This is a genomic window from Silvimonas amylolytica, from assembly GCF_014645555.1.
Lineage (GTDB): Bacteria > Pseudomonadota > Gammaproteobacteria > Burkholderiales > Chitinibacteraceae > Silvimonas > Silvimonas amylolytica.
On the sequence record NZ_BMLY01000009.1, the window covers coordinates 57,672 to 109,356 of the forward strand.

A 51,685-nucleotide genomic window follows, 5' to 3' on the forward strand; every position below is an offset into this window, starting at 1 on the left:
ATACAACGAGACTGAACTGGCCAGCCATCACCCGGCGCTGGTGTTCGTCGATGCCCAGAACAAGATCAAAGAGATCAAGCACGGCATCCCGACCCAGAACTGAGTCCCCCACTCAGCCCGGTTCACACCAAAGCCCCGCCACAATGCGGGGCTTTTGTTTTGCCTCCACGCGCCTGAAGGCGCACGAATCACGTACCATTTGCCTCTTTGCATCCGGAGAAAACCCCATGTCCGCTTCCCAGGTGCGCGACTATCTGTTGTCGCTGCAGCAAAACATTGTCGCCACGCTGGAAAACCTGGATGGGCACACCTTCCGGCATGACCAATGGGATCGCGCGGAAGGCGGCGGCGGGATTTCCCGGCTGGTCGAAGATGGCGGGTTGATAGAGCGCGGCGGAGTCAATTTCTCTCATGTCAAAGGCCAGACGCTGCCGCCCTCGGCGACCGCGCACCGCCCGGAACTGGCTGGCCGCGCCTGGGAAGCCATGGGTGTTTCTCTGGTCATTCACCCGCGCAACCCGTACGTACCGACCGTGCATATGAATGTCCGCATGTTCCGCGCCTACGCCGAAGGCCACGACGACGTGGTGTGGTTTGGCGGTGGCATGGATCTGACCCCGTACTACGGCTTTGAGGAAGATGCCCATCATTTCCACGCCACTTGCCGCGATGCCGTCGCGCCGTTTGGCGAGCAGTACTACCCCAAATACAAAACCTGGTGCGATACGTATTTCTTCCTCAAACACCGCAACGAACCGCGCGGCATAGGCGGCATCTTCTTTGATGATTTGTCAGAACTGGGTTTTGAGGGCGGTTTTGCATTTATCCGGGCCGTTGGCGACGCTTTCCTGCAGGCCTACGTCCCCATCGTCGAACGCCGTCGCGAGTACCCGTTTGGTGAGCGCGAACGCGACTGGCAGGCGTACCGCCGCGGTCGGTATGTCGAGTTCAACCTGGTGTGGGATCGCGGCACGCTATTTGGTTTGCAGTCTGGCGGGCGTACTGAATCCATCTTGATGTCGATGCCGCCGATTGTGAAATGGCGTTATGACTGGCATCCGCCCCAAGGGTCGGCGGAAGCCCGATTGTTGAGTGATTTTCTGATCGGGAAGGATTGGTTGGGCTGAACATCAGCCATCAAACAAAAAGGCCGTCATCACGACGGCCTTTTTGTATCTGACACACGCCCGCAATCACTTGCGGGTAATTGCGCGCCAGCCGATGTCGGTACGGTGCTGCTCGCCATCGAAGTTCACGCCGGCCAACAATTCATAGGCGCGCTTTTGGGCAGCCTTGAAGGTTTCGCCAAACGCTGTCACGCACAGTACGCGGCCGCCACTGGTCATCGGCTGGCCGTCTGCATTGAGCTTGGTGCCAGCGTGGAAGACGTGCCCGTCTTCAACCTCCGGGGTCGCGCCGGTGATCACGTCGCCGGTACGCGGGGTGTCCGGATAATTGGCAGCAGCCATGACAATGCCCAATGCAACGCGGCGATCCCATTCGGCTTCAACCTTGTCGAGTGAGCCTTCTACGGCATGCTCAACCAGGTTCACCAGATCACTCTTCAAACGCAGCATGATCGGCTGGGTTTCCGGATCACCCATGCGGCAGTTGAATTCCAGCGTTTTCAACTGGCCTTCCGGGCTGATCATCAAACCAGCGTACAAAAACCCGGTGTAAATGATGCCGTCGCGCGCCATGCCTTGTACGGTCGGCATGATCACTTCACGCATGGCTTTAGCGTGGATTTCCGGGGTCACAACCGGGGCCGGGCTGTAGGCGCCCATGCCACCGGTGTTGGGACCTTCGTCGTGGTCTTTCAGGCGTTTGTGGTCCTGGCTGGACGCCAGCGCCAGCACGTTTTTGCCATCAACCATGACAATGAAACTGGCTTCTTCGCCGGTCAGGAATTCTTCGATGACCACGCGGGCACCAGCATCACCCAGCTTGTTATCAGACAGCATGCTGTCGACAGCGTCATGCGCTTCTTGCAACGACATGGCAACCACCACGCCCTTGCCCGCAGCCAGGCCATCGGCCTTGATCACGATCGGCGCGCCCTTGGCATCGATATAAGCGTGGGCTTTGGCGGCGTCAGAGAAGGTCTCGTAATCGGCAGTCGGAATGCCATGGCGCTTCATGAAGGCCTTGGCGAAATCCTTGGAGCTTTCCAGTTGGGCCGCCGCTTTGGTCGGACCAAAAATCTTCAGGCCGGCTTTGCGGAACGCATCGACCACACCTTTGGACAACGGCGCTTCCGGGCCAACGACGGTCAGCTGGATCTGCTCGCGCTGGGCAAAGGCCACCAGCACGTCAATGTCGGTGATCGGCACGTTGGTCAGATTGGGCTCCAGCGCGGTGCCCGCGTTGCCTGGCGCCACAAATACCTTGCCCACGCGGGGCGACTGCGACAGTTTCCAGGCCAGCGCGTGTTCGCGTCCGCCATTGCCGATTACAAGCACGTTCATGTGTATATCCTGATTATTCAAATGCGTAGCGACTGAAGAAGAAAGCTACATCCCCGTTGTTCACGCCGCCCAGGCTCGGAATCCAGGTGCCCATGATGTAAAGCTGGCGATAGCGGATTGACGCGACCGGCAACGCAATCGGGAAAGGAATGCCACCGAAGATATCCCGGCGGGAAGTCATGCCAACTGAATATCCACCGCCAAATGACAACCCACCCAGGATCGGATCGGTAAACCACAGGCCCGCATAACCCACCATGAATTCCGGGTTTTTGTGTGAGTCAGAAAACATCAAACCGAGCACAATGTCTTCATTGCCTTTGTCATCAATGACGTGTCGGCCATAGCCTCCACCCCAGCCCCATTTGTTCAGTTCATTGAGCTTTTCTTCGGTGTACTGGTGCGGGTCATGCCAGGTGTAGCCGGAAACATAAATATCCGACTTGCCGTTCTGATACACATCAGAAACGTGTGTACAGGCCTGGTCGAGCCAGCTTCCCATGCCGGTGCAGTCAATGGCTAACGCCAGGGGCGCAGCAAGGCTCAAGATCAAGGCAGCAAGTATTTTTTTCATGAGAGACGAGTTTCTTCTGGTGAATTGAAGCTATACGGATCTAACCAGCGGCGGGCTGATTGGCACGATCCGTAAACCTGATGCGCCGCAGCATGCGCGCTTTGCCGGCATTTTACAGCCTGCCGCGCCCATGCCAAGCGGCCCAGTCAACTTCCAGCAAGCCAAAAGGGCTGAAAAAAAACGGGCGCCAGCCTGCGAGGGTGGCAGTGCTTGCTCATTAACGCAGCAACAGACATCAGGTTGAACCGGTTGTTCTGATTGCCAGTGTGAACCCGCAACATGACAACCGGATATGAAGCTCACCGGGCACCGCCATCAAATGCAATGACGATACCCGGCGTGTAGCGCAAAGCTTAGTGACGGAAATGGCGGATGCCGGTCAGCACCATGGCAATACCGTGTTCATCGGCGGCGGCAATGACTTCTTCATCACGCACGGAACCACCCGGTTGAATGATGGCCGACACGCCGTTCTCGGCAATGACATCCACACCATCACGGAACGGGAAGAAGGCATCCGACGCTGCCACCGAGCCACGCAGCTCCAGACCCGCAGAGCGGGCCTTGATGGCGGCGATTTTGGTGGAATCCACACGGCTCATCTGACCGGCGCCGATACCCAGCGTCTGACCATGGCCGCAGAACACGATGGCATTGGACTTCACAAACTTGGCGACGCGCCAGGCAAACAGCATGTCTTTCAATTGGGCATCAGTCGGCGCCTTTTTGGTCACGACTTTGAGGTCCGACAGTTTGAGTGCGTGGACATCCGGCGTTTGCACCAGCAAGCCACCGCCTACGCGCTTCACATCAAACTTGTTCTCACCGGACTCCAGCGGCACGGTCAGGACGCGCACGTTCGGCTTCTTGGCCAACAGCGCCAGCGCATCTGCGCTGTAGCCCGGGGCAATCAGCACTTCCAGGAACTGGGCTGCCACCGCTTGCACGGTGTCGCCATCCACTTCGCGGTTAAACGCAATGATGCCGCCAAAGGCAGAGGTGGTATCGGTCGCAAACGCAAGGCGATACGCGCTGAACGTATCTGCGCCCACAGCAACGCCACACGGGTTGGCGTGCTTGACGATCACACATGCCGGCTCTTCAAACTGCTTGACGGCTTCCCATGCAGCATCAGAGTCAGCGATGTTGTTGTACGACAGCTCTTTACCTTGCAGTTGCGAGTATCGCGAGAGGCTGCCCGCAGCCGGGTCCAGATCGCGGTAGAACGCGGCGGACTGATGCGGATTTTCGCCGTAACGCATGTCCTGCACTTTCACAAATTGCAGGTTCAGGCGTTCCGGATAGGCTTTCTTTTCGCCCTCTTCGGTCAGCGCTGTCAGGTAGTTGGAGATCGCGCCATCATAGGCAGCTGTGTGGCTGAAAGCCTTTTTGGCCAACGCACGGCGGGTCGGCAGAGTCAGGCCGCCCTGATGTTCTTTCATTTCTGCAACCAGCGGGGCGTAGTCAGCCGCATCGGTCACAATAGCAACGTGGGCGTGGTTCTTGGCTGCGGAGCGCACCATGGCCGGGCCGCCAATGTCGATGTTCTCGATGGCGTCATCAAAGCTGCAATCCGGCTTGGCGATGGTGGCTTCAAACGGGTACAGGTTCACACAGACCAGATCAATGTTGCCGATGCCATGTTCGGCCATTTTGGCGACGTGGCTATCCAGATCGCGGCGGCCCAGAATCCCGCCGTGGATTTTCGGGTGCAGCGTTTTCACGCGCCCATCCAGCATTTCGGGAAAGCCGGTGTAATCGGCCACTTCAATGACCGGCACATTGTTCTCTGCCAGCAGTTTGGCGGTGCCACCCGTGGAGAGAATCTCCACACCGAAACCCGCAAGGGCTTTGGCAAATTCGAGTACACCGGTTTTGTCGGAAACGCTGATCAGCGCACGCTTGATGATGGTCATTGCTGTTTTTTCCTGATGCCCGTGGAGGTAAAGATCAAAAAACACTAACAAAACAAATCACAGTGAAACCGGGTGCCCCGTCTTTGCGGTGGCACGTATTGCTGTTTTAGAGCATGTCGTATGTCTGCAGCTTTTTGCGCAGCGTGTTGCGATTAATGCCCAGCACTTCTGCGGCGCGGGTCTGATTGCCGGCAACGTGGTCAAGGACGAGCTCCAGCAGCGGTTTTTCAACGCGCGCCAGGACCATGTCATACAGCGCGCACGGCGCTTCACCATCCAGATCCTCGAAATACCGGGCCAGCGAGGACCGGATAGATTCGGCGATAGGATCTTCTTCCTGCGTAATGACGCAAGTGGCTGGTTGGTTCATGGTTACTTCCCTGAAACTGCCCTCAGGTCTGGCCTGGGGCTTTTAGTGATAAATGCGGCGGCCTTGTGGCCTGCCGTCATGCTGCCGCCAGCGCGTCATCCGCGTCGCGGGCAGTCTCCTCCATTTCGTAAATCAGCCGCTCGCCCAGTGTGGCCAGACCGTCGAAAAAAGTGCTCACAGCAGCATGCTGTGCGGCAGTCGAGTCCAGCTTGTACATGGCCTGGCGGAAAGCGTTGCCATCCTTCAGACCCTTGGTATACCAGGCGATATGTTTGCGGGCAATCCGGCAACCGGAATACTCGCCATAAAACGCGTAAAGCTCGTCAAGGTGTTGCAACAATACAGCACGAATCTCGGTCACCTCTGGCGGCGGCAGGTTTTCACCCGTGGTCAGAAAGTGTGCAATCTCGCGGAACAACCAGGGCCGGCCCTGCGCCGCACGACCAATCATGATCGCGTCGGCACCGGTCTCGGCCAGTACGGCTTTGGCTTTTTGCGGCGTATCAATGTCGCCATTGGCAATCACTGGAATACGCAGCATGGATTTGACTTCACGGATCAGCCCGTAGCGCGCGGCGCCGTTGTACATGTCTTCCCGCGTGCGGCCGTGCAGCGCCAGCGCGGCAATGCCGGCTGCCTGTGCGCGTTCGGCCACGCGCAGTACGTTTTCTTCCCCGTTGCAAAAACCTAGACGGGTTTTCAGCGTCACCGGCACATCTACCGCGGCAACGACGGCATCCAGAATCTCGCCCACCAGCGCTTCGTCTTTAAGCAGCGCAGAACCGGCCAGCTTGTTGCAGACCTTCTTGGCCGGGCAGCCCATATTGATGTCAATGATCTGCGCGCCCAGTTCTACATTCAGCTTTGCCGCTTGCGCCAGCATGGCCGGGTCAGAGCCGGCAATCTGCACGGCAATCGGCCCGGGCTCGCCCGCGTGATCCATACGGCGGCGCGTCTTTTCGTTATCCCACAGTGCATTGTTGGCCGTGATCATCTCGGACACGGCGTAGCCTGCCCCGAAATGACGGCACAACTGGCGAAACGGTCTGTCCGTCACACCCGCCATGGGCGCTACGAACAGATTGTTTTGTAAGGGGAAAGGGCCGATCTGCATGGTGACCGCTGTCGCAGAAAAGGCCGGAATTCTACCGCCTGCTTATTTTTTGGGCAACCGCAACGGCTTGGGCGGTGTCACCAAAGCGTCACGCCGGGCGGTCAAAACCAGCACCGACGCCACTTGGGCAAGTTTTTGATCATGCGCAAATCTTGCCGTTTGGCAGAACCGGCTTTTTTCTGACTCAATGCACACAGGGCTGAAACTTACGGCGATCAGCAGTCTCATCTGTAACGTTTATTTACGCAAAGCGCATCAGAGGGGTTCACAATCGCTTGCACAGAGAACGAAACCCTCAGAACGAGTCGATAAAACATGAACACACGTCGCCCTGCAGCCCGCCACTCCTTGTATGCCTATGCCTGGGATCTGGCCGGGCGTGACACCCGGTCATCCGTGGATGAAATCCTGGATCTGGGTGTGGATGGCCTCAGCCTTGCCGCCAGCTATCACACTGGCAAATTCCTGCGCCCTCGTTCATCGGGCGCGGGCAAGGTGTATTTCCCGGAAGACGGCACGGTGTACTTCAACCCCGAGCCCGCGCGCTACCGCGCCATTCAGCCGCGCCCCCACTCTGACGCCGCCGTACGCCAGGTAGCGTATGACCTGGCTGAAGACGGCCGCCTCAAGCTCTCGGCCTGGACCATCCTGTTCCATAACAGCCGCATGGGCGAAGCACACCCGGAACTCACGGTGAAGAACGCCTGGGGGGATGGTTACGTGTATGCCCCCTGCCCCATGCAGCCACAATTGATCGACTATGCCACGGATCTGGCCACGGATCTGGCCAATGCTTTACCCTGGCAAAGCCTGACGCTGGAATCGCCCGGCTGGACGCCCTATGCACACGGGTATCACCACGAGTTCGCCCAGGTACGCAGCAACCTGTGGCTGGATACCATGATGGGTCTGTGCTTTTGCGACGCCTGTCAAACCCGTGCGCGTGAAGACGGCATCGATGCGGCAGGTCTGGCTGGCCGCATTCGCGATCGCGTAGATGGCTATCTGAACGGTCCGGCCGACGCCAGCGCAGACCAGGCCGCCTCCTGGCTAGCGGCAGATATCCTCGATGACATTGAGCTGGCCGCCTTTTTGCGTATGCGCCAGCGCCACGTCACGGGCATTGTCAGCCGTATCCGCGCAGCCATCCCGACTGAAGTTGCCCTTTATGTGATCCCGACCGTGCAACGCCCAACCGCGCAGACCTGGCTGGAAGGCACAGACCTCAAAGCATTGGCTTTTGCCGCCGACGGCATTGAAGTGCCGTTCTATGAGCCTGATGCCAACCGTGTGCTGGCCGATGCACTGGACACCATCCGCCGTGTTGGCGATGCCCGCCGTGTGCGCGGCATCCTGCGCCCTGGCGTACCGGATCTGGGTGATGGCGCCCAAACCGGCACGGCGTTGGCCGGATTGCATGCCATGGGGATCCAGGAGGTTGGTTTTTATAACTACGGCATGTTGCGCCAGGTTCATCTGGACGGGCTGCGTACCGTGCTCAAGCGCTAGCCGCATGGGCAGCAGGGGGCTGGCCCCCTGCTGCACCGCCGCAGTCCGGGCACCGCTTCGTGGTAGGATGTCTCTCCATCAACCTGATCTCGTGAACCAATGCCATGAGCCGTTTCTGGAGCCCCATCGTCCAAACGCTGACCCCGTATGTACCGGGTGAGCAGCCCAAGATTGCCAATCTCATCAAGCTCAATACCAACGAGAACCCGTACGGCCCGTCCCCGCGCGTGCTGGAAGCCATTGCTGCAGAAAGCAGTGACGCGCTGCGCCTGTATCCGGACCCGAACTCGGATCGTCTCAAGCAGACCATCGCCAGTTATCACGGTATTGCGCCCAATGAAGTGTTTGTTGGCAACGGTTCAGACGAAGTGCTGGCTCATGTGTTCATGGCGTTGCTCAAGCATGACAAGCCGCTGCTGCATCCAGATATCAGCTACTCGTTCTACCCGGTGTACTGTGGTCTTTATGGGGTGAACAGCAAGCTCGTGCCGCTGGATGATCAGATGCGCATCAACCCGGCCGATTACGACCAGGATTGCGGCGCCATCATCATCGCCAACCCCAACGCCCCGACTGGCATTGCGCTCACCGCTGCCGAGATTGAAACCCTGGTGCAGGCCCATCCGGACCAGGTTGTGGTGATTGACGAAGCGTATATCGATTTCGGTGGCGAGACCGTTATTCCGCTCATCAAGCGCTACCCCAATTTGCTGGTCATCCAGACACTTTCCAAGTCCCGCTCGCTGGCAGGCTTGCGCATCGGCTTTGCGGTTGGCCACCCGGCCTTGATCGAAGGTCTGGAGCGCGTGAAGAACAGTTTCAACAGCTATCCGCTTGATCGCATTGCCATTGCTGCAGGCGTGGCCGCGTACGAAGACGAGAGCCACTTCCAGCGCACAACCCAAGCCGTGATTGCTACGCGCAACAATCTGGTAGCCGGTCTCAAACTACTGGGTTTTGACGTGCTGCCCTCAGCGACCAACTTCGTGTTTGCGCGCCACCCACGCCACGATGCGGCCAGACTCGCGGCTGATCTGCGCGCCAAAGCAATCCTGGTACGACACTTCAAACAAGCACGGATTGACCAGTACTTGCGCATCAGTATTGGCACAGACGAACAGTGCGAAGCGCTGGTGAACGCGCTGCAAGAGCTGATTGCGTGATTGGGGCTTGATCCCCCTCGGAGAGCCCGGCCTGGCCGGGCTTTTTTACGTGCTTCGACATGCCAAATGCATAAGCAAGTCCTGATGGCCAATCTGCCGTTCCAATTTGGCGACACCCGCCGCGCCAGGCTTGCGGCACTGCACACCCGGGGTTAATGTGCCCAACACAGAACATACGGAAAAACCCTGATGCCGCTCCTGATTTTCTTCGCTCTGATCGTGGTTGTGCTGGTGTATTTCGTGATGATCTACAACAACCTGGTCAGCCTGAAACACAACATCGGCCGGGCCTGGTCCAATATCGACGTGTTGCTCAAGCAGCGCCACGACGAACTTCCCAAGCTGGTAGAGACCTGCAAGCACTACATGCAGTTTGAGGCCGAAACCCTGGAGAAAATCATGCTGGCGCGCGGCGGTGTGGCGCAAGCGCGCGAGCAACGCGACATGGTGGCGCTGGGTGCGGCCGAGCAACAACTGCGCAACCGTCTGGGCGCTCTTTATGCAACCGTTGAGGCCTACCCGGAACTGCGCGCCAATATGCAGTTTCAGCATCTGGTCGGACGCATTACTCAACTGGAGAACGATATTGCCGATCGCCGCGAGTTCTACAATGACACCGTGAACGTCAACAACGTGCGCATCGAACAGTTCCCGGACGTCATCGTCGCCAACGCTTTTCATTTCAAGCCAGCGCAACTACTGGAATTCGATAGCCACGACAAACAAGATGTCTCAGTTGGCACCCTGTTTCAGCGCTGATATCCCGGCTTACTCACTCCATACCAGGCACCATGCTTCAGCTTCCTTTTGACAACCTCTGGCTAGACCGTTTGCGTCGCTGGCCCCTCGGCGGCTGCATGCTGGCAGCCCAGGCCGTGGTGCTTACCACGGGTGCATCACACGTTCATCGCCCGCGGGATTTTCTGCTGCTGCTATGCCTGATCGCAGTCATGTCCGGCTTCGCCTGGGTGCATCATCGCCGACGCTACATGCTCATGGGGGGCACGCCCCTGACGCGTATTGGCTCCGCACCGCAAGGTTATGTACAAGTGGCCGGGTTTGCCCAGGCGCTGGATGACGGCCCACTGGTTTGCCCTGGCATAGACATGCGCTGCGTGTGGTATCAAGTGGTGGTGGAACAGCGCATGTCCGGCATGCAAAATAGTGGCGAATACCGCTACGTGGACACATTGCAAAGCGCGCATGGCTTTTTGCTGGCGGATGATACCGGTCGCTGCCTGATCGACCCGGATAGCGCAGAAATCCGCAGTACCGACACCATGGTCGAACACAAAGACAACTGGCGCTATACCGCCCGCATGATCTGCGAAGGCGAACCCATCTACGCCATTGGCGAGTTTGTCTCTGTGCGTGAGCAACCGGTGGATATGAAACTGGCCGTGTCGCAAAAGCTGGCAGAGTGGAAACGGGATCGGGCCGATTTACTGCGGCGCTTTGACACCGACCGTAACGGCCAGATTGACGAAAACGAATGGACCGCCGCACGACACGCGGCGGAGCGCGAAGTCAGCGACGAAACCGCTGAGGTCAACATGCAAGCGCCTGCCCATGTCATGCGCGCCAGCCGTGATGGCCGGCCTTTCCTCGTCGCCACAGAAGATCCATCAGAAGGTGTCTCGCGCAACCGGCGCTGGGCGTGGCTACATCTGGTTCTGCTGATTGCCATACTGTTCGGCACGCTGTATCTGGCACACCACCCAGACCGAATCCCCGGCCATCGCGCTGCACCAGTCGATACCTTGACCGGGGCCAGCAACACCGGGACCCCCTGATACGCGCGCCGGCCCTTCGCCGGTGCGCCCGCCCGGCGTACAATCACGCTTTACGCCCACCGGATCTGAACCCGCATGCGCATCGCTCTTGCCCAAATCAATGCTGTCGTTGGCGATCTGCCCGGCAATCTGGACCTGATCCTCGCCGCCGTGACCGAGGCGCGCAAACAAGGCGCAGACCTCATCCTGACGCCCGAACTGGCATTGACCGGATACCCGCCCGAAGACCTGTTATTGCGCCCGGCTTTTCTGGACGAATGCCGCAAAGCGATTGGCCGCCTGATTGATGAAGTAGATGGCATTACGCTGGTCATCGGCCATCCGCATGGCAGCGGCGAAGACCGCTTCAACTGCGCAACGGTGATTCGCGATGGGCATCTCCTGGGCCGCTATGAAAAAATGTTGTTGCCCAATGACGAAGTATTCGACGAAGTCCGTTACTTCACGCCGGGCGTGCAACCACTGGTGTTTGAACAAAACGGCACGCAAATCGGCATTGTGATCTGCGAAGACGCCTGGGATATCGATCCCGCCAGCGCAGCACGTGAAGCTGGCGCAGAACTGCTGCTGGTGCTGAATGCCTCGCCCTACCACCTGAACAAGCAAACCACGCGACTGGAAGTGCTGGGCCAGCGCGTGGAAGAAACCGGTATCCCGCTGGTGTACGTCAATATGGTCGGCGGCCAGGATGAACTGGTGTTCGATGGCCACTCTTTTGCGCTGAACCGCGAAGGCAAACTCGTCGCACAATTGCCGGCTTTTGAGTCTGCCCTGCAAGTGATCGACTTCAAGGGTGGCGATCTCTTGCCAACGGCCATCGTGCCGGCATTGTCTGAAGAAGCCAGTGTCTGGGCGGCGCTGGTCACCGGCGTGCGGGACTATATCGGCAAGAACCGTTTCCCCGGCATTTTGCTGGGCCTCTCCGGCGGGATCGACTCGGCTGTGGTGCTTGCGATTGCCTGCGATGCGTTGGGTGCCGACAAAGTCCATGCGGTCATGATGCCCTCACGCTACACGGCAGATATCTCGGTCAATGACTCGCGCGAGATGATTCAGCGCCTGGGCTGCAAGTATTCCGAAATCGAAATCTGGCCGATGTACGAGGCCTTCATGGGTGGCCTTGCACCAGAGTTCGAAGGGCTCAAGGAAGATACCACCGAAGAAAACCTGCAAAGCCGGATTCGCGGTACGCTTTTGATGGCGCTCTCCAACAAGAGCGGCAAGCTGGTGCTCACCACCGGCAACAAGTCAGAAATGACGACGGGCTACGCCACACTCTACGGCGATATGGCCGGCGGTTTTGCGGTGCTTAAAGACGTGGCCAAGACGCTGGTTTACCGTCTTGCACGCTGGCGCAATACCGTCAGTGATGTCATCCCCGATCGCATCATTACCCGCCCGCCTTCGGCTGAACTGCGCCCGGACCAGAAAGATCAGGACAGCTTGCCCGCGTATGAAATCCTCGATGCCATCCTGGCGATGTACGTCGAGGATAACCTTTCCAAAGCGGATATCGTGGCACGCGGGTTTGAAACTGCGGATGTCGAGCGCGTGGTCAAATTGTTAAAGATCAACGAATACAAGCGCCGCCAGGCCCCGGTTGGCCCGCGTGTGACCAACCGTGCTTTCGGTAAAGACTGGCGCATGCCGATCACGCACCGCTTCAACCTGTAAACAGAACACGCATGACAAGGGGGCTTTTGCCCCCTTTTTTATTGATCGACCAGACTGGAGAACCAGCAACCATGACCGCCCCCGTTCTGATCCTGCCCGGCCTGTATAGCTCCGGCCCTCAACACTGGCAAAGCCACTGGGAGGCTGCCCACCCGGATTTCAAACGTGTTGAACAAGCCGATTGGGAAACGCCCCATTGCGCGGACTGGGTCGCCAACCTTGATGCCGCGATCGCGCAATGTGACGAGCCACCGGTCCTGGTCGGCCATAGTCTGGCGTGTACATTGATTGGCAAATGGGCAGAACAACACAAGCGCCCGATCAAGGGTGCCTTGCTGGTTGGTCCCAGCGATATTGAAGCGCCCAGTTACCCGGAAGGCACGACCGGCTTTGGCAAGATGGTGACCATACCCTTGCCGTTTCCAACGATTGTGGTCGCCAGCAGCAACGATGAATACGTCACCCTGACCCGAGCGCGTGAGTTTGCTGCCAACTGGGGCAGTGAAGTGGTCGAGGTCGGCCCGCTGGGGCACATTAACAGCAGCAGCGACCTGGGAATGTGGCCTCAAGGATTTGCGTTGCTACAAAAACTGCTCGGCTGATCAGCCAGCAAACTGTGACTGGCCAAACCCGGGCATGGCGGTAGACTTCTGACTCTTTCGCAGGAAAGAAACCATGTCCGGCATTCACAGCCTCGCCCTGTTCATCCTCTCCGGCCTTTTGCTGAACATCGCCCCCGGCCCAGACTCCTTCTACATTGTGACCCGCAGCGTCACCCAGGGCTTCAGAGCCGGTTCCGCCGCAGCACTGGGCATTGGTGCGGGGACCATGGTGCATATCTTCGCTGCGGCATTTGGCTTGTCTGCTGTGCTGGCGACCTCTGCGATGGCGTTTACCATCGTCAAACTGATGGGTGCGGCGTATCTGTTGTACATCGGCATTGGCATGCTGCGTTCACGGGCGAAACATACGGCGGCCGACCAATCCGACAGCCCGGTCATTCCGCCAGCCACACTGTGGGAGATATTCCGGCAGGGTTTCTGGACCAATGTACTCAACCCGAAAGTCGCCTTGTTCTTTCTGGCGTTTGTACCTCAGTTCATCAACTCCGACGCACCGCATACCGCACTGTCTTTCATCATTCTCGGGCTGATCTTCAACTTCAACGGCATGCTGTGGTGCCATTTCCTGGCACTGTCTGCGCATCAGGCTGCGCAACGCTTGCGCGGCACGGGGCGCTTTACGATGTGGTTGAACCGGGTGATGGGGAGTGTGTTTGTTTATCTGGGGGTGAAGCTAGCGTTGGTCCAGCAGCGGTAAGGACGTGTTAGCGTCTTCAGCGTGAGGCTCAAAGGCGTTTCAAACCCCGGGATTGCCCGACGTTAAAACAACCGTACCGCCGGGCTCTCCCTCACTGCAGTTTCTTCTGTGCCGCAATAATCGCCGCCGACACCACCGCCAACAGCGCCAGCACGCGATAAAGATCATTGCAGGCAATCAGCAACACCTGGTGATCCACCACCCCGGCGACTTGCGCCAACGCCGCGCGAGTCGCCTCGTCAGCAGGCATCCCCTCCCGGACGAACACCGCCTTGAGTGTGGCAATCATGTGATTGAAGGCAGGGTTAAACTCATTGGCAAAGCCAGCGTAATAGTCATACACCGCCGCTTGCCGGTTTTGCATCATGATCGCCGCCACGGCCTGGGCCAGAGAGCCGGACCATTGTCGTAACAGGTTCTTGTTGCGATACCCATGTGCAAACTGTTCGGCCTTGAGCTCCCGGTAGGTCAACCCCGCCACCGGGATCACCAGCAAAACACCAAACAATCCTTTGGCCACCAAGGGCAAAAAGAACGCCGAGAGCGGCATGCCAGGGGGCATGAAAGAGAACACCAGACTACACACGGCCAGCGCGAACACGCCCGTCAACATCAATGGCTTTTTCTGCTTGAAGCGTGACGCCCAGCGCAAATACGCCAGAATCACCAGAAAACTGATGACCGAAGCAAAGGTGTTGAGCCAACCGGCTGTTTCGACCGGCACGCCCTGGGCACGCTCGGCGTAAATGGGGAACAGATAGTTACTGAAATTGGCGAGGAAGTAATGGATGAAATACAACCCGAGGCCAGTCAGATAAACCTGGTTGTTCAAACCGCGCAGAACAAACACCGGGGATGGGTGCCGATACTGGTGCCAGGTAAACCAGGACAGCGTGCCCACACCAACCAGCACAAACAGCCCAAAGTGCACCGGATAGGCAAAGAAATCGAAACGCGCCTCTGACAGTGCCAGTTGCACGCTGATCACACCAACGCCGAAGATGATCAGCGGAATCGGGGTGAAATCCCCACCGTGCTGTTGCTTGGGCACCACCACCGGCAGCCATAAGAGGCAACCCAGCGCGGCCACCGCCGCCATCGGCACCACGCCCCAGAATACCCAGCGCCAACTGTAGTTTTCAATCCATGTACCGGCCAAAGCCGGGGCCAGGGCTGAGACCGAAAAAATGGCGATCATGAAATACCGGATCGCAGTGCCCCGTTCTTTGGGCGTGAACATCAGATTGATGAGAATGCGGCTGCTGGTAAACAGCGCACCGCCGCCCAGCCCCTGAATGGCGCGGCACAGGATTAACTGATCAGGTGTATTGCAAAAGCCGGAGAGCAACGCGCCCAGCGCAAACAGCGCCAGCGCAGCACCCAGAAAATTGCGGTACCCCAGGCGGTGGGCCAGCCATGCCTGTTTCATGATCACCAGCATGCTGGTACAGGCATAGGCGGCGACGGCGAGCACGAACTCTTGCGGGCCTGCGTCAATACCGCCCTGGATATGACTACTGCTGAAAACAAACAGACTGTTTTCAAAGAACTCGACTGCGGTGGTCAACCCAAGCAGCGCCATGACCCAGCGCTTGTCTTTGGGCGCACAGTATGGCGCCAGGCGTTTCACGCGGTCTGGTTCTCCAGCCCCTCATGAAAGTGTGTCAGCTCGGCCGCAATCTGGTCCTGACTGTCGTTATCGAAGACAGACCAGGCGCGGTGATACACCGCATGCACCACCGGCACAGCACGGTTCAACTGTGTTTTGCCTTCAGGCGTCAGCGTCAGCATCATGCGACGGCGATCTTCTTTGTCGAGCGTACGCGTAACCCAACCTGCGGTTTCCAGGCTATCCATCAGCCGGGTGACCTGGGTGCGCGTCATGTCGAGCAACTTGCTCACTTCGGAAGGGTTGGTCGGCGGGGCGTTTTCATCGGCCAGCAACATGGCCATGGCTAGATACTGGGGCATGTTCATGCCACACGGTTCCAGCGCCTCGTTGATACGCATCTCCAGCATTGCAGCTGCTCTGAACAGCGTCCGGGAGAGGAGTATTTCTTTTTGTGGTGCCGCGTCAAAAGACTGGCAAAACCTGGCAATACGCGCTTGGTAGCTCATGAGAAGTCCCCCTGATTTATTATTTCTTATGTGATAATTGCAAATGTAATTTAAATGATGTTGCTTGTAAATATCAAGTTTAGTGAAGTCGACTGAACACGACGCAACCAGATGCGAGGGTGTTGCTAAAGTGTCAGTCTTCACGCGTGTACAAGCCGCTACACGCTTGTCATGGATTCGTAATCGGGCTGTGTCAGCCTTGCCGGGATGAATACCCGAGCAGCCTTTATGAACCCCCTTTTGAATCTGGACAATCTTCGGCGCGATCTGGAAGAAATCATCCGGGAAAAACGCCTGTCGGCATTGTTCCAGCCCATTGCTTCTTTGCACGACGGTGAAGCATTCGGGTATGAAGGGCTGATTCGCGGTCCGTCTACCAGTTTTCTGCACTCTCCCATCAATCTGTTCCGCTGTGCCGAACAGGTGGGCATTCTGCCTTTGCTGGATTTCGCCTGCCGCCGTGCGATTATTGAATCGTTTGTGGCGCAGAACTTGCCGGGCCGCCTGTTTTTGAACGTCAGCCCGGCTTGTCTCTCTCATCCGGACTTTCACCCTGGCGCCACGCTCGACATCCTGCGCGAAACCGGTATGGCGCCCCAGCGCGTGGTGATTGAACTCACCGAAACCCAGCCCACGCACGATTACGAACAACTGAAAGAAGCCCTGCTGCATTACCGCGAAATGGGTTTCCGGATTGCGCTGGACGACCTGGGCGAGGGATTTTCGTCGCTGCGCTTGTGGTCCGAACTCAAGCCAGACTTCGTAAAGATCGACAAATACTTTGTACAGGGTCTTGCCGCTGATGCGCAAAAGCGCCAGTTTGTGCGCTCAATCCAGCACATTGCGCTCAACATCGGCACCCGTGTGGTAGCCGAAGGCATCGAGACCCCGCAAGAACTGCAAGTGGTACAGCGCATTGGTATCGCGTTTGCCCAGGGTTATCACATTGGCAAGCCGCTGGCCCACCCGCCGCGGCATATTGCGCTGGATTTGTCCGAGTCCCCTACCCCACCGTTGCCAGGCCAGGGCCACCGCAATGCGGGTGGTCTGTTGGTCACCGTCGATACGGTGCCACCTTCCGAAACCTGTGACGCAGTGTTCCAGCGCTTTACTGAAGCGCCGCAACTGTATGCGATCCCCGTGGTAGAAAACCAGCGGCCGCTGGGTTTGCTCAAGCGCCACGAAGTGCTGGAGTTTTTCTCTCGCCCGTTCTCGCATGAGTTGCATGGCTCCCGCGCGTGTTCGCATCTGATGGATCGCGCGCCGTTGATTGTCGAGCAGTCGATGAGTTTGCAAGAACTCTCTCAAATGGTGACCACGGCCGAACGCCGCTACCTGGCGGACGGCTTCATCATTACCCAGAATGGCCACTATCAAGGCATGGGTACCGGCCATGATCTGGTGCGCGCCATTACCGAGTTGCAAATCCGCGCCGCCCGTTACGCCAATCCACTGACCTTGTTGCCGGGCAATGTGCCCATTCAGGAAAAGCTGGAAACGCTGCTCGATGAAGCCCGTCCGTTCACGATGGTGTATTTCGATCTGGACTACTTCAAACCCTACAACGATGTCTATGGCTACGTCCGCGGCGATGACATGATCCGTCTGACTGGCGAGTTGCTGATGCGCGCCGCCGACCCGCAAACCGACTTTGTCGGCCACATTGGCGGTGATGACTTTGTCGTGATTTTCCGCTCCAGCGACTGGCACGAGCGCTGTGAAGCACTGCTGGAAGAATTCGCCCAGCGCGTCACCGGCTTCTTCTATAGCGAGCATCTGGCTGCCGGCCATTACGATGCGCCAGATCGCCGTGGTGTCATGCAACAACAACCGCTGGTGACGCTGTCTGCCGGTGTAGTTGAAGTCGAACCCGGCCAGTTTGAGAACCATCACCAGATCGCCGCAGCGGCCACACACGCCAAGAGCATGGCCAAGCAAACTCCGGGGTGTTCGCTATTTGTGGAACGGCGTCGTCCGCCAGAGCCGCTGCCAGCGCCGATTGCGGCTTGATTGCCGAAGATCGGCAGATAAAAAAACGCCAGCGCATAAGCTGGCGTTTTTTTATCTGCCGGAAAACCGGTCAGGCGGCCTTATCCAGCGCCTGCTGCAAATCGGCAATGATGTCGTCGATATGCTCAATCCCGATCGACAAGCGCACGGTGTCTTCCGTTACACCTGCCTTGGCCAGTTCTTCGGGCGACAATTGCCGGTGAGTGGTGCTGGCCGGATGGCATGCCAGACTTTTCGCATCGCCAATGTTCACCAGCCGGGTGATCAGTTGCAACGCGTCCTGAAAGCGTGCTCCGGCTGCGCGGCCGCCCTTCACGCCAAAGGTCAGCAAGCCAGAGGCTTTGCCGCCAAAGTATTTCTGCACCAGTCCGTGCGACGGGTGCTCTGGCAAACCGGCGTAATTCACCCATTCCACCGCGCGATGTGTCTTGAGAAACTGCGCCGCCTTGAGCGCGTTTTCTGAGTGACGATCCAGCCGCAAGCCCAGGGTTTCCAGCCCCTGCAGGATGAGAAACGCGTTGAATGGCGAAATCGCTGCGCCCATGTTTCTCAACGGCACGGTCCGTGCGCGGCCGATATAGGCGGCCTCACCCAGTGCCTCGGTGTACACCACGCCGTGATAGCTCACTTCCGGTTCGTTCAGACGCTTGAAGCGGGTTTTGTGTTGCGCCCACGGGAACTTGCCCGAGTCGACAATCGCCCCACCAATGCTGGTACCGTGGCCGCCAATGTATTTGGTCAGCGAATGCACGACGATATCGGCCCCATGTTCAAACGGGCGGGTGAGGTACGGCGTCGGCACGGTGTTGTCGACAATCAGCGGCACGCCTCCCTGATGCGCGACATCGGCAAACGCGGCGAAATCCACCACGTTGCCCAGCGGATTGCCGATGGATTCGACAAACACGGCTTTGGTCCGGGCATCAATCAATCTGGCGGCCGATTGCGGATCTTTGGCATCGGCAAAGCGTACCTCAATGCCGTATTGCGGCAGCGTGTGGGCAAACAGGTTGTAAGTACCGCCGTAGAGCGTACTGGTTGCGATGATGTTGTCGCCAGCCTCGGCGATGGTCAGGATCGAATAGGTGATGGCTGCCTGACCGGATGCCAGCGCCAGCGCCCCTATCCCGCCTTCCAGCGCTGCCAGCCGCTTTTCCAGCACATCCGTCGTCGGGTTCATGATGCGGGTGTAGATGTTGCCGGCCACCTTCAGGTCGAACAAATCTGCACCATGCTGGGTGTCATCAAACGAGTAACTGGTGGTCTGATAAATCGGCACCGCGACGGCGCGGGTGGTTGGGTCGCCATCAAAACCGGCGTGGATGGCCAGGGTATCAAACTTCATCGCTACGGCTCCTCGGTGTGACTGGGTTTGGGGGAAAACAGCAGATTGCGCCAGTGGCCAAATGTTTTCAATATTCCACGGAAGAATTAGTTTTCACATCAATATAACCAATATCTAATAATGTGGCTCGCTAGTACGGCAGTTGCCACTGGTATAATCCAGTCTTTGCCCATCCTGGCCTGCCATGCCCCGCATCCAGCTTTTGTCCGACCAACTGGTTAACCAGATCGCCGCTGGCGAAGTGGTCGAGCGCCCTGCCTCTGCCCTCAAGGAGTTACTGGAAAACAGCCTGGATGCTAGCGCCGAAAACATTGGCGTAGAACTGGCTGCCGGTGGCACCAAACTCATCAAGGTGATTGACGACGGCATTGGCATTGAGCGCGAAGACCTGGCACTGGCGCTGCATCGCCACGCAACCAGCAAAATCCGGGACTTCGATGATCTGCAAAAAGTCGCCACACTCGGTTTCCGGGGCGAAGGTCTGGCCTCGATTGCATCCGTTTCGCGCCTGACGTTGACGAGTCGTTTCAACGGGGCCGCACATGCCTGGCGTGTTGAGTCTGACCATGGCCGCCTGCACGATGCCGAACCCGCCGCGCTGGCGGTCGGCACGACCATTGAAGTGCATGATCTGTATTACCAGACACCGGCCCGTCGCAAATTCCTCAAGTCCGATGGCACCGAGTTCGCCCATTGCGAAGACATGGTCAAGCGCCTGGCGCTGGCCAATCCGGACAAGCAATTCACGCTGATCCACAACAACCGCGCCAGCCTGCGCGTGATGCGTGGCGATGTACTGAAGCGCTGCGCTGCCTTGCTGGGCGATGAATTTGCGCAATCGGCCGTACAGGTGGAAGAGCGCGCCGGCCCACTGCGCTTGTGGGGTCTGGCCGGCAGCCCGACCCTCAGCAAAGGGTCACGCGACGCACAGTATTTCTTTGTGAACGGCCGCTTTGTGCGCGACAAAGTCATCGCCCACGCCCTGCGTGAGGCCTATCGTGATGTGTTACATCATGACCGTCACGCTGCTTATTGCCTGTTCCTGGAGCTGGACCCGGAAGGTGTGGACGTGAATGTCCACCCAACCAAGATCGAAGTGCGCTTTCGCGAATCCCAAGCCATTTACGGTTTCATGCTGCGTAGCCTGACCAAGGCACTGGCGGGGACCAAAGCGGGCACGGCCCCGGCAGGCGTTGATCCGGAAACCGGCGAAATCCTCACCCCGCCGTATGCACCGCCTGCCCCTGCCCCAGCCTATAACCAGCCCGTGTGGCGGCAAACGCCAATGAATATCCCGGTCGTCCAGGAGCCGCTGGCCGTGTACGACCGCATGTTTGGCGATCTCAAGCGCGACCCGGGTGCGCCGCAGCCGGTACCCGCATGGCAGCCGGCCGATACCACCACATTGGCAACGCCGCCCACCTATAACCCAGGCCTGCCGATGGCCGCACCGCGCGCAGTGATGCCCGCAGAGGACGAAAACGGCATTCCCCCTCTGGGATTTGCCGTCGCGCAGATTCACGGTGTGTATATCCTGGCGCAAGCGGCTGAGGGGCTGATTGTGGTCGACATGCACGCCGCACACGAACGCGTGGTCTATGAAAAGCTCAAGAACGCACTGGATCTGGATCAGATGCCCAGCCAGCCGCTGTTGATCCCGCATCTATTTGGCGCAGACCGGTTTGAAGTGGCCGCCGTGGAAGATCACCGTGATGCCCTGGCGCAACTCGGGTTTGATATATCGGTCGCCTCCCCCACGCAACTGGCCATCCGCGGTATCCCCATGCTGTTGAAAGATGCCGATGCGGTGGAACTTGCGCGTTCCGTCCTCAAAGATGTGCGTGAAGTCGGCGCTAGCCAGATGTTGACCGGCCGCCGTAATGAACTGCTGGCCACCATGGCGTGCCATGGTGCCGTACGCGCCAACCGCGCGCTGACCATTCCGGAAATGAACGCGCTGCTACGCGAAATGGAAGCCACTGAACGTTCCGGCCAATGTAACCACGGCCGGCCCACCTGGTTCCGCCTGACCATGCATGATCTGGACAAGATGTTCATGCGGGGCCAGTGAGGAATGAACTCGGTATTGATCGCCAAACTGTTTGCCGGCCCGATCGTCATCGCACTGGCCAGCCTGGCGGGTAAACGCTGGGGCCCGACGATCGCCGGGGTAATCGGCGGTCTGCCGCTGATTGCGGCCTGCGTGATGGTGACCTTGTGGCTGGCTTATGGTCAGGACTACACCATGACCACGGCGTACAGCGCACCATCCGGCCTGTGGGCCAACGCCGTGTACATGATTGCGCTGGGCTGGAGCAGCCGGCGCTTTGGCTGGGCCGGCATGCTGGCCTGCGGCTGGCTGGTTTACCTGGCCGCCGCCTGGACGCTTGCAGCCAGTGGTCTGGCACAGCAAGACTGGGTACGCTGGGGAGCTATCCCTGCGCTGTGGATTTCATTCTATCTTTTGCCCCGCATTACAGAAGCACCTGTCGCCCGACCGTTGCCGCACAGTGAACTGATCGCGCGCATGGCCGTCGCCCTGGCCCTGGTCGCTACATTGACCACGCTGTCGCAACAACTGGGCCCCTCGCTGACGGGGGTGCTCTCTGGCGGCCCGGTCGCCGCGACGGTCATCCCCGCCTTCACCCGCGCACGGGGTGACAGCAATGGCGTGGTCTATCAAGTGCGCGGCTTTTTGATCGGGCTGATTGGCTTTGCCTTAAGCTTTTTGTTGCTGGTGCCGCTGGCAAAACACATTGGTGCATGGGCTGCACTGCCTTCCGCCGTGCTCGCCATGACCACCAGCCTGGCCTTGAACTGGTTCTCCCGCCGCCGGAGTCACGCATGAATACGCCCCTCCCGCCCGCCATTTTTCTGATGGGCCCGACCGCCAGTGGCAAGACCGCCAGCGCCATCGGACTGATTGAATCCGGCCTGCCCGTTGAACTGATTTCTGTTGATTCTGCGCTGGTGTTCAAAGAGATGGACATTGGCACCGCCAAGCCAACCGCCGACGAACTGGCGCGGGCACCGCATCATCTGATCGACATCATCAGCCCGGAACACGCTTACTCTGCAGCGCAATTCCGTACCGATGCGCTTGCGCTGATGCAAGACATCACCGCTCGCGGCAAAGTCCCGGTCCTGGTCGGCGGCACGATGCTGTACTTCAATACGCTGCAACACGGTATACACGACTTGCCACAGGCCAACCCGGCACTGCGGGCCGAACTGCACGCCGAAGCCGCCCAACTGGGTTGGCCCGCCATGCATGAAAAGCTGGCAAGGCTTGATCCGCCAACAGCAGCACGGCTGGAGCCAGGTGACTCGCAACGCATCGAGCGCGCGCTGGAAATCTGCATGCTCTCTGGCCGGCCTATGTCTGAACTGCTGGCAGAACCCGCCGCAGGCCCGGTGCCATACACATTGCTGAAGCTGGCACTCTTGCCGGATGACCGCGCCGTATTGCATGAGCGCATCGCCATCCGCTTTGACCAGATGTTGCATGGCGGCCTGATTGATGAAGTACGCCGGCTACGTGAGCACTACGCGCTAACGCCTGATCTGCCCTCCATGCGCTGCGTCGGCTATCGGCAAACCTGGGATTACCTGGATGGCATGTTTGGCCTGCCGGAGCTGCGCGAGAAGGGGCTTGCCGCCACCCGCCAGCTGGCCAAGCGCCAGTTGACCTGGCTGCGCGGCATGGATGACGTGTGCCCCATCAACTGTCTGCAACCCGGATTACCGAATGCGGTACGTGACGCGGTACAGGCGTTTCTTCGCGAACAAGGTCATCAACACGCATGATTCATCACGACATCTTGATCCGCCCGGCAGCCCTGCACGATGCGCCGGCGCTGTCTGCGTTGCTGCCAGAGTTAGGTTATGAATTGTCGGCAGAACGGCTGACCGACAAACTCGCCCGTTTTGCGGCCTCTGCCAATGAGGGCGTCTTCGTCGCAGAACGCGATAGCATCGTGATCGGCCTGATCAGCCTGCATGTTCTGGAGTTCTTCCATGACGACGGCAACCTTGGACGCATCACCGCACTGGTCGTCACCGAAGCCGGCCGTGGCCTGGGCGTTGGTGCTGCGCTCGTCGCCGCTGGTGAAACCTGGTGCGCGGCACGCGGAGTAACACACATGGAAGTCACCAGCAGCGAATATCGCATTGCTGCCCACCCGTTTTATGAAGCGTGTGGTTATGCAGTCATCAAGCAGCGCTTTGTCAAAACACTGCCTGTCGCCTGAGCAGCCATGCCAACCTGTAGACCAGCGTCATTAGTGGTTAACGCCCGCTGATGCCCTGCCCGTACCGGATTTTTGCGACAACCGGGGTGGTCTCATGGCGGTCGCGGCATGGCTGGATCAGCACGCAGACAGATGATCCAAAGAGAAACGGCGCACAAAGCGCCGTTTTCTTTTGCATGAATCCACATCAACTGTTTTCCGTTCAGGCTTGCAGAGCATCCACAGCACGTGCCAGGTTGTCGAACACGGCGGCCCAGCCCTGCTCATGATCGGCGCACATGGTCTCAGAAGGCATACCGTTGTGGCGGAAGGTCAGCAGGGTCTGTTTTTCTCCATGCGGTGTGAACAGGACGGTCACTTGCATGTCGACGGGTAAAGACATCCCCTTTTCCCACTCAAAACTGAACACCAGTTTTTCGTTGGGTACGATTTCCCGGTACACACAACGGATGATCATGTCGTCGCCGCTACGCGGAGATTTGAATGCGACGCGGAACAGCCCGCCCACGCGAAAGTCAAAATCCAGGATGGTCGAGTTTCCCGGACTGCCGTTCTCACCGGCTGGCGTCCACCAGCGCGCCACATGGGCGCGGTCTTGCCACAGGTTGAATACGCGCGCTGGCGGGGCGTTCAGGATACGGTTCATCACCAGTTCATGGGCACCGGCAGACAACGGTGTTTCAAGTTCCACTTTCGCGTTCATGGCCTTGCTCCTTGCGTTGCAGTTCGTCGAGGTATGCCGCCATCCGGTCGAGGTTGTCTTCCCAGAACTTGCGGTATTGATCAAGCCAGCCCGTTGCTTCACGCAACGGTTCCGGCGCCAGCCGGCGCGGCCGGTATTGCGCCGCGCGGCCTTGTACCACCAACCCTGCCCGCTCCAGCACCTTGAGGTGTTTAGAGACACTGGGCAGTGCCATATCAAAGGGTTCCGCGAGTTCATTCACGCTGGCTTCGCCCAGCGCCAGCCGGGCCAGGATGGCTCGGCGCGTTGGGTCTGCCAGTGCGCCAAAAACAGCGCTCAATGCATCTTGTTCCATGTTTATTTAGCCAATTGGTTATTTATCCAAAAGGCTAATTAAATGACGATGGCAAGTCAATGCACAGCCCGATGATCGGCAGATTTGGCGAACGGTCTGGATAAGCGGCAATAAAAAAAGCGCCCATGCTGGGCGCTTTTTCCGGCAAACCGCCGCCTTAAAGGATCTCGAATGGCGGCAGTTTCTTTTCCATCAGCGGAAAATGCCAGACCGGATAATCCGGCAGGCCGTGGTCGAACGGCGGCGGGGTTTCTCCCAGGATCAGCGGTGCGAAATACGCCCGCCCCATCACCGACAGATGCATGCCATCGTCACGCAGATAGCTCTCAGGCAGGGCCTTTTCTTTGTTGGCCACCTCTTTGAGCGAGACCGGCGCAATATGCCAGCGGTAAGGTTGGTCGGCCTCACGCACAATGGCCGGCATCACGCTGCGCTGACCATTCAACGCGAAGTCCACCGCGGCTTCACCAACTGCAATCGCTTGTTCCAGATCATTGGCCGAGGCCAGGTGGCGCGCAGCCCGTTGCATGTAGTCGGCCACCGCCCAATGGCATTTATGGCCCAGTTCGGCACGAATGATATTGGCCAGCAATGGTGCCACGCCACCAAGTTGCGTGTGGCCAAATGCATCGGTCCCGCCCGACTCTGCCAGGCGATGGCCGCCAGCATCGCGAATGCCTTCGGCTGCGACGACCACGCAATAACCAATGTGATTGACGGTCTCTTTCACTGCCCGCAAAAAGCGTTGTGCATCAAACGGTACTTCGGGCAGCAAGAGCAGGTGGGGCGGCTCAGCCGGGGTCCGGCTGGCCAGGCCCGCCGATGCCGCCAGCCAGCCTGTGTGGCGACCCATGACTTCCAGAATGAACACTTTGGTCGAAGAGGACGACATGGACGCCAGATCAAGACCGCACTCGCGGGTGGTCGTGGCAATGTACTTGGCCACAGACCCGAACCCAGGCGAAGTATCGGTGTGCGGCAGATCGTTATCGATTGTTTTAGGGATATGGATGGCGGTCAGGTCCAGACCCTGGTATTGCGCGTATTCAGCCACTTTCAGACAAGTGTCGGCAGAGTCTCCGCCACCGTTGTAGAAAAAATAGCCAATGTCATATGCCGCAAACAGTTCGAACAAGCGCTTGAGTTCGCTGCCGTGCTTGAGCTTGTGGCGGCAGGAACCAAACGCGCCACCCGGCGTGTGACGCAGCGCGGTTAACTGGCTTTCAGCCACAGCGCTGATGTCGATCAGCGACTCTGTCAGCGCCCCCAGAATGCCATCTTGCGCAGCGTACAGCGTGCCGATCTTGTCCGGGTGGCGTCTTGCGGCAGAGATCACACCCCACGCAGAAGCATTGATAACAGGGGTTACACCGCCGGATTGGGCATATAACGCGTTTCTGGGCACGGTCGCGCTCCTTGTGGGGTTGCACTGGCATTTGAACGATTGTTGTCATTCTTGCGCGACGCAGCATTGAACCGCATCGGGACTTTCGCCACGTGGGAGAACCCTGATACCAGCGTTTGCCCATCGCTGACAGCGCAAACGGGCAACCCGGTCTAACCTGAAGGCGCGGTGCACTAGTGTAACCAGTGCGGTGCAGTCGTCGCATGTTCGCCCCAAGGCAGTGCAGCATCACGCACAAAACCGGTCTTTTTGCGTGCAAAACCCCGGTCAAAAGCTGGCACAGGGTTTGCAAGAACAACAGCAGCAGCAAGCGCTGCCTCTGCCAGGCGCGGCCCCGTCGGCGCGCATCGTCACGTACCCATCATGGAAGTGCGTACCATGCACCAGATCGATTTGCCTGCCCAAACCGGATTTGACGAAATGCTGGACCGGGATCATTCAATCCGGCCGCACTATAAACCTTTTTTTGACTGGCTCAACGCGCAAACCCCCGCCATGCTGGGGCAGCGTCGCAAAGAAGCCGAACTGTTGTTTCACCGTGTCGGGATCACGTTTTCTGTTCATGGGGATGAAAGCGGTAATGAAAGACTGATCCCCTTCGATACCATTCCGCGCATTATTCCGGCGGAGGAATGGCAACTGCTGGAGGCCGGCCTCAAGCAGCGGGTCGCGGCGCTCAATGCGTTTTTACACGACATCTACCATCACCAGCACATCCTCAAAGCCGGCAAGATTCCGGCCGAGCAGGTACTGGTGAATGCGCAGTACCGTTCTGCCATGTGCGGGCTGGATCTGCCACACAACCTGTATGCGCATATCGCGGGCATCGACATCATTCGTCATGGTGACGGCAACTACTATGTGCTGGAAGACAACTTGCGCGTGCCCTCCGGCGTGTCGTACATGCTGGAAAACCGCAAGATGATGATGCGGTTGTTTCCTGAGTTGTTTGAAAAACACGCGGTGGCGCCGGTCGAGCACTACCCCACACTCTTGTTGTCTACACTGCGCCAAAGCAGTTACGCCGATAACCCGACGGTGGTGGTCATGACACCGGGCCACTACAACAGCGCGTATTTCGAGCATGCTTTCCTGGCACAGCAAATGGGCGTGGAACTCGTCGAAGGCCGGGATTTGTTCGTCAAAGACCTCAAGGTCTACATGCGCACCACGGCCGGCCCCAAGCAGGTGGACGTCATCTACCGCCGGCTGGACGATCTCTTCATTGACCCGCTGGTGTTCCAGGCCGATTCCAGCCTGGGTGTGCCGGGTCTGATTGCGGCATATCGGGCTGGTAACGTGGTATTGGCCAATGCCATTGGCACTGGCGTGGCCGATGACAAATCCATCTACCCCTACGTGCCGGACATGATCCGCTTTTATCTGGATGAAGAACCGCTGCTGCTCAATGTGCCCACCTGGCAATGTCGTAACCCGAGCGAACTAAGCCACGTTCTGGCCAACCTGGATGAGCTGGTCGTCAAGGAAGTACATGGTGCGGGCGGGTACGGCATGTTGATTGGCCCCAAGGCCTCAAAGGCAGAGATCGAACATTTCCGCGATCTGTTGAAGGCCAACCCGGCCAATTACATTGCGCAGCCGACGCTTTCGCTCAGCACTTGCCCAACCTTTGTTGAAGAAGGTATCGCTCCGCGCCATATCGACTTGCGGCCATTTGTCTTGTCGGGCAACACCGTGCGCATCGTGCCGGGCGGGCTGGCACGCGTGGCGTTGCAAAAAGGTTCGCTGGTGGTTAATTCATCTCAGGGCGGCGGGACGAAAGATGCCTGGATTCTGGAAGCCTGAACAATACGGAGACACTCATCATGATGCTCAGCCGCACTGCCGACCATTTGTACTGGATGTCCCGTTACCTTGAGCGTGCCGAAAACCTGGCGCGTTTGCTGGATGTGAGTTTCAGCCTCTCGTTACTGCCGCAATCACAAGGGGCCCGTGCCGAAATGCGCGCACCGCTGGTGATTACCGAGACCCTGGATCGGTTCTCTGCCCGCTACCCGAAAATCACGGCGGAGGCGCTCTTGCAGTTCATGGCACTGGATCGGGACAACCCGGCCAGTATCCTCAGTTGCATCCGCCACGCGCGTGAAAACGCCCATGCGGTGCGCGGCAAGATCACCGTCGAGATGTGGGAGAACATCAACGCCACCTGGCTGGAAGCCAAGAACTTTGAAGCCAATGGCATTGCCAATGTCGGGGATTTTTTTGACTGGGTGAAAGCACGCTCTCACGTCTTTCGAGGCATTGCCTACGGCACCATCTTGCGCGGCGATGCGTATAGCTTTATCCGGCTGGGCACATTCATTGAACGGGCCGATAACACAGCCCGCCTGCTGGATGTGAAAGCCAGTCTGATTGCCCAGGCCAACAAGGAAAACCCGCAAGATGCGCAGGATTACTACGCATGGAGTTCGTTATTGCGGGCATTGTCGGCGTACGAGGCTTACGTGGAAATGTACCGCGAAGGCGTTGAGATGCGATCCGTGACCGAGTTGCTTGTGTTGTCTCCGCGCCTGCCGCGCTCGCTCTGCGCGTGCCTGGATGCCATCTGCAAGATCGTGGCACAGATCGAAGGTGACAATGGTCGGCTGGTTCAGCGAGAAGCACACCTTTTGCTGAACGATCTGCGCTTTACCGAGGTCGATGAAATACTGGAGCACGGTTTGCACGAATACCTGAGTGAATGCCTCGTGGAGATCAACGCACTGGGCAACACCATTGATGAGGCCTACCTGCGGGTGGCCTGACGGAAACGGCATGCATCTGGAAATCCATCACGAAACGATTTATCGCTACGACACGCCCGTCTCGCATAGCGTGCAGTTGCTGCGCCTGTCGCCAAGGCGTGACCCGGATCAGACCACCGTCCATTGGCAACTGGAAATGCCAGGCACGACAGACCTGACCATTGATGCGTACGGTAATGAGCAGCACGTACTGACCCTGGACCAGCCCGTGACCGAGATCCGTATCGTGGCGCAAGGCGTGGTGGAAACTCGCCCGCCCATACCTCAACGCGACGTGATCCCGGCGCTGGTGTTCCGGCAGGCGACCTCACTGACCACGGCCGATGACGCCATCAAGGCGTTTGCGCATAACTATCAGCGTTTGATCGAAAAACATGGTCGCCATGGTCTGATGGATTTGATGGCCGATTTGCTGGACCACATGCCGTACACACCGGGTCAGACGGATGCCAGTACGCCGGCACAAGAGTCCTTCGCCCAGCGCCTGGGCGTCTGCCAGGATCACGCGCATGTGTTCATTGCAGTCTGCCGTTATCTTGGCATTCCGGCCCGCTATGTCAGCGGTTATCTCTATACCGAAAACGATCATCACGTGGCCAGTCATGCGTGGGTAGAAGCGCTGACCGATGGTGCCTGGTATGCATTTGATGTCAGCAATGCGTGTATTCCGGATGAACGCTACGTGCGCCTGGCGATTGGTCTGGATTACCTGGACGCTTGCCCGGTACGCGGACTGCGCCGGGGTGGCGGTGCGGAGACCATGGTGAGCCACACCCGGGTACGCTCGATCCTGCATTTTCAGCAACATCAACAACAACAACAGCAGCAATAGCGATCGGCGCCGTCACGCTCGCGCAACAGACCACGCAAACGGTTTGCCAGTGCCAGCCCTGCCGCGCAGTACAATGATGATTCGCCCCAGCCTATAACGAGCCGGTCCATGACTTACTGTGTTGCCATGCGCCTGAAAGACGGGCTGCTGTTTGCATCTGATTCCCGGACCAATGCCGGGGTGGATCACATTGCTACGTTCCGCAAAATGCATGTGTTCGAGGTACCGGGCGAGCGCACCATCATCATTCTGACTGCTGGCAATCTGGCCACCACGCAAAGCGTCATCAATTTGCTGCAGGCCCGCACCCAGCAAGAGTTGCATCATCTTTTGAACGTGAATTCGCTGTACGAAGCAGCGATCCTGGTCGGTGAAACTGCCCGTGAAGTGGTCAGCCGCGATAGTCAGGGGTCTGGCAATGTGAGCATGTCGCAGGGCGTGGATTTTGGTGGATCGTTCATCGTGGGTGGGCAGATTCGCGGCGAAGCACCCCGTCTGTTCAACGTTTACCCGCAATGCAATTTCATCGAGGCATCAGAAGACACCCCGTATTTCCAGATTGGTGAATCCAAATACGGCAAGCCGATTCTCGACCGGGTGATCCAGTACGATACGCCGCTGGAACAAGCGCTCAAATGCATGCTGATCTCGTTTGATTCGACCATTCGCAGCAACTTGTCTGTGGGCCTGCCGATCGACGTCTTGCGTTGCAAGACCGATGCGTTTAGCAAGGTCAAACCCTACCGCATCGAAGAAAATAACGCCTGGTTCAACCGCACCCGCAAAGCGTGGAGCACTGGCTTGCGCAAGGTGTTCGGGCAGATTCCAGAGGCAGACTGGTTTGATCAGTTGTAAGACAGACGGATTATTCACTGCCCTTCTGTAGTACCCACGCCGCGACCGTCTGCGCCATCTCTTTGCGATGCGGCCCAAAACACAGTCCGTGATCCGCCTCGGGCATCAATACAAAACGGCCGCCCGCCGCCATCGCGGCCTGCTGGCCTGTTTCCGGTTTGACCACGACATCTTTGCCACCGTGAATCACCATGACTGAAGAATGGGCGTGGGTCAGCGTGGCGTTCAGGTCAAATGCGAGCGCCTCGGCCACCAGGACCTGGCTGATTTCCAGCCCGATGAAATCTGCGCTGCCGTTATCCAGTTGCGGTGAGCTGGCCACAACCTGCTGCAGGTATTGCCCCACCGTTCCTGCGGGTGCCAGCAAGACGATGCTGGCCAGATCACCGCGCCGTGCGCCAACGCTCGCCGCAGCCAGTGCACCCATGCTGTAACCCAGCACATGCCAGCGCAGACCGGGATAGCGATCGGCCAGTTCATCGAGCAAGGTGTCCGTCTGCATGATCTGATCGGCAATCGACAAGTCGGCAAAACGCCCCGTGCTTTCGCCACAACCTGCAAAGTCGAACCGGAAGACGGTGATCCCTTGCGCAGCCAGATCACGCCCTAGCTCGACGAACAGATAGGCAAACTCGATGCGTGAGCCGGTAAAGCCATGCAGCAGCAACACCGCATCACCCGAGGCACGGGCCTCTGGCAAGTGCGCAGAGCCCGCCAGCATCTGGTTGCGGTAGTTCACACTCAAACTGATCTCGGCCATGGCTGCTCCTTGAAAACGACGACATTACGCCAGGATCCGGGGCGTGTGGTGTGCCGGTATTGTGCAGTCGTCGGGCTTGACGAGCCTGCTACACTAGAGGCATTCCGCCTATCGAGTACCCCCAATGTACGATCTTGCCCGTTCCCAGCTTGTTACCGTGCGCGATTGCCTGCGCTTTGCCGTCTCACGGTTCAAGGATGCCAACCTCTTCTATGGCCATGGCACCGACAACGCCTATGACGAAGCCGCCTGGTTGATCTTGTCGATGCTGGGTCTGCCACTGGACCGGCTGGAGCCCTTTCTGGATGCACGCCTGTTGTCGCAAGAACTGGAGAAGGTGATCGAGGCCATTCGCCAGCGCGCCGAAGAACACATTCCTACCGCGTATCTCACGCATGAGGCCTGGCTGGGCGAGTACAAGTTCTATGTCGACCAGCGCACGATTGTTCCGCGCTCATTCATTGCAGAAATCCTGCGTGAAGGCGCGCTGGAGCCATGGATTGAACACCCGGAACTGGTGCACCGTGCGCTGGATCTTTGTACGGGATCGGGTTGTCTGGCGATTCTGGTCGCCGACCATTTCCCGGATGCAGAAGTCGATGCGATTGATCTTTCGCCCGATGCGCTGGATGTCGCGGAAATCAACGTCGCCGAATACAACCTGGGCGAGCGCATTCACCTGATCGACTCTGACCTTTTCACCGAAGTGGAAGGCGAAACCTACGATCTGATCGTTTCCAACCCACCGTACGTGGACGCGCCATCCATGGACGAGCTGCCGCAGGAATATCGCCATGAGCCAGAAATGGCATTGGGCAGCGGCGATGACGGGCTGGACATCACACGCAAGATCATTGAATCGGCTACGACGTATCTCAATGAGATGGGTGTGTTGATGGTGGAAATCGGCCACAACCGCGATGTGCTGGAAGCGGCCTACCCCACATTGCCATTTGTATGGATCGATACCACCAGCGGCGATGGGTTTGTGTTCTTGCTGACGCGTGAAATGCTGGTCGAAGCGGGCTACTGACCGGCGCCAGCCACCGCAACTTCTTCAGCGACGGGCAACGAATGTGGTTGCCCGTCAATGAACATCAGCAACTCACCTTGTTGCATGCGCACCCAGCTTTCGTTGTCTGTGAGCGGCTGGGTGGCGATCACCGCAACCATATCCTTCACCCCGGTATAGTGGGCAAAGTCGACCGAGACATCGGTATCTGACAAATGTGCCGTCGCAAACGGTGCGCAGCGCACGATGTAATGCAGATCGGTTGCGCAACGGGCAAACAGCGCCGTGCCATCTGACATCAGAAAGTTAAACGTACCGTGACCTGCCAGGCGTTCAGTCAGCTCGGCCAGCGTGGCATGGAGCACCGGTAGCGCTGGCTTGTCGACAAACCGCAAAGCCAGCTCGTTCATGATCCAGCAAAACGCATATTCACTGTCGGTCGTCCCTACCGGCCGAAAGCGTGAACTCCCCAACGGCGGCAGATCGGTCAGGTTACCGTTATGCGCAAACAGCCAGTACCGCCCCCACAACTCACGCTTGAAGGGGTGCGTATTAGCCAGCGACACCACACCTTGCGTCGCCTTGCGGATATGCGCGACGACATTGGTGCTTTTGATCGGGTAGCGGTAAACCAGCTCAGCCAGTGGCGACAGTGCAGAAGGCTGGTGGTCGAGGAACATGCGGCAGCCGTCATCCTCGAAGAACGCGATTCCCCAGCCATCCGAGTGGTGATCAGTCACCCCTCCGCGCTGACGGAACCCTTCAAACGAGAACACGATATCGGTAGGCACATTGCAGTTCATGCCCAATAACTGGCACATGGCATCACTTCTCTGAGACAACTCAAGCAGTCTTCATTATGCGTTTGTCTCCGGCGTAGTGGAACCCTGAATCGCGACCGAATGTACACACGTGTTGCAATAGTGCCTTGAGTGGCAAGCAAAAATCCCGCTTGATGCAACCGGGCAACAAAAAAGCCCGGTTAAACCCGGGCTTTTTCTGATCACCAAGTACACCAGGATGAGATGACTTAGTCGCCCAGTGCGCCTGCGCCGATGCTAAAGCCGCAATCGACGTACATGATCTCACCAGTCATGCCGGAGGACAGATCCGACATCAGGAAGGCTGCGACATTGCCGACTTCCAGTTGGGTCACGTTGCGCTTGAGTGGTGTGGCATCAGCAGCACGCTTGAGCAGCGAGCCGAAATCCTTGATGCCCGATGCAGCGAGTGTCTTGATCGGACCCGCCGAGATACCGTTCACACGGATACCGCGTTCGCCCAGCGCAGCGGCCATGTAGCGTACGTTGGCTTCCAGCGATGCCTTGGCCAGACCCATGACGTTGTAGTTGGGGATGGCACGCTCAGCGCCCAGGTAAGACAACGTGATCAGCGCGGCGTTATCGGCCAGCAACGGACGTGCCGCCTTGGCCATCGCGGCAAAGCTGTAGGAGCTGATGTCATGCGCGATCTTGAAGTTATCGCGGGTAACGGCATCCAGGTAATTGCCCTTGAGCGCTTCACGCGGTGCAAAACCAATGGAGTGCACCAGACCGTCCAGCTTGTCCCAGTGCTTGCCCAGTTCTACAAACAGCGCTTCAATCTGCTCGTCGCTCGCCACATCACAGGGCAGCACGAGGGTGGAATCGAAATCAGCGGCAAGATCAACCACACGCTGCTTCAGATCTTCGCTGACGTAAGTAAACGCCAGTTCAGCGCCTTCACGCTTGGCAGCTTCAGCGATGCCATAAGCAATCGAGCGATCAGACAGCAACCCGCTGATCAGGATTTTTTTGCCGGCCAGAAAACCCATTCTTTAACCCTTGTCATTTCATTCAGTCGCGCGATTATAGACGAAACCGCAGCAACCGTGCTTTTCACACGACAGGGAGAGTCGGATCGCCGGCCAGAGGTCATGCCACTTCGTAGGGCAAATCGAGCACCTGCACTTGCGGGCCACTTACCTCACCCAGATGCAAACCATGCTCCAGTGAGCTTGTCTGCACGACAACCAGCGCCTCGCTGGTCCCTTTGCCCACCGGGGCGGCCAGCATGATCTTGCCAGAAGCTTGCCCATTCATTTCCGGGCTAAAGACGTCTTGTCCCGCCGTCACTTCGGCCTCGACACGCACGCGATACATACGACGTTTGAGTTTGCCGAGGTATTGCGTACGCGCCACAATCTCCTGACCGGGGTAGCAACCCTTGTTGAAGCTGACCGCACCGATCAATTCCATATTGGCCATCTGCGGCACAAACTCTTCCTGAGTACTGGCGGTAATCCACGGCGTGCCTGCACGCACTTCAGACAAACGCCAGACAGGCTCGCCCACCGGCGTTGCACCAGCTTGTTGCAATGCCTGCCACACTGCGGGGACCTCTTGTGCAGCCACGGCCATTTCAAATCGCCCGTTGGGCAACGCCAACACCACCCCTTGCGACCAGGCATGATGGGCGAAGTCAGCGACTGGCACGTCACCCGCAACGGCCTTCACCGCGGCAGCCGCATGCTGGCCGGCCACGCCAATCAGTGCGATCTCTGTCGAAGCGTCATCCGCTTTGGTCTTGCTGCGCATCACAAACATGGAAAGTCGTTTCTGGATTGCCGCCTGCAAATCACGCGAAATCTGCAGCAAATAATCATCGCCCATGCGGAAAACAAGAAAGCTGGCCAGCATCCGGCCCTTGGGGGTGGAATAGCTGGAGTACTGCGCCAGCCCGGTTTCCAGTTGACGCACGTCGCTGGAAAGCTGCCCCTGCAGGAAGGTACCGGTTTCTTCACCCCGAAAGCGGATCAAGCCAAACTGGCTAAGCGGCGAAATCACAGTACCGTGAGCGAGTGCTTCAGCTTCATTTAACTCGCCTGCAAAAGAACGGACCACGCCGTTTTCGATCTCGGCACCCGGCAACGCATCTACCCAGCTCATGCTTTCACTCTCTTGTTCATTCGTTAACCCGAACCAGCAAAATGGGGGTGATCGACCGGATTTGCAACAGCAAACCGACAGACCACCCCCAGTCAATCTACGCCCAAACGCGCCTATTGTGCAGCTGACGCGGCTGGTTCGGCTGCGTGCTGATCGTTCTGCTGAACCTGCGCAGCGGCATCCAGCGGATCATCGTGGCCAGCACGGCGGGCGCCGGAAGAACTGAATGCTGGCGTACCGAGCAAGCCTCCAATCCGCACTGTACTGGCAGCCAGAATCCCTCCGCTCGCAAGGCGGGACTGTGCCGCACCTTGAAGTTTGCCGCCGCGCGAGATGTGCAATTGACCCGTTGCGGTGAATTTCCCGCTATCAAGCTTCACATCCGTGATGTCGACGTGGTCAGGTTGTACCGCCACCTTGGCAGTAAAGTCATCAAACGCGGTCCGGCCGCCGCGCGCATAGACCACCGGGGCGCTGGATTTCAGCGGTGCAACCAGATCGAAGTTATGCAGATAACCATCCCGCACGTGCAGATCGGCTACGATTGCCGGCTTATCGAACAAGTGTGTCCAGCTGTCTGCTTCATAATTGAAAGTCGCATCGCCTTCCAGGCGACCGGCAAGATGCGTAGCCGGGCTGAACACGGTAGACAGCGGTTCAGACTGCAAGCTGCTGCCATGCAATGCACCAGACAGCTTCCAGCCGTTGCTCCAGTCCAGTTGCGCCGTGCCCGTTACCACTCCGCTATACAACTCGCCCTGAATTTCAGAAATCTGCAACCCGCCCTGGTTGATGACACCTTTGAGCTGGAGCATATCGAACACCACCGGGTAGCCCAGTGGCACTGTCCAGTGCCGCGCGACGAAGGTCGCCGAAAAATCCTTGCCCTGCGGCTGGATATCCAGCGTCGACTGGCCTGCTGCATCGCTCACTGATAATCCGGCCAAATTACCCCCACTATCAAAGCGCAATACCCCATCAACAGGGCCCAGCTCATTGCTATCAAGCACGATACTGGCGTGTTGCAGTTGCAGATCATCAATATGCGCGAGCGCATCGCCTGGACGCGGGCGCATACGATCTGCCAGTTTGGCGGCATACGCGGGACTGAACTTGGCGCCTTCCGCACTGACCTCGCGCACGGCGGTTCCCCAGTGCGTCAGGTTATAAAAGCTTAGCGGGATGCGAATGAACTCAATGTGACCAACAGTTGGGTCGTTTTCCAGGGTGACATCCTGCAGTACCAGCGCGGGCCTCGGCGTGTAGTCAAAGCGTACCAGGCGAATCTGCACCGCACCATGCATGACCTGTTGCAACTTGGTCGCCGCATCAGAAAGGAACATGTTCAGCGGCAAAATAACTGGCAAGGCTGCGACAATGGCAATCAAAATCACCAGCGAAATCAATAATGTTTTTATTTTTTGCATGCGTTCCTCACGTTTTTCTTTATATACGTATTGACAGCCACGGGGATCGTATCTATTATACGCAACTCACCGATTCCCCGATAGCTCAGTCGGTAGAGCAACGGACTGTTAATCCGTGTGTCCCTGGTTCGAGCCCAGGTCGGGGAGCCAGATGTTAACGCCGTGAATCCTGCAAAGGTTCACGGCGTTTTTCATTTCATCGAGCGTTTCTGCGATTGTCCAACTTGCGATTGCATGCATCCGGCTACACATCCTGGTTACGATTCAGATTCCGGCAGCAGGATACCGCGCGACATAGCCAGCCATCCAGCCCTCTGAAGTCAGGCGGCACCCACCCTCCGCCAACTGGTACCGCCATACCGGCAAACAAGCTTACGCTGCGAGAGAGCCCACAAACACGCCCTACGCCGCCAGACATCATTGCACGTCAGAAAAAACGACGGGTCGCCAATGCAATTCAGAATACATCAGCCCCAAAAATCTGCCGGCCAGTGCAATAAAAGGCGGTCAGAAACAAACAATTAAAAATGATTTGAACGTTACAGTTGAAAGACGGCGAATCATTAGCTAGAATACGCCCCTCTTACCGATTCCCCGATAGCTCAGTCGGTAGAGCAACGGACTGTTAATCCGTGTGTCCCTGGTTCGAGCCCAGGTCGGGGAGCCAAATGCTAACGCCGTGAATCCTGCAAAGGTTCACGGCGTTTTTCATTCCGGCAAGCGAAACACAACACTCCCCCAGCGAAACCCTCGCCCAGCACGAAACGCACACCGCAAATACACCACAGTTCACAGGTTACCCGGCCCTCTCGGGCGTGCAGGATACACCCCAAACTGAAAGCCGGATTCTGGCTACCCTTTCGCAATAAGCACGAGCAAACGCCAGACAAAAGAAAAGGCCAACCCGAAGGTTGGCCTTTCCAGTAAAACTGACAATCTTTCGATTATTCAGCTTCAACCACTTCTGCATCTTCCGGACGGTCCACCAGTTCAACCAGTGCCATCGGAGCGTTGTCGCCCTGACGGAAACCGTACTTCAGAATGCGGAGGTAACCACCGTTACGAGCAGCGTAGCGCGGGCCCAGAACGTCGAACAGCTTCACCACGATCTCGCGGTCGCGAGTGCGGTTGAAAGCCAGACGGCGATTGGCCAGGCTCGGTGCCTTACCCAGGGTGATCAGCGGCTCGGCAACGCGACGCAGCTCTTTCGCCTTGGGCAGGGTGGTCTTGATAACTTCATGACGCAGCAGCGCATTCGCCAGATTGCGCAGAAGCGCCTGACGGTGAGCCGACGTGCGGTTCAGTTTACGATTGGCAAGACGGTGACGCATTTGTCAATTCCTTTCCGTTGGCCGCTCAGGGCTTTTCCAAGCCGACTGGAGGCCAGTTTTCGAGGCGCATGCCCAGGCTCAAGCCCTTGGACGCCAGCACTTCCTTGATTTCGTTCAAGGACTTGCGACCAAGATTCGGCGCCTTCAACAATTCTGTCTCAGTACGCTGGATCAGGTCCCCGATGTAATAAATATTCTCAGCTTTCAGGCAGTTCGCCGAACGCACGGTCAGTTCCAGATCATCCACCGGACGCAACAAGATCGGATCGATCTGCGGCGCTGCCGGCTTCTCTTCTTCAACCGGGGTACCTTCCAGATCCGCAAACACGGACAACTGGTCAACCAGAATACGAGCAGCCTGACGGACTGCGTCTTCCGGTGTCAGTACACCATTGGTTTCGATGTCGAGAATCAGGCGATCCAGGTCAGTACGCTGTTCAACACGCGCACTTTCAACCGCATAGCTTACCCGACGAATCGGGCTGAACGAGGCATCGAGCTGAATAGTGCCGATAGTACGGTTGTCATCACGACCCAGACGTGCTGGGGCGGGCTGATAACCACGGCCCTTCTCCACCTTGATTTCCATGTTCAGCTTGCCGCCAGCCGAGAGGTGCGCAATCACGTGACCGGGATTAACCACTTCCACGTCATGCGGCACCTGAATATCGGCAGCAGTAACCAGACCTTCGCCGTCTTTGGACAGCGTGAGCGTCACGGCTTCACGACCGTGCAACTTCAACACCACGCCCTTCAGATTCAGAAGGATATCGACCACATCTTCCTGCACGCCATCAAGCGCGGAGTATTCATGGACGATACCTTCGATCTTGACTTCGGTCGGGGCGTAGCCCGGCATCGAAGACAGCAGGATGCGGCGCAGGGCGTTACCGAGCGTATGGCCATAACCGCGCTCGAACGGCTCCATGACCACGCGCGCCTGCGCGCTGGATTGGGCCTGCACGTCGATGATGCGCGGCTTGAGCAACTCATTAGCGAGGTTTTGCATATATCAGTATCCCTTAGCCTTTTCCGGTGCTGGTTATCACTTGGAGTAGTATTCGACGACCAGCGATTCATTGATATCGCTGGACAGGTCGGAACGCTCCGGCATGCTCTTGAAGACACCTTCCATCTTCTTCGAGTCAACCTGCACCCAACCCGGGAAACCGATGCCTTCGGCCAGCGCCAGTGCTTCAACAACACGCGCTTGCTTCTTGGCTTTTTCACGAACGCTAACAGCGTCGCCGGCTTTCACCTGGTAAGACGGGATATTGACAACTTCGCCGTTCACCACGATTGCCTTGTGAGAGACGAGCTGACGGGCTTCCGCGCGGGTCGAGGCGTAACCCATGCGATAAACCACGTTGTCCAGACGCGTTTCAAGGATCTGCAGCAGGTTTTCACCTGTAGAGCCCTTCTTGCGGCTGGCTTGTTCAAAATAACGACGGAACTGACGTTCCAGCACGCCATAGATACGACGAATCTTTTGCTTCTCGCGCAGGTGAACACCGTAGTCAGACAGACGAGGTGTCTTGGCGCCGTGCTGGCCTGGGGCTTGTTCCAGCTTGCACTTGCTATCGAGCGAGCGACGAGCGCTCTTCAGAAAAAGATCCGTACCTTCACGGCGTGCGAGCTTGCACTTGGGTCCGATATAACGAGCCATGATTTACTCCGGGAATTAGATACGACGCTTCTTGGGCGGACGGCAGCCGTTGTGCGGCACTGGTGTCACATCCGAGATGCTGGTGATCTTGAAACCCAGAGCGTTGAGTGCGCGAACCGCGGACTCACGACCCGGACCCGGACCCTTGATACGAACTTCAAGGTTCTTTACACCATATTCCTGGGCAACTTTACCAGCGTGCTCCGCAGCAACCTGTGCTGCAAAGGGTGTACTTTTCCGAGAGCCTTTAAAACCAGCACCGCCCGAGGTAGCCCAGGAGAGAGCATTCCCTTGGCGATCAGTGATGGTCACGATCGTGTTGTTGAAGGACGCATGAACATGCGCAATACCTTCAGACACGCTCTTTTTGACTTTCTTCCGTACACGCACTGTGTTTGCTTTAGCCATTACAAAATCCTTTAGTTACCAGCTTACTTCTTGCCGGCAATAGCCTTGCGCGGGCCCTTACGGGTACGTGCATTGGTACGCGTGCGTTGGCCACGAACCGGAAGGCCCTTGCGGTGACGCAGACCACGATAGCAGCCAAGGTCCATCAGACGCTTGATGCTCATGGTTACTTCACGGCGCAGATCGCCCTCGACGGTGTACTTGCCTACTTCGTCGCGCAGTTTATCAAGTTCAGCTTCACTGAGATCTTTCACCTTCTTCGTCGGATCGATCGCAACAGCCGTGCATACAGAATATGCGCGGGTGCGGCCAATACCGTAAATCGCTTGAAGGCCGATCACAGTATGCTGATGGTTAGGGATGTTAACCCCAGCAATACGGGCCATACTTCTTACCCCAGGTTAAAAAGTTGCAGATTATAACGCGAAAAGCCGATTGCCTCAAATCAGCCTTGGCGTTGCTTGTGCCGCGGGTCGGTGCAGATCACGCGCACAACGCGGTTGCGGCGGATGATCTTGCAGTTGCGGCAGATTTTCTTGACCGATGCTTGAACTCTCATGGTCTGTCCTTTTCTTCAAAATGAAATTCCGGATCGCATTTGATCCGGAATACGATGCGGTCCCTGTCAAAGAGGACGGATTATAGCCGTCTTTCCAGTCAATCAGGAAGATGACGATATGTTAAAAACAACGCGCCACCCCATCAGGATCTTTTGACAGGACCCACATGTCCTTGTCGGGATAACTCATCAGGCCGCCTCGCGGCATTTCAAGCACCCCATCCAGTAGTACCGGAGCGCGTCTTCCGACCACGCTCCGGAACCGGTCTTTCTCAAGCTCAGCCCTTGAAGTTAGCCTTCTTGAGCAAGCTTTCATACTGGTGCGACATCACATAGGACTGCATTTGAGCCATGAAGTCCATGGTCACCACCACCAGAATCAGCAGCGAAGTACCACCAAAATAGAACGGTACGTTCCACTTCAGAATCAGGAACTCCGGAATCAGACAGATGAAGGTGATGTACAACGCACCGATCAAAGTCAGTTTCAGGATCAGCTTTTCGATGTAGCGTGCGGTATGCTCGCCCGGACGATAGCCAGGAATCATTGCCCCACTCTTCTTCAGGTTGTCCGCGGTTTCCTTGGGATTGAAAACCAGCGCCGTATAGAAGTAGCAGAAGAAAATGATCGCGGCAGCGTACAGGATCACGTACAGCGGCTGACCCGGATGGAGCATGTCACCGATCGACTTGAGCCACGAGAATCGCTCACTGTTACCACTCCACGACAGGACCGTGGCGGGGAACAGGATGATCGACGAAGCGAAAATCGGCGGGATCACCCCAGCCATGTTGATCTTGAGCGGCAGGTGCGTGCTCTGGGCCTGCATAATGCGATTGCCAACCTGACGCTTTGCGTAGTTGACAGGCACTTTACGTTGCCCACGTTCGACAAACACCACGGCAGCGGTCAGCAACACAACACCAACAAACAGACCCAGCACCAAAAGAATGGGCAGAGAACCCTGATTAGCCAGTGCCAGTGTTTTGCCGATCGCAGCCGGTACGCCAGAAGCGATACCTGCACAGATCAGAATCGAAATACCGTTGCCAATACCACGCTCGGTAATCTGCTCACCCAGCCACATCAAGAACATCGTCCCGGTCACCAGCGTAATGATAGTGAGGGGAACGAACTGCACCGATGGCAGAACGACCAGATTCGGCTGCTTCAACAAAAGCGAAGCAATACCGAAGCTCTGGAAAGTGGCCAGCAGGACCGTCGCGTAACGCGTGTATTGCGTAATCTTGCGACGACCTGCCTCGCCTTCCTTCTTGAGCTGCTTGAGCTGAGGCAACACTTCCGCGGCCAACTGCAAAATGATGGACGCGGAAATGTAAGGCATGATCCCGATGGCGAACACGGTAAAGCGCGACAACGCGCCACCCGAGAACATGTTAAACATGTTCAAAAGACCCGTTTGGGACGACTCGAACAACCGGGCCAGCTCGACCGGATTGATCCCGGGCACGGGGATATGAGCACCAATACGGTACACAATCAACGCGCCCAGCATGAACCAGATCCGTTTCTTCAGATCTGCAAACTTGTTTGCAGAACCAGCCAGAGCGGGATTCGCCACGTTTTAGCCTCTCAGCAATTACTCAGCGATGCTGCCGCCAGCTGCTTCAATCGCAGCACGGGCACCCTTGGTAGCAGCGATGCCTTTCAGCGTCACAGCCTTCTCGATCTTGCCAGCCAGAATCACCTTCACCCGAAGGGTCAGGTTACCGACCAGACCAGCTTGCTTCAAAACAAGCAGATCAATCTCGGATACCGGCAGGGCTTGCAGGTCAGACAGGTTAACTTCACCAGTACGACCCTTAGCCAGCGAGACGAAGCCACGCTTGGGCAGGCGGCGTTGCAGCGGCATTTGACCGCCTTCAAAGCCAACCTTGTGGAAGCCACCAGCACGGGACTTCTGACCCTTGTGACCACGACCAGCAGTCTTGCCCAGGCCCGAGCCAATACCACGACCAACGCGACGCTTGGCGTGCTTGGCGCCGGCTGCCGGAGCGAGGGTATTCAGTTCCATAGTGTTAGCCATGTTAGCCCTCCACTTTCAGCAGGTAGCTGATCTTGTTGATCATGCCGCGGTTTTCCGGGGTATCGATCACTTCGGAGCTGCTGTTGAGCTTGCGCAGGCCCAGACCACGGGCGCAGGCCTTGTGGCTTTCCAGGCGGCCGATCAGGCTCTTCACCAGCGTTACTTTTACTTTCTTGACGTCAGTCATTCCGCCACCCCAAGAATCTCTTCAACGGTCTTGCCGCGCTTGGCAGCAATATCCGAAGCGGTGTGCAGCTTGGACAGGCCGTCCAGCGTTGCGCGAACCAGGTTGTACGGGTTCGTGGAACCGTGGCACTTCGCAGTGATGTTATGAACACCCATCACTTCGAACACAGCGCGCATCGGGCCGCCGGCGATGATACCGGTACCTTCAGATGCGGGTTGCATGAACACGGTAGTTGCACCGTGCTTGCCTACCACTGCGTGCGGAACGGTACCGTTCTTCAGCGGCGCCTTGAACATCTTGCGACGCGCTTCATCCAGACCCTTTTGCACAGCAACCGGCACTTCCTTGGACTTACCCTTGCCCATGCCGATGCCACCATCGCCATCACCAACCACGGTCAGTGCGGCGAAACCGAGGATACGACCACCCTTCACAACCTTGGTTACGCGGTTAACCGCAACCATCTTCTCACGAAGGCCGTCCGAGCGATCTTCCGATTCGTTTCTAGCCATTTGATAACTCCGAACTCAATTAGAAGACCAGACCGGCTTCGCGGGCAGCATCTGCCAGCGCTTTCACGCGGCCGTGGTATTTGAAACCTGAACGGTCAAATGCCACGTTTTCGATACCTGCAGCCTTGGCTTTTTCGGCAATGCGCTTGCCAATCAGAACAGCAGCGTCAACGCTGGCGCCGTTCTTGATATCGCCGCGACCTTCCTTTTCCAGGGAGGATGCGGAAACGAGCACTTTGCCACCAGTTTCATCGATGATCTGGGCGTAGATGTGGCTGTTAGTACGATGTACAGACAGGCGCACAGCCTTGAGCTCAGCAATCTTTGCACGGGTTTTACGTGCGCGGCGAACTCGAGTTTCTTTCTTGTCCATGATTCAGCCTCAATTACTTCTTCTTGGTTTCTTTCAGCGTCACCACTTCATCCGAGTAACGCACGCCCTTGCCCTTATAGGGTTCCGGAGCGCGGTAAGCGCGGATTTCAGCAGCAACCTGACCAAGAACTTGCTTGTCGGCGCCCTTGAGGACGATTTCAGTTTGCGACGGGGTTTCAACCTTCACGCCAGCCGGCATTTTGTGCGCGACCGGATGAGAGAAGCCCAGCGTCAGATTCAGCAAATCGCCTTGAGCTTGAGCACGGTAGCCCACGCCTACCAGGGTCAGCTTGCGCTCGAAACCCTTGGAAACGCCAACAACCATGTTGTTTACCAGCGCGCGGATGGTACCGGACATAGCACGGGCGTCTTTGCTTTCGCCGTTGGCGGCAAACACCACGCTATTGTCTTCGACCTTGACCGACACATTGCCAGTCAGCGGCTGAACCAGGGTACCGTTCGGACCCTTGATTGCGATCTCGTTGGCAGTGAGTTTGACTTCAACGCCCGACGGGATAGCGACCGGATTTTTTGCTACGCGAGACATTAATTCACCTCATCAAGCAACGAAGCACAGAAGCTCGCCACCAACACCGTTGGCACGTGCTTTGCGATCGGTCATCACACCCTTGGACGTGGAAACAATCGCCACGCCAAGACCATTCATTACCTGCGGAATGCTTTCCGAACCCTTGTACACCCGCAGACCAGGCTTCGAAACGCGTTCAATGCGTTCGATAACCGGACGGCCGGCGTAGTACTTCAGTTCGATAGTCAGTTCACGCTTTACATCGCCGGCGACGCTGAACGATTCAACGTAACCTTCGTCTTTCAGTACCTGAGCGATAGCCACCTTCAACTTGGAAGACGGCATAGTTACCGACGCCTTGTCCGCACGCTGAGCGTTACGGATGCGGGTCAGCATATCGGCGATAGGATCATGCATTGCCATATTTCTTCTCCTGTCCCGATTACCAGCTAGCCTTGGTCATGCCGGGGATTTCACCCTTCATGGCCAATTCACGCAGTTTGTTACGAGCCAGACCGAACTTGCGGAAAGTACCGCGAGGACGACCGGTCAGGGCGCAACGGTTACGCACGCGGGACGGGCTGGCGTTGCGGGGCAGTTGCTGGAACTTCAGACGCGCTGCAAAGCGGTCTTCTTCGGACGCGTTCTGGTCGTTGATGATCGCAAGCAGCTGAGCGCGCTTGGTTGCGAACTTGGCAACCGTAGAGCGGCGCTTTTCCTCACGATTGATCAATGAGAGTTTTGCCATGGTGTTCGCCTCAATTCTTGAACGGGAACTTGAAGGCGGCCAGCAGCGCGCGCGCTTCATCATCGGTCTTCGCGGTGGTGGTGATGGTAATGTTCATACCACGCAGCGCGTCGATCTTGTCGTACTCGATTTCCGGGAAAATGATCTGTTCCTTGACGCCCATGTTGTAGTTACCACGGCCATCAAAAGACTTACCATTCACGCCACGGAAGTCGCGAACGCGCGGAAGCGCAACCGACACCAGACGATCCAGGAATTCGTACATGCGTTCACGGCGCAGGGTTACCTTGCAACCGATCGGGTAGCCATCACGGATCTTGAAGCCAGCGATGGACTTCTTGGCCTTGGTCACGACGGCCTTCTGGCCAGTAATCGCTTCCATATCGCCAACAGCATGTTCCATCACTTTCTTGTCAGCAACCGCTTCGCCAACACCCATGTTGACGGTGATCTTTTCGATCCGCGGCACTTCCATGATCGACTTGTAGCCGAACTGTTCAACCAGTTGCGGCACAACTTTTTCTTTATAAAAGTCTTGCAGACGGGCAGTCATTGTCTATCTCCTTAAGCGCCAACAACTTCGCCGTTGGACTTGAAGAAGCGAACCTTCTTGCCGTCTTCCAGCACCTTGAAGCCAACGCGATCGGCCTTGCCGGTGGTCGCATTAAAAATGGCAACGTTGGACACGTGAATAGAAGCGTTCTTTTCGACAATCCCGCCTTGCTGACCGCGCATCGGGTTCGGCTTCTGGTGTTTCTTCACCACGGCCACGCCTTCAACAACAATGCGGTCTTCATTCGGGATCACGCGCAGCACGGTACCGCGCTTGCCCTTGTCCTTACCGGTGATGACGATGACTTCGTCACCTTTGCGAATCTTGTTCATGCAGCTTCTCCTTACAGCACTTCGGGCGCGAGCGACACGATCTTCATGAAGCGCTCGGTACGCAGTTCACGCGTAACCGGCCCAAAGATACGGGTACCGATCGGTTCCAGTTTGGCGTTAAGGAGGACAGCGGCATTGCCGTCGAACTTGATGAGCGAACCATCAGCACGACGAACACCCTTGGCAGTGCGAACTACCACGGCGTTGTAAACATCGCCCTTCTTGACGCGACCACGCGGTGCAGCGTCTTTGATGCTGACCTTGATGATGTCGCCAACGGATGCATAGCGACGTTTGGAGCCGCCCAACACCTTGATGCACATTACGGAACGCGCACCGGTATTGTCTGCAACCTCCAGCATGGATTGCATTTGAATCATTGGAAAAAAACCTCCAACTTAACCCGCGAAACCCCGACAAGTCGAAGCTAGCGCTCGACCGAAGCCGAGCAAATCGCGGCCAGTTTTGGACCCCGTTTGGGGAAAACGATGCAACAAAGCGGAAAATCCCGTTCCGTTGCAACATGGAAAAACGGGCATTGTACATGAAGTACAATGCCCGTGCAACCATTTGAGATGATTTAAGTTTCCCGCCGGAGCGGGAAACCCTCACATCAAACGATACGTGCCTTCTCAATCAGACTAGTTACCACCCAGGCCTTGGTCTTCGAGAGAGGACGACCCTCTTCGATAACGACCAGATCACCTTCGTGATACTGATTGGTTTCGTCGTGTGCGTGGTACTTCTTGGAGCGACGTACAACCTTGCCGTAGAGCGGGTGCTTCACCAAATGCTCAACCAGCACGGTCACGGTCTTGTCCATCTTGTCGCTCACAACGCGACCAGTCAGCGTGCGCTTCAGTTTCGCTTCGGACATGTTAAGCCGCCTTTTGTGCCAGGATGGTACGAACGCGCGCAATATCCTTGCGCACACGATTGATCTCGCTGGTCTTGGCGAGTTGGCCCGTGGCGTGCTGCATACGCAGACTGAATTGCGCTTTCAGCAACGCAGTCAGTTCACTCTTCAGCTCGCCTTCGGATTTTTGACGAAGTTCAGCAGCTTTCATCATTGCCCCACTTGACGAGAGACGAAGGACACTGCGAACGGCAGCTTGGCCGAAGCCAGGCGGAACGCTTCGCGAGCGATTTCCTCAGCGACGCCATCCAGTTCGTAGAGCACTTTGCCCGGTTGAATCTCAGCAACCCAGTACTCCGGGCTACCCTTGCCGTTACCCATACGCACTTCAGCCGGCTTGGTCGAAATGGGTTTATCCGGGAATACACGGATCCACACACGACCGCCACGCTTGATGTAGCGAGTAATAGCACGACGAGCGGACTCGATCTGACGCGCGGTCAGACGGCCACGACCCATAGCCTTCAGGCCGAAAGTACCGAAAGCAACGCTGTTACCGCGAGTAGCGATACCGGTGTTACGGCCCTTCTGAACCTTGCGGTATTTCAGTCTAGTTGGCTGCAGCATTGCGAGGCCCCTTACGTTCACGCTTGCGGGTTTCTACCGGTTCTTGCGCTGCCTTTTCGCCAGGCTTCACTTCACCCTTGTAGACCCAAACCTTGATACCGATGATGCCGTAAGTGGTCTGCGCTTCCGAAGTCGCGTAGTCAATGTCGGCACGCAGGGTATGCAAAGGCACGCGGCCTTCGCGATACCATTCGGTACGCGCAATTTCGATACCATTCAGACGACCGGACGACATGATCTTGATGCCTTGGGCACCCAGACGCATGGCGTTTTGCATCGCACGCTTCATGGCACGACGGAACATCACACGCTTTTCAAGTTGCGAAGCGATGCTGTCGGCGATGATTTGCGCGTCGATTTCCGGCTTGCGGACTTCTTCGATGTTCACGTGAACCGGCACCTTCAGGATACCCTGCAGTTGGCTCTTCAGAACTTCGATGTCCTCGCCTTTCTTGCCGATCACAACACCCGGACGAGCGGTGTGAATAGTGATCTTGGCGTTCTTGGCCGGGCGCTCGATAACCACACGGCTAACGGAAGCGTTAGCCAGCTTCTTCTTCAGGAATGCGCGGACTTCGACATCTTCCGTCAACATTTTGCTGAAGCTGCGGCTGTTGGCATACCAACGCGAGGCCCAGTTTTTGGTTACAGCCAGACGGAAACCCGTCGGATGGATTTTCTGACCCATTTTCGCTCCTTAGTCGCCAACAGTCAGCGTGATGTGGCAGGTTTGCTTCTCGATGCGGTTGCCGCGGCCCTTGGCACGAGCAGCAAAACGCTTGAGAGACGGACCCTTGTCCACATAGATCGTAGCGACCTTGAGAGTGTCGATATCGGCGCCTTCGTTATGCTCGGCGTTAGCGATAGCGGACTCCAGCACTTTCTTGATCAGCACGGCACCCTTTTTCGGGCTGAAAGCCAGGATGTTCAGTGCTTGCTCAACCGGCTTGCCACGCACGAGGTCAGCGACAAGACGAGCCTTCTGGGCGGAGAGACGAGCATTGCTCAGTACAGCGGATACTTGCATGTCATCACCTTAGCGCTTGGCTTTTTTGTCGGCGGCATGACCCTTGAAAGTCCGGGTGAGTGCGAACTCGCCCAACTTGTGGCCAACCATGTTTTCGTTCACGTATACCGGAACGTGCTGCTTGCCGTTATGCACGGCGATCGTCAGACCGACGAAATCAGGCAGCACGGTCGAGCGACGCGACCAGGTCTTGATCGGGCGCTTGTCGTTCGAGTTGCGCGCAGCCTCAACCTTTTTGATGAGGTGCAGGTCAACGAACGGGCCCTTCTTGATAGAACGTGCCATGTTCAATTACCCCTTATTCGCAGGACGGCGACGAACGCGCATATTGTCCGTACGCTTGTTGTTACGGGTACGGTAGCCCTTGGTCGGCTGGCCCCATGGGCTAACCGGCACACGACCTTCACCAGTACGACCTTCACCACCACCGTGCGGGTGGTCGATCGGGTTCATGGCAGTACCACGAACGGTCGGGCGAATACCCAACCAGCGCTTGGCACCAGCCTTACCGTAAGAACGCAGGCTATGCTCTTCGTTACCAACTTCACCCAGGGTAGCGCGGCAGTCAACGTGAACCTTGCGGATTTCACCCGAACGCAGACGCAACTGAGCGTAGATGCCTTCACGAGCCAGCAACTGAACGCTAACACCAGCGGAGCGCGCCAATTGGGCACCCTTGCCAGGTTGCAGTTCAACGCAGTGAATGGTCGAACCCACCGGAATATTGCGGATCGGCAGTGCATTACCGGCCTTGATCGGGGCTTCAGCGCCCGATACCAGCACGGCGCCAGCCTTCACGCCCTTCGGGGCGATGATGTAACGGCGTTCGCCGTCGGCGTAGCACAGCAGCGCGATGTTCGCGGTGCGGTTCGGATCGTATTCCAGACGCTCAACAGTCGCCGGAATGCCGTCCTTGTTGCGCTTGAAATCGATAATACGATAATGCTGCTTGTGGCCACCGCCCTTATGACGGGTAGTGATCACACCGCGGTTGTTACGACCTGCGGTTTTGGATTGCGATTCCAGCAGCGGTGCGTACGGGGCACCCTTGTGCAGGTCAGGATTAACAACCTTGACTACTGCGCGGCGACCGGCGGACGTCGGTTTTACTTTTACCAATGCCATTTCTCAGTCTCCTTATTGCGCAGCCGCGAGGTCGATTTCCTGGCCCGGAGCAAGGCTGATATAAGCCTTTTTCCAGCTAGCACGACGGCCGGTGAAACGACCATGGCGCTTGACCTTGCCGTGCACGTTCAGAACTTGAACGCTCTCAACCTTGACCTTGAACAGCAGCTCAACAGCAGCTTTGATCTCGGCCTTGGTTGCGTCCGTGGAAACACGGAACACGATCTGCTCAGCCTTTTCTGCTACGTGGGTCGACTTTTCAGACACGACCGGCGCACGCAGAACCTGCAGCAAACGATTTTCAGTAAATTGCGTCATGCGAACATCTCCTCGAAGGCGGCCAGCGCATCGCGGGTCAGCACAACCTTCTTGAAACGCACGAGGCTGACCGGATCGGCCTGCGACGGTTCCAGAACCAGGACGTTAGCCAGGTTACGGGAAGCCAGGTACAGGTTTTCGTCCAGTTCCTTCGTGATGATCAGCGCGGAATCCAGCTTCAGAGCATCCAGCTTTTGCACGAAGGCCTTGGTCTTCGGTGCATCCAGCTTGATGTCGTCAACGATAACCAGACGATCTTCGCGAACCAGTTGCGACAGAATGGTCGCGATACCGGCGCGGTACATCTTGCGGTTAACTTTGTGGCTGAAATTTTCGTCCGGGCTGTTCGGGAAAATACGACCACCACCACGCCACAGCGGCGAGGAAGTCATACCAGCACGAGCACGACCAGTGCCCTTTTGCTTGAACGGCTTCTTGGTGGAGTGATTTACCTGTTCGCGGTCTTTCTGAGCGCGATTGCCGCTACGGGCATTCGCGAAGTACGCGGTCACCAACTGGTGAACGAGTGCTTCATTGAATTCACGACCAAACAGGGCATCGGAGCCGGCGGCAGCAGCTTGTGCTTCGCCAATTGCATTAATGACTTTCAGTTCCATTACGCACCTGCCTTCACACTCGGGCGAACGACAACGTCATTACCCTTGGAACCAGGGACAGCACCCTTCACCAACAGCAGTTGACGTTCAACGTCGATACGGACGACTTCCAGGTTCTGCACGGTACGCTTGACGTTACCCAGTTGACCGGCCATACGCTTACCCGGGAAAACACGACCCGGATCTTGCGCCATACCGATGGAACCCGGCGAGTTGTGCGAACGCGAGTTACCGTGCGAAGCACGGTTGGAAGAGAAGTTGTGACGCTTGATGGCACCGGCAAAGCCCTTACCCTGGCTGGTGCCAGAGATATCCACCAATTGACCAACAGCGAACAGTTCAACCGACAGCGAATCACCTGCTTTCAGCTCGGACAGTTTGTCTGCAGCAATACGGAACTCAACGAGATCCAGACCTGCTTCAACACCTGCCTTCGCGAAGTGACCGGCTTCAGCCTTGTTCACACGATTGGCCTTCTTTGCACCGAAAGTAACCTGAACAGCTGCATAGCCATCAGTTTCCGGCGTCTTGACTTGCGTGACGCGATTGGCCGACATATCCAGCACAGTTACCGGGATGGACACGCCATCATCAGCAAAAATGCGGGTCATGCCGACTTTACGTCCGACGAGACCTAAGCTCATAGTTATTTCCTTTTCAGGGCCGATTTCGATTGACCGGCAAATAACCGTTAATTAAAAAAAACGAGCTTACCGCCATAAAAACGGTAAGCCCGAGATGTTAGCACTAAATTTCCTGCCGTTGCAAGCACTTAGCTCACCGCGACCCTCAATTTGCGCTCCGGCAGATCAGCGGTAGGGCCTTGCGACCCCGCTTGCTGAATTACTGCAGTTTGATTTCGACGTCCACGCCAGCCGGCAGATCCAGCTTCATCAACGCGTCAACGGTCTTGTCGGTAGGATCGACAATGTCCATCAAGCGCAGATGAGTGCGGATTTCGAACTGGTCGCGGGAGGTCTTGTTCACGTGCGGCGAACGCAGAACGTCGAAACGCTCAATTTTCGTCGGCAGCGGAACCGGACCCTTGACAACGGCACCGGTACGCTTGGCTGTTTCGACGATTTCCTGAGCGGAACGGTCGATCAGCGCGTAGTCAAATGCCTTCAGACGGATACGAATTTTTTGGTTTTGCATGATTTATGCCTTACTCAACGATCTTGGCAACAACGCCGGCGCCAACAGTACGGCCACCTTCACGGATGGC

General features: G+C 57.3%; 63 protein-coding genes and 2 tRNA genes (1 of these 65 running past the window's edge). 21 read left to right on the forward strand and 44 right to left on the reverse strand.

Annotation, left to right across the window (positions count from 1 at the left end):
• Positions 1-103 carry the final stretch of an aspartate 1-decarboxylase gene (gene panD, locus IEX44_RS19305; protein WP_184100318.1) on the forward strand. Its footprint begins 275 nt before the window's first position, so the window shows 103 of its 378 coding nt (coding positions 276-378); the start codon falls outside the window, past its left edge; the stop codon is at positions 101-103.
• Between the two features lie 124 nt (positions 104-227).
• Positions 228-1,127, forward strand: a complete 900-nt coding sequence (gene hemF, locus IEX44_RS19310) for an oxygen-dependent coproporphyrinogen oxidase (RefSeq protein WP_188698073.1) — start codon at positions 228-230, stop codon at positions 1,125-1,127.
• A gap of 66 nt (positions 1,128-1,193) precedes the next feature.
• Here the strand turns inward: hemF and purD are convergent, their stop codons facing one another.
• The 5 genes from purD to dusB form a co-directional block, all read right to left on the reverse strand.
• Positions 1,194-2,468, reverse strand: a complete 1,275-nt coding sequence (gene purD, locus IEX44_RS19315) for a phosphoribosylamine--glycine ligase (protein ID WP_188698075.1) — start codon at positions 2,466-2,468, stop codon at positions 1,194-1,196.
• Between the two features lie 13 nt (positions 2,469-2,481).
• On the reverse strand, positions 2,482-3,042 hold the full coding sequence (locus IEX44_RS19320) for an antimicrobial peptide resistance and lipid A acylation PagP (protein WP_188698077.1): 561 nt from the start codon (positions 3,040-3,042) through the stop codon (positions 2,482-2,484).
• 353 nt (positions 3,043-3,395) lie between these two features.
• Complete coding sequence (gene purH, locus IEX44_RS19325; RefSeq protein WP_188698081.1) at positions 3,396-4,958, reverse strand: bifunctional phosphoribosylaminoimidazolecarboxamide formyltransferase/IMP cyclohydrolase; 1,563 nt, start codon at positions 4,956-4,958, stop codon at positions 3,396-3,398.
• A gap of 106 nt (positions 4,959-5,064) precedes the next feature.
• Positions 5,065-5,328, reverse strand: a complete 264-nt coding sequence (gene fis, locus IEX44_RS19330; protein ID WP_188698084.1) for a DNA-binding transcriptional regulator Fis — start codon at positions 5,326-5,328, stop codon at positions 5,065-5,067.
• A gap of 76 nt (positions 5,329-5,404) precedes the next feature.
• On the reverse strand, positions 5,405-6,442 hold the full coding sequence (gene dusB, locus IEX44_RS19335; protein ID WP_188698087.1) for a tRNA dihydrouridine synthase DusB: 1,038 nt from the start codon (positions 6,440-6,442) through the stop codon (positions 5,405-5,407).
• A 315-nt stretch (positions 6,443-6,757) separates the two neighbouring features.
• Between dusB and IEX44_RS19340 the strand changes: the two genes are divergently transcribed.
• The 7 genes from IEX44_RS19340 (at position 6,758) to IEX44_RS19370 (ending at position 13,901) form a co-directional block, all read left to right on the forward strand.
• Positions 6,758-7,951: a hypothetical protein gene (locus IEX44_RS19340; RefSeq protein ID WP_188698089.1), complete on the forward strand. Its 1,194-nt coding sequence runs from the start codon at positions 6,758-6,760 to the stop codon at positions 7,949-7,951.
• A 104-nt stretch (positions 7,952-8,055) separates the two neighbouring features.
• Positions 8,056-9,114, forward strand: a complete 1,059-nt coding sequence (gene hisC / locus IEX44_RS19345; protein ID WP_188698093.1) for a histidinol-phosphate transaminase — start codon at positions 8,056-8,058, stop codon at positions 9,112-9,114.
• Positions 9,115-9,303: 189 nt separating this feature from the next.
• A complete protein-coding gene (locus IEX44_RS19350) occupies positions 9,304-9,873 on the forward strand; it encodes a LemA family protein (RefSeq protein WP_188698095.1) in 570 nt (189 codons plus the stop codon).
• Positions 9,874-9,905: 32 nt separating this feature from the next.
• Positions 9,906-10,907, forward strand: coding sequence for a hypothetical protein (locus IEX44_RS19355; protein WP_188698098.1), 1,002 nt, complete (start codon positions 9,906-9,908; stop codon positions 10,905-10,907).
• Between the two features lie 75 nt (positions 10,908-10,982).
• Positions 10,983-12,581, forward strand: a complete 1,599-nt coding sequence (locus tag IEX44_RS19360) for an NAD+ synthase (protein WP_188698101.1) — start codon at positions 10,983-10,985, stop codon at positions 12,579-12,581.
• Positions 12,582-12,652: 71 nt separating this feature from the next.
• A complete protein-coding gene (locus tag IEX44_RS19365; RefSeq protein ID WP_188698104.1) occupies positions 12,653-13,183 on the forward strand; it encodes an RBBP9/YdeN family alpha/beta hydrolase in 531 nt (176 codons plus the stop codon).
• 73 nt (positions 13,184-13,256) lie between these two features.
• On the forward strand, positions 13,257-13,901 hold the full coding sequence (locus tag IEX44_RS19370) for a LysE family translocator (protein ID WP_188698108.1): 645 nt from the start codon (positions 13,257-13,259) through the stop codon (positions 13,899-13,901).
• 91 nt (positions 13,902-13,992) lie between these two features.
• Here the strand turns inward: IEX44_RS19370 and IEX44_RS19375 are convergent, their stop codons facing one another.
• Positions 13,993-15,531 carry an MFS transporter gene (locus IEX44_RS19375; RefSeq protein WP_229679340.1) on the reverse strand — a complete coding sequence of 513 codons (1,539 nt, stop codon included), beginning with the start codon at positions 15,529-15,531 and terminating at the stop codon, positions 13,993-13,995.
• On the reverse strand, positions 15,528-16,019 hold the full coding sequence (locus IEX44_RS19380) for a MarR family winged helix-turn-helix transcriptional regulator (RefSeq protein ID WP_188698111.1): 492 nt from the start codon (positions 16,017-16,019) through the stop codon (positions 15,528-15,530). The genes IEX44_RS19375 and IEX44_RS19380 overlap by 4 nt, the downstream gene beginning before the upstream one ends.
• Positions 16,020-16,247: 228 nt before the next feature.
• On the opposite strand from IEX44_RS19380, the gene IEX44_RS19385 reads away from it, so the two are divergent.
• The gene (locus IEX44_RS19385) at positions 16,248-18,029 is read left to right on the forward strand and encodes a GGDEF domain-containing protein (RefSeq protein WP_188698114.1); all 1,782 of its coding nucleotides are present in this window, start codon (positions 16,248-16,250) and stop codon (positions 18,027-18,029) included.
• Positions 18,030-18,099: 70 nt separating this feature from the next.
• Here the strand turns inward: IEX44_RS19385 and IEX44_RS19390 are convergent, their stop codons facing one another.
• A complete protein-coding gene (locus IEX44_RS19390; RefSeq protein ID WP_188698117.1) occupies positions 18,100-19,374 on the reverse strand; it encodes an O-acetylhomoserine aminocarboxypropyltransferase/cysteine synthase family protein in 1,275 nt (424 codons plus the stop codon).
• Positions 19,375-19,558: 184 nt separating this feature from the next.
• Between IEX44_RS19390 and mutL the strand changes: the two genes are divergently transcribed.
• Genes mutL through IEX44_RS19410 form a run of 4 tightly spaced genes read left to right on the forward strand, consistent with a single transcriptional unit; the run spans position 19,559 to position 23,624 of the window.
• Positions 19,559-21,445: a DNA mismatch repair endonuclease MutL gene (gene mutL / locus IEX44_RS19395; protein WP_188698119.1), complete on the forward strand. Its 1,887-nt coding sequence runs from the start codon at positions 19,559-19,561 to the stop codon at positions 21,443-21,445.
• Between the two features lie 3 nt (positions 21,446-21,448).
• Positions 21,449-22,222, forward strand: a complete 774-nt coding sequence (locus tag IEX44_RS19400; RefSeq protein WP_188698122.1) for a hypothetical protein — start codon at positions 21,449-21,451, stop codon at positions 22,220-22,222.
• A complete protein-coding gene (gene miaA / locus IEX44_RS19405; RefSeq protein ID WP_188698125.1) occupies positions 22,219-23,181 on the forward strand; it encodes a tRNA (adenosine(37)-N6)-dimethylallyltransferase MiaA in 963 nt (320 codons plus the stop codon). The genes IEX44_RS19400 and miaA overlap by 4 nt, the downstream gene beginning before the upstream one ends.
• Entirely contained in the window at positions 23,178-23,624 is a 447-nt protein-coding gene (locus IEX44_RS19410; RefSeq protein ID WP_188698128.1) for a GNAT family N-acetyltransferase, read from the forward strand. The genes miaA and IEX44_RS19410 overlap by 4 nt, the downstream gene beginning before the upstream one ends.
• 202 nt (positions 23,625-23,826) lie before the next feature.
• Here the strand turns inward: IEX44_RS19410 and IEX44_RS19415 are convergent, their stop codons facing one another.
• The 3 genes from IEX44_RS19415 to IEX44_RS19425 all read right to left on the reverse strand — a co-directional run bounded on the left by IEX44_RS19415 (position 23,827) and on the right by IEX44_RS19425 (position 26,066).
• Positions 23,827-24,327: an SRPBCC family protein gene (locus IEX44_RS19415; RefSeq protein ID WP_188698132.1), complete on the reverse strand. Its 501-nt coding sequence runs from the start codon at positions 24,325-24,327 to the stop codon at positions 23,827-23,829.
• A complete protein-coding gene (locus tag IEX44_RS19420) occupies positions 24,305-24,661 on the reverse strand; it encodes an ArsR/SmtB family transcription factor (RefSeq protein ID WP_188698135.1) in 357 nt (118 codons plus the stop codon). Before IEX44_RS19420 ends, IEX44_RS19415 begins: the two co-directional genes overlap by 23 nt.
• A gap of 157 nt (positions 24,662-24,818) precedes the next feature.
• Positions 24,819-26,066 carry a 6-phosphofructokinase gene (locus IEX44_RS19425; protein WP_188698138.1) on the reverse strand — a complete coding sequence of 416 codons (1,248 nt, stop codon included), beginning with the start codon at positions 26,064-26,066 and terminating at the stop codon, positions 24,819-24,821.
• Between the two features lie 363 nt (positions 26,067-26,429).
• Here IEX44_RS19425 and IEX44_RS19430 point away from each other — a divergent pair, with 363 nt between their 5' ends.
• The 4 genes from IEX44_RS19430 (at position 26,430) to IEX44_RS19445 (ending at position 30,518) form a co-directional block, all read left to right on the forward strand.
• Complete coding sequence (locus IEX44_RS19430; RefSeq protein WP_229679342.1) at positions 26,430-27,872, forward strand: circularly permuted type 2 ATP-grasp protein; 1,443 nt, start codon at positions 26,430-26,432, stop codon at positions 27,870-27,872.
• 20 nt (positions 27,873-27,892) lie between these two features.
• Positions 27,893-28,831: an alpha-E domain-containing protein gene (locus IEX44_RS19435; protein ID WP_229679344.1), complete on the forward strand. Its 939-nt coding sequence runs from the start codon at positions 27,893-27,895 to the stop codon at positions 28,829-28,831.
• Positions 28,832-28,841: 10 nt separating this feature from the next.
• Complete coding sequence (locus IEX44_RS19440; protein WP_188698141.1) at positions 28,842-29,663, forward strand: transglutaminase family protein; 822 nt, start codon at positions 28,842-28,844, stop codon at positions 29,661-29,663.
• Between the two features lie 108 nt (positions 29,664-29,771).
• The gene (locus tag IEX44_RS19445; protein WP_188698144.1) at positions 29,772-30,518 is read left to right on the forward strand and encodes a proteasome-type protease; all 747 of its coding nucleotides are present in this window, start codon (positions 29,772-29,774) and stop codon (positions 30,516-30,518) included.
• 10 nt (positions 30,519-30,528) lie between these two features.
• Here IEX44_RS19445 and IEX44_RS19450 read toward each other — a convergent pair whose 3' ends face one another.
• Positions 30,529-31,278 (reverse strand): alpha/beta hydrolase, encoded by a 750-nt coding sequence (locus tag IEX44_RS19450; protein WP_188698147.1) that lies wholly within the window; start codon positions 31,276-31,278, stop codon positions 30,529-30,531.
• Between the two features lie 124 nt (positions 31,279-31,402).
• On the opposite strand from IEX44_RS19450, the gene prmB reads away from it, so the two are divergent.
• The gene (gene prmB, locus IEX44_RS19455) at positions 31,403-32,311 is read left to right on the forward strand and encodes a 50S ribosomal protein L3 N(5)-glutamine methyltransferase (protein WP_188698150.1); all 909 of its coding nucleotides are present in this window, start codon (positions 31,403-31,405) and stop codon (positions 32,309-32,311) included.
• On the opposite strand, the gene IEX44_RS19460 is transcribed toward prmB, so the two are convergent.
• The 4 genes from IEX44_RS19460 to IEX44_RS19475 form a co-directional block, all read right to left on the reverse strand.
• Entirely contained in the window at positions 32,305-33,111 is an 807-nt protein-coding gene (locus tag IEX44_RS19460; RefSeq protein ID WP_188698153.1) for a class II glutamine amidotransferase, read from the reverse strand. The genes prmB and IEX44_RS19460 overlap by 7 nt on opposite strands.
• Before the next feature lie 209 nt (positions 33,112-33,320).
• Positions 33,321-34,103, reverse strand: coding sequence for an enoyl-ACP reductase FabI (fabI, locus tag IEX44_RS19465; RefSeq protein WP_188698156.1), 783 nt, complete (start codon positions 34,101-34,103; stop codon positions 33,321-33,323).
• Between the two features lie 100 nt (positions 34,104-34,203).
• Positions 34,204-35,217 (reverse strand): CAF17-like 4Fe-4S cluster assembly/insertion protein YgfZ, encoded by a 1,014-nt coding sequence (gene ygfZ, locus IEX44_RS19470; protein WP_188698159.1) that lies wholly within the window; start codon positions 35,215-35,217, stop codon positions 34,204-34,206.
• Between the two features lie 113 nt (positions 35,218-35,330).
• A complete protein-coding gene (locus tag IEX44_RS19475; protein ID WP_188698162.1) occupies positions 35,331-36,644 on the reverse strand; it encodes an AsmA family protein in 1,314 nt (437 codons plus the stop codon).
• A 74-nt stretch (positions 36,645-36,718) separates the two neighbouring features.
• Between IEX44_RS19475 and IEX44_RS19480 the strand changes: the two genes are divergently transcribed.
• Both IEX44_RS19480 and IEX44_RS19485 read left to right on the forward strand, forming a co-directional pair.
• Positions 36,719-36,794, forward strand: a tRNA-Asn gene (locus tag IEX44_RS19480).
• A gap of 441 nt (positions 36,795-37,235) precedes the next feature.
• Positions 37,236-37,311, forward strand: a tRNA-Asn gene (locus IEX44_RS19485).
• A 277-nt stretch (positions 37,312-37,588) separates the two neighbouring features.
• On the opposite strand, the gene rplQ is transcribed toward IEX44_RS19485, so the two are convergent.
• The 28 genes from rplQ to rpsJ form a co-directional block, all read right to left on the reverse strand.
• A complete protein-coding gene (rplQ, locus tag IEX44_RS19490) occupies positions 37,589-37,975 on the reverse strand; it encodes a 50S ribosomal protein L17 (RefSeq protein WP_184100393.1) in 387 nt (128 codons plus the stop codon).
• A 25-nt stretch (positions 37,976-38,000) separates the two neighbouring features.
• Entirely contained in the window at positions 38,001-38,984 is a 984-nt protein-coding gene (locus tag IEX44_RS19495; RefSeq protein ID WP_184100395.1) for a DNA-directed RNA polymerase subunit alpha, read from the reverse strand.
• Between the two features lie 36 nt (positions 38,985-39,020).
• Positions 39,021-39,641 carry a 30S ribosomal protein S4 gene (rpsD, locus tag IEX44_RS19500; RefSeq protein WP_188698165.1) on the reverse strand — a complete coding sequence of 207 codons (621 nt, stop codon included), beginning with the start codon at positions 39,639-39,641 and terminating at the stop codon, positions 39,021-39,023.
• Positions 39,642-39,656: 15 nt separating this feature from the next.
• The gene (gene rpsK, locus IEX44_RS19505; RefSeq protein ID WP_053939957.1) at positions 39,657-40,049 is read right to left on the reverse strand and encodes a 30S ribosomal protein S11; all 393 of its coding nucleotides are present in this window, start codon (positions 40,047-40,049) and stop codon (positions 39,657-39,659) included.
• A gap of 23 nt (positions 40,050-40,072) precedes the next feature.
• Entirely contained in the window at positions 40,073-40,435 is a 363-nt protein-coding gene (gene rpsM, locus IEX44_RS19510; RefSeq protein WP_184100408.1) for a 30S ribosomal protein S13, read from the reverse strand.
• A 59-nt stretch (positions 40,436-40,494) separates the two neighbouring features.
• Positions 40,495-40,608 (reverse strand): 50S ribosomal protein L36, encoded by a 114-nt coding sequence (rpmJ, locus tag IEX44_RS19515; RefSeq protein WP_018748524.1) that lies wholly within the window; start codon positions 40,606-40,608, stop codon positions 40,495-40,497.
• Between the two features lie 278 nt (positions 40,609-40,886).
• Positions 40,887-42,191, reverse strand: coding sequence for a preprotein translocase subunit SecY (secY, locus tag IEX44_RS19520; RefSeq protein ID WP_188698169.1), 1,305 nt, complete (start codon positions 42,189-42,191; stop codon positions 40,887-40,889).
• A gap of 18 nt (positions 42,192-42,209) precedes the next feature.
• On the reverse strand, positions 42,210-42,644 hold the full coding sequence (rplO, locus tag IEX44_RS19525) for a 50S ribosomal protein L15 (protein WP_188698223.1): 435 nt from the start codon (positions 42,642-42,644) through the stop codon (positions 42,210-42,212).
• Between the two features lie 13 nt (positions 42,645-42,657).
• Positions 42,658-42,843, reverse strand: coding sequence for a 50S ribosomal protein L30 (rpmD, locus tag IEX44_RS19530; protein WP_188698171.1), 186 nt, complete (start codon positions 42,841-42,843; stop codon positions 42,658-42,660).
• Positions 42,840-43,355 (reverse strand): 30S ribosomal protein S5, encoded by a 516-nt coding sequence (gene rpsE / locus IEX44_RS19535; RefSeq protein WP_188698174.1) that lies wholly within the window; start codon positions 43,353-43,355, stop codon positions 42,840-42,842. The genes rpmD and rpsE overlap by 4 nt, the downstream gene beginning before the upstream one ends.
• A 19-nt stretch (positions 43,356-43,374) precedes the next feature.
• Positions 43,375-43,728, reverse strand: coding sequence for a 50S ribosomal protein L18 (gene rplR, locus IEX44_RS19540; RefSeq protein ID WP_188698176.1), 354 nt, complete (start codon positions 43,726-43,728; stop codon positions 43,375-43,377).
• Positions 43,729-43,741: 13 nt separating this feature from the next.
• Positions 43,742-44,275: a 50S ribosomal protein L6 gene (rplF, locus tag IEX44_RS19545; RefSeq protein WP_188698180.1), complete on the reverse strand. Its 534-nt coding sequence runs from the start codon at positions 44,273-44,275 to the stop codon at positions 43,742-43,744.
• A 12-nt stretch (positions 44,276-44,287) separates the two neighbouring features.
• The gene (gene rpsH / locus IEX44_RS19550; RefSeq protein ID WP_188698183.1) at positions 44,288-44,680 is read right to left on the reverse strand and encodes a 30S ribosomal protein S8; all 393 of its coding nucleotides are present in this window, start codon (positions 44,678-44,680) and stop codon (positions 44,288-44,290) included.
• Between the two features lie 19 nt (positions 44,681-44,699).
• Positions 44,700-45,005 (reverse strand): 30S ribosomal protein S14, encoded by a 306-nt coding sequence (rpsN, locus tag IEX44_RS19555; RefSeq protein ID WP_188698185.1) that lies wholly within the window; start codon positions 45,003-45,005, stop codon positions 44,700-44,702.
• A gap of 10 nt (positions 45,006-45,015) precedes the next feature.
• Entirely contained in the window at positions 45,016-45,558 is a 543-nt protein-coding gene (rplE, locus tag IEX44_RS19560) for a 50S ribosomal protein L5 (RefSeq protein WP_188698188.1), read from the reverse strand.
• Positions 45,559-45,569: 11 nt separating this feature from the next.
• Positions 45,570-45,890 (reverse strand): 50S ribosomal protein L24, encoded by a 321-nt coding sequence (rplX, locus tag IEX44_RS19565; protein WP_188698190.1) that lies wholly within the window; start codon positions 45,888-45,890, stop codon positions 45,570-45,572.
• Positions 45,891-45,901: 11 nt separating this feature from the next.
• Positions 45,902-46,270 (reverse strand): 50S ribosomal protein L14, encoded by a 369-nt coding sequence (gene rplN / locus IEX44_RS19570; RefSeq protein WP_184100434.1) that lies wholly within the window; start codon positions 46,268-46,270, stop codon positions 45,902-45,904.
• 233 nt (positions 46,271-46,503) lie between these two features.
• Positions 46,504-46,767 carry a 30S ribosomal protein S17 gene (gene rpsQ, locus IEX44_RS19575; protein WP_188698192.1) on the reverse strand — a complete coding sequence of 88 codons (264 nt, stop codon included), beginning with the start codon at positions 46,765-46,767 and terminating at the stop codon, positions 46,504-46,506.
• A gap of 1 nt (position 46,768) precedes the next feature.
• Positions 46,769-46,957 carry a 50S ribosomal protein L29 gene (gene rpmC / locus IEX44_RS19580; protein ID WP_188698225.1) on the reverse strand — a complete coding sequence of 63 codons (189 nt, stop codon included), beginning with the start codon at positions 46,955-46,957 and terminating at the stop codon, positions 46,769-46,771.
• The gene (gene rplP, locus IEX44_RS19585) at positions 46,957-47,373 is read right to left on the reverse strand and encodes a 50S ribosomal protein L16 (protein ID WP_184100438.1); all 417 of its coding nucleotides are present in this window, start codon (positions 47,371-47,373) and stop codon (positions 46,957-46,959) included. The genes rpmC and rplP overlap by 1 nt, the downstream gene beginning before the upstream one ends.
• Positions 47,357-48,061 (reverse strand): 30S ribosomal protein S3, encoded by a 705-nt coding sequence (rpsC, locus tag IEX44_RS19590; protein ID WP_188698195.1) that lies wholly within the window; start codon positions 48,059-48,061, stop codon positions 47,357-47,359. Before rpsC ends, rplP begins: the two co-directional genes overlap by 17 nt.
• Before the next feature lie 9 nt (positions 48,062-48,070).
• Positions 48,071-48,400 carry a 50S ribosomal protein L22 gene (gene rplV / locus IEX44_RS19595; protein ID WP_188698198.1) on the reverse strand — a complete coding sequence of 110 codons (330 nt, stop codon included), beginning with the start codon at positions 48,398-48,400 and terminating at the stop codon, positions 48,071-48,073.
• 9 nt (positions 48,401-48,409) lie between these two features.
• On the reverse strand, positions 48,410-48,685 hold the full coding sequence (gene rpsS, locus IEX44_RS19600) for a 30S ribosomal protein S19 (RefSeq protein WP_184100444.1): 276 nt from the start codon (positions 48,683-48,685) through the stop codon (positions 48,410-48,412).
• A 6-nt stretch (positions 48,686-48,691) separates the two neighbouring features.
• Positions 48,692-49,525 (reverse strand): 50S ribosomal protein L2, encoded by an 834-nt coding sequence (gene rplB, locus IEX44_RS19605; protein WP_188698201.1) that lies wholly within the window; start codon positions 49,523-49,525, stop codon positions 48,692-48,694.
• 12 nt (positions 49,526-49,537) lie between these two features.
• A complete protein-coding gene (rplW, locus tag IEX44_RS19610; RefSeq protein WP_188698206.1) occupies positions 49,538-49,843 on the reverse strand; it encodes a 50S ribosomal protein L23 in 306 nt (101 codons plus the stop codon).
• The gene (rplD, locus tag IEX44_RS19615) at positions 49,840-50,460 is read right to left on the reverse strand and encodes a 50S ribosomal protein L4 (protein WP_188698207.1); all 621 of its coding nucleotides are present in this window, start codon (positions 50,458-50,460) and stop codon (positions 49,840-49,842) included. The genes rplW and rplD overlap by 4 nt, the downstream gene beginning before the upstream one ends.
• Complete coding sequence (gene rplC, locus IEX44_RS19620) at positions 50,460-51,104, reverse strand: 50S ribosomal protein L3 (protein WP_188698209.1); 645 nt, start codon at positions 51,102-51,104, stop codon at positions 50,460-50,462. The genes rplD and rplC overlap by 1 nt, the downstream gene beginning before the upstream one ends.
• Positions 51,105-51,303: 199 nt before the next feature.
• Positions 51,304-51,615, reverse strand: coding sequence for a 30S ribosomal protein S10 (rpsJ, locus tag IEX44_RS19625; RefSeq protein ID WP_184100454.1), 312 nt, complete (start codon positions 51,613-51,615; stop codon positions 51,304-51,306).
• Positions 51,616-51,685 lie beyond the last annotated feature (70 nt).

What these genes read in the sequence shown, in the direction of transcription:
- hemF (WP_188698073.1), top strand. Translation starts at nt 228, where the DNA reads ATGTCCGCTTCCCAGGTGCGCGACTATCTGTTGTCGCTGCAGCAAAAC.
- purD (WP_188698075.1), bottom strand. Translation starts at nt 2,468, where the DNA reads ATGAACGTGCTTGTAATCGGCAATGGCGGACGCGAACACGCGCTGGCC.
- IEX44_RS19320 (WP_188698077.1), bottom strand. Translation starts at nt 3,042, where the DNA reads ATGAAAAAAATACTTGCTGCCTTGATCTTGAGCCTTGCTGCGCCCCTG.
- purH (WP_188698081.1), bottom strand. Translation starts at nt 4,958, where the DNA reads ATGACCATCATCAAGCGTGCGCTGATCAGCGTTTCCGACAAAACCGGT.
- fis (WP_188698084.1), bottom strand. Translation starts at nt 5,328, where the DNA reads ATGAACCAACCAGCCACTTGCGTCATTACGCAGGAAGAAGATCCTATC.
- dusB (WP_188698087.1), bottom strand. Translation starts at nt 6,442, where the DNA reads ATGCAGATCGGCCCTTTCCCCTTACAAAACAATCTGTTCGTAGCGCCC.
- IEX44_RS19340 (WP_188698089.1), top strand. Translation starts at nt 6,758, where the DNA reads ATGAACACACGTCGCCCTGCAGCCCGCCACTCCTTGTATGCCTATGCC.
- hisC (WP_188698093.1), top strand. Translation starts at nt 8,056, where the DNA reads ATGAGCCGTTTCTGGAGCCCCATCGTCCAAACGCTGACCCCGTATGTA.
- IEX44_RS19350 (WP_188698095.1), top strand. Translation starts at nt 9,304, where the DNA reads ATGCCGCTCCTGATTTTCTTCGCTCTGATCGTGGTTGTGCTGGTGTAT.
- IEX44_RS19355 (WP_188698098.1), top strand. Translation starts at nt 9,906, where the DNA reads ATGCTTCAGCTTCCTTTTGACAACCTCTGGCTAGACCGTTTGCGTCGC.
- IEX44_RS19360 (WP_188698101.1), top strand. Translation starts at nt 10,983, where the DNA reads ATGCGCATCGCTCTTGCCCAAATCAATGCTGTCGTTGGCGATCTGCCC.
- IEX44_RS19365 (WP_188698104.1), top strand. Translation starts at nt 12,653, where the DNA reads ATGACCGCCCCCGTTCTGATCCTGCCCGGCCTGTATAGCTCCGGCCCT.
- IEX44_RS19370 (WP_188698108.1), top strand. Translation starts at nt 13,257, where the DNA reads ATGTCCGGCATTCACAGCCTCGCCCTGTTCATCCTCTCCGGCCTTTTG.
- IEX44_RS19380 (WP_188698111.1), bottom strand. Translation starts at nt 16,019, where the DNA reads ATGAGCTACCAAGCGCGTATTGCCAGGTTTTGCCAGTCTTTTGACGCG.
- IEX44_RS19385 (WP_188698114.1), top strand. Translation starts at nt 16,248, where the DNA reads ATGAACCCCCTTTTGAATCTGGACAATCTTCGGCGCGATCTGGAAGAA.
- IEX44_RS19390 (WP_188698117.1), bottom strand. Translation starts at nt 19,374, where the DNA reads ATGAAGTTTGATACCCTGGCCATCCACGCCGGTTTTGATGGCGACCCA.
- mutL (WP_188698119.1), top strand. Translation starts at nt 19,559, where the DNA reads ATGCCCCGCATCCAGCTTTTGTCCGACCAACTGGTTAACCAGATCGCC.
- IEX44_RS19400 (WP_188698122.1), top strand. Translation starts at nt 21,449, where the DNA reads ATGAACTCGGTATTGATCGCCAAACTGTTTGCCGGCCCGATCGTCATC.
- miaA (WP_188698125.1), top strand. Translation starts at nt 22,219, where the DNA reads ATGAATACGCCCCTCCCGCCCGCCATTTTTCTGATGGGCCCGACCGCC.
- IEX44_RS19410 (WP_188698128.1), top strand. Translation starts at nt 23,178, where the DNA reads ATGATTCATCACGACATCTTGATCCGCCCGGCAGCCCTGCACGATGCG.
- IEX44_RS19415 (WP_188698132.1), bottom strand. Translation starts at nt 24,327, where the DNA reads ATGAACGCGAAAGTGGAACTTGAAACACCGTTGTCTGCCGGTGCCCAT.
- IEX44_RS19420 (WP_188698135.1), bottom strand. Translation starts at nt 24,661, where the DNA reads ATGGAACAAGATGCATTGAGCGCTGTTTTTGGCGCACTGGCAGACCCA.
- IEX44_RS19430 (WP_229679342.1), top strand. Translation starts at nt 26,430, where the DNA reads ATGGAAGTGCGTACCATGCACCAGATCGATTTGCCTGCCCAAACCGGA.
- IEX44_RS19435 (WP_229679344.1), top strand. Translation starts at nt 27,893, where the DNA reads ATGATGCTCAGCCGCACTGCCGACCATTTGTACTGGATGTCCCGTTAC.
- IEX44_RS19440 (WP_188698141.1), top strand. Translation starts at nt 28,842, where the DNA reads ATGCATCTGGAAATCCATCACGAAACGATTTATCGCTACGACACGCCC.
- IEX44_RS19445 (WP_188698144.1), top strand. Translation starts at nt 29,772, where the DNA reads ATGACTTACTGTGTTGCCATGCGCCTGAAAGACGGGCTGCTGTTTGCA.
- IEX44_RS19450 (WP_188698147.1), bottom strand. Translation starts at nt 31,278, where the DNA reads ATGGCCGAGATCAGTTTGAGTGTGAACTACCGCAACCAGATGCTGGCG.
- prmB (WP_188698150.1), top strand. Translation starts at nt 31,403, where the DNA reads ATGTACGATCTTGCCCGTTCCCAGCTTGTTACCGTGCGCGATTGCCTG.
- IEX44_RS19460 (WP_188698153.1), bottom strand. Translation starts at nt 33,111, where the DNA reads ATGTGCCAGTTATTGGGCATGAACTGCAATGTGCCTACCGATATCGTG.
- fabI (WP_188698156.1), bottom strand. Translation starts at nt 34,103, where the DNA reads ATGGGTTTTCTGGCCGGCAAAAAAATCCTGATCAGCGGGTTGCTGTCT.
- ygfZ (WP_188698159.1), bottom strand. Translation starts at nt 35,217, where the DNA reads ATGAGCTGGGTAGATGCGTTGCCGGGTGCCGAGATCGAAAACGGCGTG.
- IEX44_RS19475 (WP_188698162.1), bottom strand. Translation starts at nt 36,644, where the DNA reads ATGCAAAAAATAAAAACATTATTGATTTCGCTGGTGATTTTGATTGCC.
- rplQ (WP_184100393.1), bottom strand. Translation starts at nt 37,975, where the DNA reads ATGCGTCACCGTCTTGCCAATCGTAAACTGAACCGCACGTCGGCTCAC.
- IEX44_RS19495 (WP_184100395.1), bottom strand. Translation starts at nt 38,984, where the DNA reads ATGCAAAACCTCGCTAATGAGTTGCTCAAGCCGCGCATCATCGACGTG.
- rpsD (WP_188698165.1), bottom strand. Translation starts at nt 39,641, where the DNA reads ATGGCTCGTTATATCGGACCCAAGTGCAAGCTCGCACGCCGTGAAGGT.
- rpsK (WP_053939957.1), bottom strand. Translation starts at nt 40,049, where the DNA reads ATGGCTAAAGCAAACACAGTGCGTGTACGGAAGAAAGTCAAAAAGAGC.
- rpsM (WP_184100408.1), bottom strand. Translation starts at nt 40,435, where the DNA reads ATGGCCCGTATTGCTGGGGTTAACATCCCTAACCATCAGCATACTGTG.
- rpmJ (WP_018748524.1), bottom strand. Translation starts at nt 40,608, where the DNA reads ATGAGAGTTCAAGCATCGGTCAAGAAAATCTGCCGCAACTGCAAGATC.
- rplO (WP_188698223.1), bottom strand. Translation starts at nt 42,644, where the DNA reads ATGGAACTGAATACCCTCGCTCCGGCAGCCGGCGCCAAGCACGCCAAG.
- rpmD (WP_188698171.1), bottom strand. Translation starts at nt 42,843, where the DNA reads ATGACTGACGTCAAGAAAGTAAAAGTAACGCTGGTGAAGAGCCTGATC.
- rpsE (WP_188698174.1), bottom strand. Translation starts at nt 43,355, where the DNA reads ATGGCTAGAAACGAATCGGAAGATCGCTCGGACGGCCTTCGTGAGAAG.
- rplR (WP_188698176.1), bottom strand. Translation starts at nt 43,728, where the DNA reads ATGGACAAGAAAGAAACTCGAGTTCGCCGCGCACGTAAAACCCGTGCA.
- rplF (WP_188698180.1), bottom strand. Translation starts at nt 44,275, where the DNA reads ATGTCTCGCGTAGCAAAAAATCCGGTCGCTATCCCGTCGGGCGTTGAA.
- rpsH (WP_188698183.1), bottom strand. Translation starts at nt 44,680, where the DNA reads ATGGCAATGCATGATCCTATCGCCGATATGCTGACCCGCATCCGTAAC.
- rpsN (WP_188698185.1), bottom strand. Translation starts at nt 45,005, where the DNA reads ATGGCAAAACTCTCATTGATCAATCGTGAGGAAAAGCGCCGCTCTACG.
- rplE (WP_188698188.1), bottom strand. Translation starts at nt 45,558, where the DNA reads ATGACTGCCCGTCTGCAAGACTTTTATAAAGAAAAAGTTGTGCCGCAA.
- rplX (WP_188698190.1), bottom strand. Translation starts at nt 45,890, where the DNA reads ATGAACAAGATTCGCAAAGGTGACGAAGTCATCGTCATCACCGGTAAG.
- rplN (WP_184100434.1), bottom strand. Translation starts at nt 46,270, where the DNA reads ATGATTCAAATGCAATCCATGCTGGAGGTTGCAGACAATACCGGTGCG.
- rpsQ (WP_188698192.1), bottom strand. Translation starts at nt 46,767, where the DNA reads ATGTCCGAAGCGAAACTGAAGCGCACGCTGACTGGTCGCGTTGTGAGC.
- rpmC (WP_188698225.1), bottom strand. Translation starts at nt 46,957, where the DNA reads ATGAAAGCTGCTGAACTTCGTCAAAAATCCGAAGGCGAGCTGAAGAGT.
- rplP (WP_184100438.1), bottom strand. Translation starts at nt 47,373, where the DNA reads ATGCTGCAGCCAACTAGACTGAAATACCGCAAGGTTCAGAAGGGCCGT.
- rpsC (WP_188698195.1), bottom strand. Translation starts at nt 48,061, where the DNA reads ATGGGTCAGAAAATCCATCCGACGGGTTTCCGTCTGGCTGTAACCAAA.
- rplV (WP_188698198.1), bottom strand. Translation starts at nt 48,400, where the DNA reads ATGCAAGTATCCGCTGTACTGAGCAATGCTCGTCTCTCCGCCCAGAAG.
- rpsS (WP_184100444.1), bottom strand. Translation starts at nt 48,685, where the DNA reads ATGGCACGTTCTATCAAGAAGGGCCCGTTCGTTGACCTGCACCTCATC.
- rplB (WP_188698201.1), bottom strand. Translation starts at nt 49,525, where the DNA reads ATGGCATTGGTAAAAGTAAAACCGACGTCCGCCGGTCGCCGCGCAGTA.
- rplW (WP_188698206.1), bottom strand. Translation starts at nt 49,843, where the DNA reads ATGACGCAATTTACTGAAAATCGTTTGCTGCAGGTTCTGCGTGCGCCG.
- rplD (WP_188698207.1), bottom strand. Translation starts at nt 50,460, where the DNA reads ATGGAACTGAAAGTCATTAATGCAATTGGCGAAGCACAAGCTGCTGCC.
- rplC (WP_188698209.1), bottom strand. Translation starts at nt 51,104, where the DNA reads ATGAGCTTAGGTCTCGTCGGACGTAAAGTCGGCATGACCCGCATTTTT.
- rpsJ (WP_184100454.1), bottom strand. Translation starts at nt 51,615, where the DNA reads ATGCAAAACCAAAAAATTCGTATCCGTCTGAAGGCATTTGACTACGCG.